The sequence below is a fragment of the Cellulosimicrobium sp. GQ32 genome (assembly GCF_059758455.1).
The window spans coordinates 1-46,104 of the sequence record NZ_JCAXEP010000019.1; the positions used below are offsets into that span (position 1 = coordinate 1).

Genomic DNA, 46,104 nt, shown 5'->3' on the forward strand with positions numbered 1-46,104 from the left:
CGCCCCCGCGATCGACTCCTCGTACGCCGCGCACGCCGCGACCAGGTCCTCGGCGTTGCCGTCCGGACCCTGGACCGCGCCCGGGGCGAAGTCCACCCGCGAGGCGATCTCGGTCTCGATCACGTTCCGGTACCGCTCCGGATGCTCCACGGGCAGACCCACGTACTCGTCGAGCATGAACGCCCGCACCCCCGCGAACGACAACCCGTCCTCACGGTGGCGCCGCACCAGCTCGTCGTACACCCGCAACGGCGACGAGCCCGTCGCCAGCCCCAGCACCGCCTGAGGCCGCGACCGCACCACCTTCTCGACCGCGTCCGCAGCCAGCACCGCCAACCGCTCCGCAGGAGCGATCACGACCTCCATCACTTCACCTTTCGACGGCCGACGAGGGCAGCACCCACCGCGGCGACGGGCACGTCCGCCGGAGCGAGCGAGACCCGCTCGGCGAGACGCAACGAGGACAGGAACGGGGAAGTGCTCGACTGCGCGTCGAGCGCGGCGCGCACGGCGTCGAGGAGCGGCTGCCCCAGGGCGGACACACCGCCACCGAGGACGACGTGCCGGACGTCGACCGTCAGCTCGAGGATCCGCACCGCGGAGGCCACGGCGGACGCGAACTCGTCCTTGATCCGGATCGCCTCCGGGTCGCCCGCCGCGGCCGCGTCGAAGAGCTCCGCGGGCGCGGGCCGGCCGTGGCGCGACGGCCACCGGGCGGACACGGCGGAGCCCGAGGCGTAGACCTCGACGCACCCGCGCTGGCCGCACGCGCACTCGGGGCCGCGCGGGTCGATCGGGATGTGCCCGATCTCGCCCGCCGCGCCGCTCACGCCTCGACGCAGCTCGCCACCGAGCACGATCCCGGCGGCCAGACCGGTGCCCAGCGCGAGGAAGGCGAGGTCCGACCCGTCGTCCCCACGCAGGTGCGAGGCACCGAGCGCGGCGACGTTGAGGTCGTTGTCGACCTGGACCGAAAGGCCGCCGAGCTCCGCCGAGAGCGCCTCCGCCAGCGCGAAGCGCCCGCCCTCGATGCCGAGGTTGACGGCGTGCATGACGGAGCCGTCCTCGGGGTCCACCAGGCCCGGCACGCCGACGCCGACGCCGTCGACCTCGGCGAGCTCGACGCCGGCGCGACGCACCACCTCCCGGACCGCGCGGGCCGCGCTGGACACCACGCCCTGCGGGCCGCGCACGGTCGGCAGGCGCAGGGTCTCCCGCGCCACGCCGTCGGGTCCGAGGAAGGCGGCGAGCACCTTGGTCCCGCCGATGTCGAGACCGACCGCGTTCCCGGTCGCCGCGGAGTCGCACCGCGGCGTGCCACCGGGACCGGGGGCGCCGGCCAGGGCTGCGGCCGCCTCGCCGTTCAGCGAGGCGGCCGTGCTCAGGTCGCTCACGTCAGCCCTTCACCGCACCCGAGACGAGGCCACCGGTCATCCGACCCTGGACGATGAGGAAGAAGACCACGACCGGGATCGCGATGAGCACCGACCCCGCCATGACCGCGCCCCAGTTGGTCGCCTGGGTCGCCTGGAGGAACGTCCGCAGCCACACCGGCAGAGTCATCGACTCGGGACGCGACATGATGATCAGCGCCATGACGAACTCGTTCCAGGCCTGGATGAAGGCGAAGACGCCCGTCGCGACGAGGCCCGGAGCGAGGAGCGGGAAGGTGATCTTCCAGAACGCCTTGCCGCGCGAGCAGCCGTCGATCATCGCCGCTTCCTCGAGCTCGGCGGGGACACCGTTGACGAATCCTCGCAGGGTCCAGATCGTGAAGGGCAGGACTCCGGAGACGTAGACGATCCCGAGGCCGACGATCGTGTTGAGCATGTGCCAGCTGTCGATGATCCGGAAGATCGAGATCATCATGGCCTCGCCCGGGATCATCTGGACGACGAGGACCGCGAGGATGAAGGCGCGCCGACCCTTGAAGCGGAAGCGCGTCACCGCGAGCGAGGCCAGGAAGCCCAGGATCATCGCGATGATGAGCGTGAACAGCGTGACGGTCAGCGAGTTGCCGAGCGCCGGCAGGAACGCGGCGCGGTCCTTGCTGAAGATCGCGCTGTTGTAGTTCGCCAGGGTGAAGGTGTCCGGCGTCGGGACGAAGTGCAGCTCGCTGCCACGGATGAGGCTCGAGGGCAGGAACGACGTGTTGACCATCCAGTACACCGGGAAGACCGACGCGACGAACACGATGATGGCGAGCACGGCGTAGACCACGTTCGCCAGCTTCTTGTTCCGGGTCTCACGGCTCGACCGAGGAGCGGTGCGCGAGGCGCCGGAAGCGTGCCGCACGGACGGTGCGGTCGCAGTCGAGATGGTGCTCACAGTTCTTCCTCCCGGACCGTCTGGCGCACGTAGTAGAACGAGATGGCGAGCATGATGAACACGAAGATCACGGAGATCGCACCGGCAACGCCGTAGTGCCCCTGGGCCATGCCCGTCTGGTAGATGTACACGCCGATCGTGTTCGTCTGCTCGCGGACCCCGCCGACGGTCTGGAGGGCGTAGATCTGCGTGAAGACCCGCAGGTCCCAGATGATCGAGAGCACGATCAGCACGGTGATGATGCTGCGGACGTAGGGGACCATGATGAGCCGGAAGCGCTTGACCGGCCCCGCCCCGTCGAGCTGGGCGGCCTCCAGGACCTCGCCCGGGATCTGCGTCAGGCCCGCGTACATCGTGAAGGCGACGAACGGCACGCCTCCCCAGACGATGATGATCGTCGCGACGGTGAAGAACAGCAGCGGGTTGATGAGCCACGAGTGACCCATCCAGTTGTTCCCCGTGATCGTCGTGAGGAGGTTGTTCACGACGCCGTACTCCGAGTCGAAGATCCACCCCCAGACGATCGTCACGGCGAGCGCCGGCATGGCCCACGCGAGGAGCAGGCCCACCGAGACGAGCATGCGGAAGCCCTTGCCGAGGCGCATCATGAGCAGCGCGACGAGCGTGCCGAGGACCATGGTGAGGACGACGCAGACCACCATGAAGAGGAAGCTGCGGAGCAGCACGGTCCAGAACCCGTCCACGTCGGTGAGGACCTGGACGTAGTTGTCGAAGCCGACCCACTCGGCGGGCTGCCCCATCAGCTGGGCGCGCTCGTACTCCTGGAACGACATGATGACGAGCCGGATGATGGGGTATCCGACAAGCACTCCCAGCACGACGAGGCTGGGGACGAGGAGCGTCCAGGGAAGGATCGGCGGACGCCGCTTCTTGGGGGGCCGCACCGCTGCGCCAGAGCGCTCGGTACGGGGTTCGAGGGTGGTTGAGCTCATTTCCTCACTCCGTCAGGGTTGCGCGGTGGTGCGCAGGGGACGTGCCGACGGCCCGTCATGGGAAGGGGCGGGGACTCCTCAGGAAGGAGGCCCCACCCCTGACGGCTCGAGCCTCCGGCGGTGCCCGACGTCCTGCGCCGGGCACCACCGGACGGGCTCAGCTGTTGAGGATCTCCTCGATCTTCGCGTCGAGCTCCTCGGCGACGGTCTTCACGTCGTCACCGTTCGCGATCTTGACGAACGCGCTCTGGAGGATGTTCTGCGCCTCGACGTCGGCCCACTTGGGCGACGGCGGGGTGAGGCGCGCGTTCTGCGCGGCCGCGACACCGGCCTGAGCGATCGGGTCCTCCTGCGGAACCTCGCCCGCGAGGGACTTCTTCGCCGGGATCATGTTCGCCTGAGCGAGGATCGTCTGGTACTCGTCGCTCATCATGATCTCGAACGCCTTGTACGCGAGCTCGGGGTTGTTCGACTTCTGCGCGACGGCGATGTTCGAGCCACCGGCGAAGACGGCCGCCGGCTCGCCCGCGGTCTTGCCGGGCAGCGGGAACGCCGCCAGGTCGGAGCCGTACGTCTCGACGCAGCCAGGCGTCGCGTCCGGGTCCTCCGGCGCCTGCGGGGACTTGATCGTGCCGGCGATCCAGGTCGGGGCCGAGACGTACCCGACCTTGCCCTCGCAGAACGGCACCTGGAGGTCGGTCTCCTGACCGTCCTTCGGCGCGTGCGACGCGTTGGTCATGAGGTCCTGGACCTGCGCGAGGCCGGCGAGGCCACCCTCGCTCGAGAAGCCGGCCTCCCACTCACCCGAGTCGTTCTGCTCGGCGATGAAGCCGCCGTTCTCCCACACGAACGGGAGCGCGTTGTACCAGTCCTGGCCCGGCCAGTACACGCCCGAGACCGTGTCCGTGGTCATCGCCTTGGCGCTCGCGACGTAGTCGTCGAGCGTCGCGGGGACCTCCGCGCCGCCGGTCACCTGCGGCGTGTAGAACACCGCACGCGAACCCGCGTAGTAGGGCAGGGCGTAGTGCTTGCCGTCCCAGTCACCGGCCTCCACGAAGCCGGGGAGCAGGTCGTCGCCGCCCAGGGACTCGAACTCCTCCGCCGTGATCTCGCGGAAGTAGCCCGCGGACGTGAACGCCGGGGACTGCGTGTTGCCGACCTCGACGATGTCCGGGCTGTCGGACCCGGCGAGCGAGGTGGTGAGCTTGTCGACGAGGCCGGTCCAGGACTGCTCCTCGATCGTGAGGGTGCTGCCCGGGTTCTCCTCCTCGAACGTGGTCTTGAGGTAGTCACGTGCGGTGTCCGGCGTGTCCGAGCCGTTGAGCCAGACGCGGATGTCGCCGGTCGCGGCCTCGCCCGAGCCGTTGTCGTCGCTCCCGCCGTCGGAGCTGCAGGCGGTCAGCGCGAGCGCCAGGGTGATCGTCGACGCCACGGAGGCGACGACGAGACGGTTCCTCTTCACTGGGTGCTTCCTCTCGGTGTTTCTTGGTGGCGGCGTCGATGACGCCACCGGAGGTGTGGCAGGAGTCCTGCGTAATAGAGCGCGTGCAGGGGTACTGCGTTCCTGGGGTTGCTGCTCTGGGGTTCCCAGGAGGTCTGAGGGGCTGGGTCGGGGCCCGGCCCCGGTCGGGCGGTGGAGGTCAGTCCGAGCGTCGTCGGCTCATGAGACCCCCAGCTGTCCGGACAGGACGAGGACGGCTGCCCCGGCAAGGACGACGTCTTCGTCGAGCGTGGCCATCCGCACCTGGAGCCCGCTGCCGATGACCGGCATCGTGCGCGAGCGGATGGTCTCGAACGCCGCCTCGCGCAGAGGCCCGTCGAGCAGGTCCGCAGGACCGCTGACGAGCACCTCCGCGAGGTTGAGCGCACTGACGACAGGTGCCAGAGCGATGCCCAGCGTCCTGCCCACCGACGCCAGGACGGCGTCGGAAGCCTCGGTGTCGAGCCCGTCCACCGCGCGGCGCAGCGCCGGCACGGACAGGACGGTCTCCAGGCAGCCGCGGCGCCCGCAGGCGCACGGCTCGCCGTCGTCGACGACGGTCACGTGACCCAGCTCGCCGGCCGCGTCCGCGTGCCCGCGCACTCGTGCGCCGTCGACCATGATCCCGGCGCCCACGCCCTCGCCCACGGTAAGGACGAGCAGGCCGTCGCCGGCCGCGCCGCCGAACGTGAACTCGCCGAGCGCAGCGATGTTCGCGTCGTTGGCCACGTGGACCGCGAGGCCGAGCCGCTCGGTGAGCTGCGCGGCGAGCGGGACGTCGTACCAGCGCCGGTTGGGCGCCTCGATGACGCGACCCTCGGCGTCGACGACGCCGGGCGACCCGATCCCCACGCCGATGACCGGCTGGGTGGCGGACGCGATGAGGCCACGGCAGAAGCGCGTGAGGAGGTCGACGAGCTCGGTCCCGGTGCGGCCGTCGACCGCCAGGCTCTGCCGGACGACGAAGTCGCCGGTGAGCGTGAGGACCGCGCCGCGCAGCACCTCGTCGTCGGTGAGGTCCACCGACACGATCTGGTAGGCGCTCGTGCGCATCCCGACGAGGATCGCGGGCTTGCCGACGCGCTGGCCCGGGCGGACGCCGAGCTCCTCGACCAGCCCCTCGGCGATGAGCACCGAGACGAGGTCGGAGATGGTCACGCGGGTGAGGGACGTGGCGCGGGCCAGGTCGGCGCGCGAGGTGGGCCCCTCGTGGAACAGGTGCTGCAGCACGAGGGACCGGTTGTGGGCCCGAGCGTGCTCGGGCAGCACCTTCGAGGTCGGCCTGAGCCCTGTGCTCAGACGCCTCCTCGGTGCTCCGGTCCCCGTGACTGCCGTTGTCATGTTTGTTAGTAGACTGCCTTTACTAAGTGGCTGTCAACTTCCTCGCGGCTTCGTGACCGAAATGTTGCCGATCGGCCCTCGCGACGGGACCTGGGTCCCGTCCCGGGGCGGCCCGTCGACCCGGCCGTCGGCGTCAGCGCGAGCCCGCCGCGCCGACCCAGCCCCGCGCGCCCGGGTGCTCCACCGATCGCGACGCGACGACGACGGCCTGCTCGAGCGCGACGCGCCACGACGCGCCGCGCGCCGCCTCCGCCGCGAAGGCCCCGTGGACCACGTCTCCCGCCCCGAGCGTGTCGACGACGCGCTCCGGCTCGGGCACCGCGACGTCGTACCGCTCCCCCGCGTCGAGCACCTCGATCGGGCGCGGACCGCGGGTGCGGGCGACGAACCGCGGACCGAGCGCCGCGACCGCGGCGAGCACGGCGCCCGACCCGATCCCCGGCGGCCGGAAGTCCGCCGACACCACGACCGCGTCGCACGAGCCGATCATCTCCGCGGCGCCCGGCTTCCACGACCCCCCGTCGAGCACGACGGCCGCGCCCCGCTCGCGCGCCTCGCGCGCCACCGCGAGCGCCAGGCCCGGCAGGTGCCCGTCCAGCAGCAGGACGTCGCCCGGTCCGACGCCGTCGAGGAGCCCGGGGCCGCCCGCCGCCGCGCGGTCCGCGAGGTCGTCGAACCCGGACGCGTTGGTGCTCACGACGGCCCGTTCACCGGTGCCCCGCGTGACGAGCACGGTCGAGACGGCGAGGCGTCCACCGGCCGTCCCGGCCGCGGCGTCCACGAGCTCGATCCCGCAGCCCGTGAGCTCGCGACGCACGACCTCCGCGAGCGGCCCGCCCCCGACGGCGGTGACGAGCCGCGTCGGGACGCCCAGCGCGACGGCGGTCGCCGCGGCGTTGGCCGCCGGCCCCCCGAAGGTGGCGTCGACGGACCGCGCGACGACCTTCTCGTCAGGTCGCGGCAGGGCGTCGACGACCTGGACGACGTCGAGGGTCACGAGACCGCAGCACACGAGCACGCGCCCATCCTGCCGTGCCGGGGCCCGGGACCGCACGGCCGTCCACGGTCCCGGGCGCCGCGCTGCGGTTGGATCACGACCAGTTCACAAGACGGTCACGATGTCGCGCGCGGTGTCCGGTTCGCACGCTTGGCCCCCTACTCTCGCAGCATGCGGACCACTCGCCCCCTCGCCGTCGTCGCGACTCTCCTGCTCGGCGGCGCACTGCTGGCAGGCTGCTCCGCGTCCTCGGGCGACATGGCGTCCCTGTCCGGGGACGCCGGTGGCGCCGTCTCGGGGGTCGCGGAAAGCGGCGTCGCGGACGCCGCCGAGGACGCGTCCTCGGGGATCGCCCCGGGCGACGAGGACGCCGTCGCCGCGGCGGAGCGGGAGATCATCACCACGGGGTCGGTCACGGTCGTGGCCGACGATCCGGCGGTCGCGGCCGACGCGGTCGCCGACCTCGCGGAGAGCGCGGGCGGCCGCGTCGAGAGCCGACGGCAGTCGGAGCCCGAGGGCGACGGGCGCGCGTCCGCGGAACTGACGATCCGGGTGCCGTCGACGCAGACGACCGCCACCGTCGACGCGCTCGACCAGGTGGGCGAGGTCCGCGACCTGTCGATCGAGGCGGTCGACGTGACGGGGACCGCGCGCGACCTCGACGCCCGCGTCGACGCCCTGACGACGTCCGTCGAACGGCTGCGCACGCTCATGGGCGACGCCGCCACGACCGCGGACCTGCTCGCCGCGGAGCAGGAGCTGACGACGCGTCAGGCCGAGCTGGAGTCGCTCCAGTCGCAACGCGCGGCGCTCACGGACCAGGTCTCGATGTCGACCCTGCACGTCACGCTCGTCCAGGTCGCGCCGGCCGAGCAGCTAGCCCCCGGCGGCTTCCTCGGGGGCCTGCAGAACGGCTGGAACGCGCTGCTCGCCACGCTCAACGGGCTGGTCGTCGTCCTCGGTGCCCTGCTCCCGTGGCTCGTGGTCGCCGGAGCGCTGCTGCTCGTCGTGCGCTGGGTCCTGCGCCGGTTCCGGCGGCGAGCCCAGGACGGCGGCACGCCGCCGGAGGACGCCGACCGCCCGGGGCCCGACGACGGCCCCGACGCTCCCGCCGCGAGCCGCGGGCCGCTCGTCGGGGCGTCCACCCATGACTGACCCCACGCTCGCCGAGACCCCGTCGACCGGGCGCGTCGCGCGCCTCTGGCACGATGCGGACGACGGCGAGCCCCGGCCGGTCGGGCACCTCGTGACGCGCGTGTGCACGCACTGGGACACCGTCGGTCCGTACGCCTTCCCGCGGCACGTGAACCCCGAGCCGCGCGTCCAGTGGCGCGCCCACCTGGACGGCGCCGACCCGGCGTTGGCGGAAGACCTGTACAGCGACGACCCCGAGGCGCCACCGCTCCCCCGCGAGGACGACGACGGCCTCGTCGTGCGGGGACGACGGCTGCGGGTCGAGTGGCTCGACGGCGAGGAGGCGGCCGCCGCCTGGGCTCAGCACGGGTGGTGACGGAAGAGCAGGGGGCACACGCCGCCGCAGACCGCAACGGCCCGCACCCTCGAGGGGTGCGGGCCGTTGCCGCAGGGGTGGAGGTGCGGGGAATCGAACCCCGGTCCGGTGACGCCGATCGAGGACTTCTCCGGGCGCAGTCTGCTGTCGTTTTTCTCGGCCCCCGCACTCACGCAGACAAGATGCGGACGGGCTCAGTCACCTGAAAGTCCCCGCAGCCCCGGTGACGAGGACTGCGAGCAGTGGCTCTCTAGATGACGCCAGGATCCGAGTCGAGAGCTAGCTCGGGCTGACGGACTTCGGGGCTCGCTCAGGCGGCGAGGGCGAAGTCGGTGCGCTTGTTATCGGCACCTGTGTTTTGCAGACATCGTTTACGAGATAAGCCTGCATCCTCGGCCCGCTTCTCCTCGAAGCACGACCACCGTCGAAACCGATCACCCCCTGTGGAGTTGTCAATCACTGCGCGGCTCCCGGGCGGACCCGGTCCTCGCTCAGCAGGACAAGCCTACGGGATGAACGTCGGTCGCCGCACCGTTATTTCCGCACCTCCCGGACGCGGCCCGGCTCGCGACGCCGGCTACTACTTCTTGCGGCTCAGGGCGTCCACGAGCAGACCGCCCGCGATCCCGAGGAGGAACACGTCCTTCGCGAGCCCCGTGCCCTGCTCGGTCGGGCGCACGCCGTCCTCGCGCGTCATGCCCGGGGTCTTCAGGTACATGCCCACGAGCCCGGCCGAGAACACGCCCAGGCCCACGGCCACGACCCCGGTGGGGACGAACGGGGCGACGAGCGCCGCGCCGAGCGCGATCTCCGTGGTCGAGAGCGCCTTGGTGAACTGCCTCGGCTCGACGTCTCCCAGGAACGAGTACGTCCCCGCCGCCATGCCGTGGATCCCCTGCGCGGTCGCCTCGTCGGCGCCGCGCTTGTTCAGGCCGGAGTTGAGGATGTACGCGCCCGCAGCGAGGCGCGGGATGTACTGACGGAGCTTGACCATGGGGCCTCCTGGTTCGCGGTCGTCGTCTCGCCCTCGACCGTACGTCGAGGGAGGCGACGTCACCAGCGGGTGGACCGTCGTCGGCCCGGAGGCGCCCGGGGTCAGCGCAGCTCGCGCTGCCGCATCGCTCGCTGCGCCTCGCGGTTGTCCTGCTTCTCGCGCAGGGCCTGCCGCTTGTCGTACTCCTTCTTGCCGCGGGCGAGCGCGATCTCGACCTTGGCCCGGCCGTCGAGGAAGTAGAGCGCGAGGGGCACGATCGTGTGGCCCTTCTCGCGCGTCTTGGACTCGAGGCGCAGGATCTCCTCCTTGTGCAGGAGCAGCTTGCGCTTGCGACGCGGGGCGTGGTTGTTCCACGTCCCCTCGGTGTACTCGGGGATGTGGACGTTCTCGAGCCAGGCCTCGCCCCGGTCGACGGCGACGTAGCCGTCGACGAGCGAGGCCCGCCCCATCCGTAGCGCCTTGACCTCGGTGCCCGACAGGACGATCCCCGCCTCGTACACGTCCTCGATCACGTAGTCGTGGCGCGCCTTGCGGTTGCTGGCGACGACCTTGCGGCCGGTGTCCTTCGCCATCCGTGTCCTACCGTCCTTCGCTGTCGTGTCGTCACCCGCGGCGCCGGAGCTCCGGTCCCGCCGCTCGGTGCCAGGAGCCGTCGTCGTGCCGGCGCACCAGAGTACGGGTGCCCGACCACGCCCGGTACCGATTATCCCCCGCCTCCTGAGGGCGCGGGTCAGGTCGGAGCGTGCGACGCGGCGGGCTCGAGCGGACGCCGGTCAGCCCAGGACCGACATCGGATCGATGGTGGACCCGTTGACGTACACCTCGAAGTGGAGGTGGCACGCCCCCGACAACCCGGTGTTGCCGGAGTAGCCGATGACCTTGCCCTTCTCGACCTTCTGCCCGGAGGACACCGCGAAGCGCGTGAGGTGGTTGTAGCTCGTCATGAGGTTCTTGCCGCCGACGGTGCCGTGGTTGATCAGCACCTGGTTGCCGAAGCCGTTGCGCCACTGGGCGTGGACGACCGTCCCGGGCCCGGCGGCCATGATCGGGGTCCCGCAGTAGGCACGCAGGTCGGTCCCCGCGTGGAGACGGTAGTACCCGAGGATCGGGTGCAGCCGCATCCCGTAGCTCGACGTCACGTGCGGCACCGCGGTCGGGAAGGACAGGAAGCTCGAGATGCTGCCCCGGTCGCCACCCGCCGAGGAGCCACCGCCCCCTCCACCACCACCGCCGCCACCGCCGCCCGACGACCCGCCGCCGCCGGAGGACTGCTGCTGCTGCTGGCGACGCGCCTCCTCCTCGGCGGCCTTGCGGTCGCGCTCCGCCTGCTCGGCGATGATCCCCTTGATCTCCTGCTGGAGAGACTGCTGGGCCGCCTCGTTCTCGGCGACCTTCGCCTCGGCCGCGGCCTTGCGCTCCTCGATCGTCGCCTTCTTCGCCTGCTGGTCGACGATGAGCTGCTCCACCTCGGCCTTGCGGTCCGCCGCGGCCTTGCGTGCCGCCTCCGCGGCGACGAGGTTCTCGTCCGCCTGCTTCTTCAGGTCGGCCACCGTCTCGCGCACCGCCTGGAGGCGCGCCTCCCGGTTGCGCGCGACCGACTCGGCCTCGAGGAGGTCCTGGAGAGACCGGGACTGGCTGCGCGCCGCCGTCGACGAGACCGCGTACTCCTCGATGAACTCCTCGGTGCTCTGCGCGCCCGTGACGATGCCGAGGCTCGAGACGTCGCCCTGACCGCGGTACGCCTGACGCGCCATCTCCGCGATGCTGGACTTCGCGTCGGCGACCTCGGTCGCGCCACGCTCGATCTCGGCGCTGATCGCGGCCTCCTGCCCCAGCGCGTCCTCGAGCCGCTGCGCGAGCAGCTCCGCCTCGCGCTGGGTCCGCTCGACCTCGGCCTCGGCGGCGTCCAGCTCGGCCTGGGCGACGGGCAGTCGCGCCTCGATCGCCTGGAGGTCCACGACCGCCTGCGCGAGCTCGGCGTCCGTGTCCTCGAGCTCGGACTGGAGCTGCTCGCGGTTGCCGAGGATCTCGGACTGGCGCCGTTCTGCCGCTGCGCGACGGTCGTCGATGTCGTCGGCGGAGGCCGACGCGACACCCCCCACGAGGAGCATCGTCGTGGCGATCAGGGCCGCGGTCGCGCGGCGGAGGTCCCGCTTCATCTCACACCCTCGTGTGCCGGTTGAGCGTGACGACCGAGGACACGGCCGCCAGCAGGAACGCGATGCCGACGAGGACGGGCGCGATGCGGAGCACGTCCGACTCGTCGACGTAGGCCACCCACGTCACGGACTGCGACAACCAGTCGGTGACGAGGTACTTCACCCCCACCCACAGCCCGCCGACCGCGAGGAGAGCCCCCAGCACGGCCGCGATCGCCCCCTCGAGGAGGAACGGGAGCTGGATGAACAGGTTCGACGCCCCGACGAGCCGCATGATGCCGGTCTCGCGCCGTCGGCTCAGCGCCGACAGCCGGATCGTCGTCGTGATGAGCAGCACCGCGGCGAGGAGCATGACCGCGGCGAGGCCGGCGGCGAGGAGCGACGCGCGGTTGAGCGCGAGGAAGAGCGAGTCGAAGATGCGGCGCTGGTCCTCGACGACCTCGACCCCCGGGCGCCCGGTCACGACGTCGTTGACGACCTCGTAGTTCTCCGGGTTGGTGAGCTTGAGGCGGAAGGACGCCTGCATGTCGTCGACGGTGAGCTGGGTGCCGAGGTAGCCGTCCGGGTACCGCTCCTGGAACGCCGCGAACGCGTCGTCCTTGGACTCGAAGTACACGGTCTGGATCTCGTCGGCGAGCTCGGACTCGAACACGTCCTCGAGCGCGGCGATCTGGTCCGGGGTCGCCTCCCCCGCGGCGCACGTCGGCGACGGCGAGCCGGTCGGGCAGAGGAAGACGGACACCTCGACCTTGTCGTACCAGTCGTCCTTGAGCTTGCCGATCTGCGCCTGGAGCAGCATGGACGCGCCGACGAACGTCAGCGACACGAACGTCACGAGCACCACCGAGACGGTCATCGAGACGTTGCGCCGCAAGCCCTGGCCGAGCTCCGCGAGGATGAACTGGAGTCGCACGCCGATCACTCCCCCGCCGTCGCCTCGACGTGGCGACGCACCGAGCGTCGCGACGGCGGCTCTGCCGGCTCCTCCTCGGCGGCGGGCCGGGCCGCAGGCGGCTGCGCGCGCGGCACGGTCGTCGTCGGCGCCGACTCCGGTGCGGTACCGCTCGTGACGCCCGTCGTGGTACCGGCCGCAGCATCCGGGGCGGCGCGGTCCGGGTCGGGGATGACCTGCCCCCGGGCCCCGTAGGCACCGTGCGGCTGGTCGCGCACGAGCGTGCCGGTGTCGAGCTCGATGACCCGGCGCCGCATCTGGTTGACGATCTCCTCGTCGTGCGTCGCCATGACGACGGTGGTCCCGGTGCGGTTGATGCGGTCGAGCAGGCGCATGATCCCGAGCGACGTGGTGGGGTCGAGGTTCCCGGTGGGCTCGTCGGCGAGCAGGATCGGCGGCCGGTTCACCATCGCACGCGCGATGGCGACGCGCTGCTGCTCGCCGCCGGAGAGCTCGTGGGGGCGCCGCTTCTCCTTGCCGGCGAGGCCCACCATCTCCAGCGTCTCGGGCACCGTGATCGCGATCGTGTGCCGCGGCTTGCCGATCACCTGGAGCGCGAACGCGACGTTCTCGAACACCGTCTTGTTCGGCAGGAGGCGGAAGTCCTGGAAGACGACCCCGATCTGGCGCCGCAGCTTGGGCACGTTCCAGCTCGACAGCGAGCCGAGGTCGCGGCCCGCGACGAAGACCTTTCCCTTGGTCGGGCGCTCCTCGCGCAGGACGAGGTGCAGGCACGTCGACTTGCCGGAGCCCGACGCGCCGACGAGGAAGACGAACTCGCCGCGGCGAACCTCCATCGACACGTCGTCGACGGCCGGCCTCGCGCCGCGCGCGTAGACCTTGGTGACGTTCTCGAAGCGGATCACAGCGGCACGTTCCTCGGGTCGGGGGTCGATCCGTGGACGAACGGGGTTCGTCGCACGATCCCGAGGGTAGGCACGCGTGTCCGGCCCGGCGGGGCGGACACGCCGCGCCCGGGCGCATCGACCCGTTGCTCGGATCAACCGCCCGGGTGGGCTCGCGCGGGGTCAGGCCTCCTGCTGCGCCCCACGGCGCCAGCGGATCCCGGCCTCGATGAAGTCATCGATGTCGCCGTCGAACACCGCCGACGGGTTGCCGACCTCGTGCTCGGTGCGCAGGTCCTTGACCATCTGGTACGGCTGGAGCACGTAGGAGCGCATCTGGTCGCCCCAGCTCGCCTTGATGTCGCCCGCGAGCTCCTTCTTCTTCGCGTTCTCCTCCTCCTGGCGCACGAGCAGCAGGCGGGACTGGAGGACGCGCAGCGCGGCGGCGCGGTTCTGGATCTGCGACTTCTCGTTCTGCATCGACACGACGATCCCGGTGGGGATGTGCGTCATGCGCACCGCGGAGTCCGTCGTGTTGACGGACTGCCCGCCCGGTCCCGAGGAGCGGAAGACGTCGACCTTGATCTCCGACTCCGGGATCTCGATCGAGTCCGTCTGCTCGATGAGCGGGATGACCTCGACGGCCGCGAACGACGTCTGGCGCCGGCCCTGGTTGTCGAACGGCGAGATGCGCACGAGGCGGTGCGTGCCCGCCTCGACCGAGAGGTGGCCGAACGCGTAGGGCGCCTTCACCTCGAACGTGGCCGACTTGAGCCCCGCCTCCTCGGCGTAGGACGTGTCGAGCACGGTGGTCGAGTAGCCGTGCCGCTCCGCCCAGCGCAGGTACATGCGCAGGAGCATCTCCGCGAAGTCGGCCGCGTCCACCCCACCCGCGCCCGCGCGGATCGTCACGACGGCCTCGCGGGCGTCGTACTCGCCGGCGAGGAGGGTGCGGACCTCGAGCTGGTCGAGGTCCTTGCGGATCGCCCCGACCTCGGTCTCCGCCTCGACGAGGGTGTCCTCGTCCTCCATCTCCTGGCCCATCTCGACCAGGGTCTCGACGTCGTCGATGCGCTGGCCGAGCTTCTTCACCCGGTCCAGCTCGGACTGCGCCGCGGACAGGGCCGACGTCACCTTCTGCGCAGCGTCCGGGTCGTCCCACAGGTCGGGGGCCGACGCCTTCTCCGAGAGGTCCACGATCTTCGCACGCAGCACCTCCGGGTCGCTCACGCTCTCGATGGACTCGAGCGTGCTGCGCAGCGCCTTGATCTCGGTCGGAAAGTCGATGGTGGCCACGAGGTTCAAGGTTACGCGACACCGCGCGCGCTCCGCGCCGTCGGGCGGGGAGGCCCGTGCCCGACGGCGCGGCGGCGGTCAGCCCTTCGGCTCGCGCTTCGCGGCGGGCGACCCCGTGCCCGACGGCGCGGGCTCGCCCCCGGCCGCCTGCTGGCGCCCCTCGTCGCGCGCCCTGGCGAGCATGGCCTCCAGGCGCTGGCGCCGGCGACGGCGGTCGTCGCGGACCCCGACGATCAGGACCACGACGATCGCGATCAGCAGGAGCTGCGGCCACGGGACGGCCCAGGTCGTCACGGTGACGGTGACCGGCTCGAGCGGGGCGTCGACCTGGTCGTCGTCCACCGTCGTCGGCGTCACCGTGATCGTCGAGCGGACCGGGCCGAGCGGCCACACGCTCGACGTCTCGACGCGAGAGCGCTGCGAGCCCCCGGGCAGGACCTCGGGGACGGCCGCGGCCGAGCGGTCGGTGGAGAACGCACCGAAGAAGCCGGTCGTCGCGACGTCACCCTCGGCGCCGAGACGCACGTTGCCGTCGTTCGCGACGTCATAGGAGACCGTCAGGTCGCCCGCCGCGAACGGGTTCCACGACGGCGCGTAGGACGCCTTCACGTTCTCGACGGCGAGGAGCGGCTGCACCTCTCCCGTGACCCGCGTCGAGACGCGGAAGCCGACGCGGCTCTCCACGCCGACGCTCGTCCCGCCCTCGCCCGCGTCGGTGCTCGTCATCGTTGCAGCGATGCCGGCGACGTGGTCCCCGGGTGTGGCGTTGTCCGGCACGGACACGGTGAACGGCACGACGACCGTCGCGTCGGGCGCCACCTCGACCGAGTCCTGGACCTCGATCCAGGTCCCGGCTCCCGTCGACTCCCGGTCGGACGGCAGCATGTTGAACCGGCCCTTGGGGTTGATGTACCCGTCAGCAGCCTGGATCGAGAAGGTCACGGGAACGTCGCTGAAGTTCGACACGGCGAGATGCTCGGACGCCGACGCCCCGGGGTCGAGCACCAGCTCGACGCGGGAGCGCCCGTCCGGGCCGTTCTCGTCGGCGGGCTTGACGCCCCAGGTGATGACGTCCTCGGTGTCGAGCGGCAGGACGCCGCCGGACGCCGCGCCCGCCGGCAGCGCGGGCGCGAGCGCCGCGACGAGCGCCGCTCCGGCCGCGGCGACCCAGCGGACCAGGCGACGCGGTCCATGGCTCAGGTGTGATGCAGGGTTCACGCAGGTGCTCTCTCCGTACGACGGCGGGCCGCCCACCCGATCCGACTCATGTCGGACGAGTGGAGCGGCCCGCCGTGGACTGCTCGGTCGACGGCCGACCGCGGCCGGCCGTCAGTTCTCGAGGACCGGGTGCTCAGTCCTCGAAGAGGGAGAGCGTGATCGTCGAGGAGTAGGCGCCCGCGGCGACGTCCTCGGCGGTGCGGAGCGTGAGGCCTGCGGACGCGGTCCACGAGCCCTCCGGGTTGACCTCTGCCGAGTCGTAGGCCGAGACGAGCAGGTCCTGCTCGACGAGGCCGACGCCACCCTCGAGCTCGGGGTCGACGCCCTCGCCCGCCTCGACGAGGCCGCTCTCGCTCTCGCTGACCAGCGACGGCGCCCAGCCGAGGTTCTCCGCCCCGATGGTGCCCGCGTCGCCCGTGAAGTCCTCAGCGACACCGACCACGTACCAGAACGCCCCGTCAGGGACCTCGGTGCGCGTGTCGGTGACCGTGACGTTGGGGAGGGCGCCCGTGAACTCACGGGTGCCAGCGACGGTCGAGTCCTGCTCGGTGAGCGTGGTCGCGTTCGAGGCGACCGAGAGGGCGAGGTTGCCCGGCTCGACGTTCGACTCGATCTCGACCGAGACGTCGACACCCTGGTCGTCGCCCACCTGGTCTGCGGAGGCAGCGGACGCGAGGGCGACCGTGCCGATGAGCATCGCACCGAGGGCACCCCCGGCGACGAGCTTCTTCGTTGCTCGTGCGTTCATGTTGTAGCTCTCCATCGTTGGAGTTGTTGTCGGACCGGATCACCATAGCGGCGAACCTGGGGTTTTGACAGGTCCCAACCAGAAGTGGCCATCCAAAGTTAAGAAAGTAAACAAAGGCGCGGGAGCATGCTCACGCGTCGTTGCGAACCGTCCCTTCCTGGATGCTCGTCGTCGAACAGCAACAGGTGCTCACCACGCTCTGGCACGTGACTCTGCACGCACGATGATGCCATCACTCCACGCCTGGGTCACCCAGCTGATCATCGCGGGTCGCGCCCGCGCGGACAGACTCACCGTCGCGGTGCGCCCGTCCGCGGTCGACGCCTCGGTCACGACGACGTCGTGCAAGCCGTCGAGCGCCCCAGGATTCCGCGCGAGGTAGTCCTGGACGTCCGATCGGATCGAGGAATCCGTGAGGGTCAGGACGCCGTTGTTGACCGGTGCGGTCGCTCCGCCCGTGTAGAACGACTCGGGCGCCATCGAGTCGGCTGCGGTGAGGGCGAGCGCGTCCGCGAGCGCGTACAGCCGCTTTCGCTCGAGGTGCACCTGCGTCGCGCTCACCACGACCGTGACCAGCAGCAGCGCGAACACGACGAAAGCCGTGGTGAGGAGCATGATCCGGCCTTCCTCCGACCCGCCCGACGGAACCCTTCGCCGCGACGCGGCGCGACTCGCGCGCGTCACGGCCGCCTCGCTGCGTACTCGTCGACGGACGCCACGTGCCGCGCCTCGACCGGGACCGCGAGAGGCACCGCCGCACGGACGAACGACGGGACGAGGGGCAGGGGCACCTCGAACTTCACCCGCGCGACCACCTCGGCACCGGGCTCGAGACAGGGCGTGGCGGAGCACGAGATCGTCAGCGCGTCGGCACCGGGCCGAAAGCCCTGGTCGTCGAGCGCGAGCCTGACGGCCGCCTCGGCGAGCCGCGCGCCGTCGTCCGCAGACGGCGCGGTGACGAACGCCCGAGCAGCCTCCCGCGAGGCGCCCTCGACCGCGAACGTGGCCGCCTGGAGCCGCCCGGCCGTCAGTACGAGGTACATCACCGGCAACAGCAGCACGAGCGCCACGCCCAGGAACTCCACGACCGCACTCCCCCGCTCCGGCCGCTCCCCGGCCCCGGTGAGCCGCGCGAGCAGCACCCGAGGCCGACGGATCACGGCGCCTCCTCGAGCGCGTGCCCGTCGACGGTCAGCACACCCGCGGGACCGAGAAGGCCCACCACGGGGAGCGGCGCCGCGACCGTGACCTCGACGACCGGGAGGCCGTCGACGACCGTCTGCCGCGCCACGACGTCCTGCGCGTACCGCTGCGAGAGCGCAGCCGTGATCAGCTCGCGCGTCCGGGCGGCCCCGTCCTGCGGGTCGCGGTCGGCGCGGCCGGCGACCCGAGCGCCCTCGGCGGCACAGTCCACCAGCGTCGCCCGCACGTGGACCGCGAGCGCCACCTGGACGACGCCGAGGAACAGCGCGAGCACCAGGACGGAGACGAGGGCGAAGTCGACGACCGCTGATCCGCGCTCGGGAGCGTCGGACGTCGTGCCGGGAGCATCACCGTGCGCCACCTCAGGGCGCGCCCACGCTCGAGATCGCGTTGCTGAAGGCCTGAGTCAGCGCCGGCCCGGCGACCGCCCACAACGCGATGACGAGGCCGGCCGTCATCAAGGTGATGAGCACCCAGCCCGGGACGTCGCCCCGTTCCGTGTCTCCGCTCAACAGGCGTCCGAGCGTCTCGCGCCCTGTTCGCCGTGCACCGTGCGTCCTGCGACCCCACCCCTGCATGGTTCCCCCTGTTCGTCCGTCATCGGTTTCGTCTGTCATCGGTCGTATCGTTCTCGAGCTGTGCGGGTGCCGAGCGCACCCCGGGGAGCCCCCCGCTCAGAATCCGAGCCGCAGTGTGGCAAGGGACGGATACACGGCGAAGACCACTGTCACGGGGAGGATGAGGAAGACGACCGGGATCATCATCGCCACCTCCTTCTTGCCACCCGCCTCCATCAGCGCGCGTCGCCCGGACTCGCGCACGTCCTGCGCCTGGGCGCGCAGCACATCGGCGAGCGGCGTGCCGCGCTCCACGGCGACCGCGACCCCCTCCGCGAAACGGGTGAGGCTCGGCAGACTCGTACGGTCCGCGAGCTGCTCGAGCGCCCGCGCGAGCGACGTTCCGGCGCGCACCGACGCCAGGGTCGCGCGCAGCTCGCCTGAGAGCTCCCCGCGGGCCGCCGTCGCGACCCGCTCGAGCGCCGCGACCGGGCCTTCGCCGGCGTTCACCGCGAGGGCGAGCAGCTCGGCGACGGTCGGGAACTCCGCGAGCATGCGTTGCTCCCGGCGGCGCACCGCGCGGGTCAGGGCGTGGTCGCAGGCGAGAATTCCTCCCGCGCCGCACAGCAGCGCGAGGAGCACGAGCAGCACGACGGACGAGCCCCGCGTCGCGGCGAGGACGATCGCGAACGACGTGCCCAGAGCGAGCCCGACGACGCCCCACACGAGCTGGCGCGCACGGAACTGCTCGACGCTCTGGCGACGACCCGCGCGATCGATCCGCCGTCGGACGTCGGCGGACGTGGAGCCGAGCCGCTCGAGCGCCCGGCCGGCATCGACGAGCACCGGCGCCACCAGGCGCTCGACTGTGGGGAACGGCGTCCAGGTCGGCTGGTCGCGGAGGAGCACCGACGTCCTGTCGTGGGTCCGCAGGTAGGGCGCGAGGCGCTCGTCGAGCCGGATCGCACGACCGCGGACCCCGGCCGCGACGAGCAGCACCCCCACCCCGCCGAGCGCACCGATCGCGGCCCCGGTCAACGAGACGTCGAGCGCGTTCATCGGAGCACCCTCTCGTCCTCGGGCAGGCGCCCGATCCGCAGCATGAGCTGGTACGCCGCCGCGGAGCAGGCGGCGCCGACCGCGAGGACGAGCGCCCCCGGGAGCGAGTTGTAGGCCGCTGCCGTCTCGGGCCGCGTCGCCAGGAATCCGAGCACCACCCAGGGGCCCGCGACGGCGAGCCGCGCGCCGTTCACCGTCCAGGACTGGCGCGCCTCGAGCTCGCCGCGAGTCCGTGCGTCCTCCCGCAGGAACGCCGAGAGGGTGCGCAGGAGCCGCCCCAGGTCCGTCCCGCCCACCTCGCGCGTCAGACGCAGCGACTCCACGATGCGGTCGGCCACCGGGTCCGCGAGCCGTTCCTTGAGCCGGTCCAGGCAGTCCCCGAAGCGCCCCGACGCGCGGTAGTCCACGGCGAACCGGGCGAACGGCTCGCGCAGCTCCGTCGGGCCACGCTCGCCCAGCTGGCCGACCGCCTCCGGCAGAGACAGGCCCGCACGGACACCGGACGCGAGGTGGTCCAGCACCTCGGGCCACACGTCGCGCAGCCGCGCCCTCCGGCGTCGGGCACGGGAGCGCACCAGGAGCACCGGCAGCGACGCGGCGATCGCGCCGAAGCACGCGGCGATCGTGACCGACCCCGCGAGGACCGTCGCGACGAGGAGGACCACGAGCCCCACGCCCGCGCTCGTCGCCACCAGGGCGCCGGGCGTCACGGAGGGCGCACCTGCCTGCACGAGGAGGTCCTGGGTGCGGGCAGCCCAGCCGTCCGTGCGGCGCTCCCGGGGCGGTCCCGGCGTCCAGAACGACCACCAGACGCAGAACATGCCTGCACCGAGCAGGAACCCTACGACGACGCCCACGTCAGCTCGTCCCCGACCATGCCGAGGCGTCCGCGACGATCGCCCGCTCGGGGTGCAGCACGGCCGCCAGGTCGATCCCGGCGCGCGCGAACCGGTCCGCCCCGGGCGGGAACCCGTCGGCCCGCACCAGGCGATCCCCGGCCCGGACGAAGATCTCGGCCGCCTCCACCACGCCCTGCTCGACCCGGCCCGTGACCCCCAGGACCTCGCGCACCACCCTCCGCCCGTCGACGTCGACGCCGAGGTGGACGACGAGGTCGATCGCGGACGCGACGGTCGGTACCACGAAGCGGTCGGAGACGTTCTCGCCCGCGAGCAGCGGCAGCGTGCACATCTTGGTGATCGCCTCGCGTGCCGAGTTCGCGTGCAACGTGCACATCCCGGGCACTCCGGCGTTCAACGCGACGAGGAGGTCGAAGCTCTCCGCCTCGCGGACCTCCCCGATGACGATCCGGTCCGGGCGCATGCGCAGCGCCTCCTTGACGAGGCGTCGCAGCGGGATCTCGCCGGTCCCCTCGAGGCTCGGCTGGCGGCACTGCATGGACACGACGTCCCGCACGGCGAACCGGAGCTCGAACACCTCCTCGCAGGTGATGACGCGCTGCGCGGGCGGGACCGACCCCGCGAGGGCGTTGAGCATCGTCGTCTTGCCCGCCTGCGTGGCACCCGCGACGAGGATGTTCAGCCCGGCACGGACCGAGGCGTCGAGGAGCGCCGCCGCCTGCGAGGTGAGCGACCCGAGCCGGACGAGGTCGTCGAGGTGCGACGCACGGACGACGTGCTTGCGGATGTTGACCGCCCACGCGGTGCGCGTGACGTCCGGGATCACGACGTGGAGCCGCTCGCCCCCGGGCAACGAGGCGTCGACGAACGGGCTGGACAGGTCCAACCGACGGCCGGACGAACGCAGCATCTGCTCGACGAGGTCGCGCACCTGCTCTGCGGTGAGGATCGTCGTCGTGAGCTCCGACCGGCCACCTCGCGCGACGAACACCTGTGAGGGCGCGTTGATCCAGATCTCCTCGATCTCCGGGTCGTCGAGGTACGGCTGGAGCGGTCCCAGGCCGGCCACGGAGTCGACCACCGCACGACCGGCGGCCGTCGGGTCGGCGAGCGGCGTGACGGCGCCGAGCGCGCTCCGTGTCTCGTAGTCGGCGACGGCCTCGCGGACGAGCTCGTCGACCGCCGCCCGGTCCCGCACGGGATCCACCCCGCGCCGGCGCACGAGCTCGCGCACCTCGCCCTCGAGCACGCCGACGGCGTGCGTGTCCGTAGACATGTCGAGCATTCCCCCTGCTCTGCTGGCCGGCTGCCCCGCCGGACCGAAAGTACTGACCGAGAGAGTAGGGCATCCGCGCGTCTCGCGGCGGCGCCCTGTGGACACCGCCGGCGGGAGCCTCGGGATCACGGCGCGCACGCGCCGGGAACCCGCCCGCGGCGTCCCACATCGTGGGCGCGGGCGCGGCTAGGGTCGGGTCATGACCGACCTCCCGCCCGGCCGCTGGCAGGCCGCCGCCCGCGCCACCGGCCTCCTCGGAGCGGACGGCGCGGTGGCGGCGACGGTCTTCGCCGAGATGACCGCCCTCGCGCACCGCACGGGCGCGATCAACCTGGGGCAGGGCTTCCCGGACGTCGACGGCCCGGCGACGGTCAAGCACGCGGCGGTCCGCGCGATCGAGGAGGGCCACAACCAGTACCCGCCGGGTCCGGGCATCCTCGAGCTGCGCAACGCCGTCGCGAGCCACCAGTTCCGGCACTACGGGCTGGACCCCGACCCGGAGACCGAGGTCCTCGTGACGACGGGCGCGACGGAGGCGCTCGCCGCGACGATCCTCGCGCTCGCCGGTCCGGGGGACGACGTCGTCACGCTCGAGCCGTTCTACGACTCCCACGCCGCGTGCATCGCGCTCGCGGGGGCGAACCACGTCACCGTCCCCCTCGTGCCCGGCCCGGACCGCTTCCGCCTCGACCTCGACGCCCTGCGCGCGGCCGTCACCGACCGCACGCGCCTCATCGTCGTGAACTCGCCCCACAACCCGACGGGCACGGTGCTCGACCTCGACGAGCTCGACGCGATCGCGGCCGTCGCGCGCCGCCACGACGTGGTCGTCGTCACGGACGAGGTCTACGAGCACCTGACGTTCGACGACGCCCGGCACGTGCCGATCGCGACCCTCCCCGGGATGCGGCAGCGTACGATCACGATCTCCTCGGCCGGCAAGACGTTCTCGTTCACCGGCTGGAAGATCGGCTGGCTGCACGGGCCGGAACCGCTCGTCACCGCCGTCCGGACGGTCAAGCAGTTCCTCACCTACACGTCGGGCGCGCCGTTCCAGCCCGCGATCGCAGACGCGCTGTCCGACGACGAGACCCCGCGCGCGCTGGCGGACTCGCTCGCCGCGCGCCGGGACCTGCTGTGCGAGGGTCTGGTCCGGGCCGGGTTCGACGTCGTCGTGCCGCAGGGCACGTACTTCGTCATCGCCGACGGCGCCTCGCTCGGCTTCGAGGACGGCACCGCCCTGTGCCGCGAGCTGCCCGCCCTCGTGGGCGTCGTCGCCGTCCCCGTGAGCGCGTTCTGCACCCCGGGGTCGACGACGGCCCGCGCTCTCGCCTCGCGCGTGCGCTTCACGTTCGTCAAGCGTGAGGACGTGCTGCACGAGGCGGTGGACCGCCTGGCCCGTCTCGGCGCGACACCACGCCCCTGAAGGCGAACCTCTGCGGCCTCGTCGCCGTGGTCGACACGGCGTCCGGGCCGGCGAGGCGCGTCGACTAGGGGCACACCCCGGGCTGCAGCTCCTCCTCGACCGGTGCCTCGGGCGTCGTTCCCGGGTCGGTCGTCCCGGGATCCGTCGTCCCGGGGTCGGTCGTCCCCGGATCGGTCGTCCCCGGGTCGGCCCCGGTCGCCGGGTCGGTCGTGCCGGCCGGGGGCGCCGTCGCGTCCTCGCGCGGGTCGACGGGCTCGTGCCCGGGCGCGGGCGCGTCGTCGATGAGCCGCTGCCAGATAGCGTCGGCCTCCGACGTCCACTCGACGCGGTTGCGGTCGCTCGCCGCCTCGACGACGGGCACCTGGGTGAAGACGACCTCGGAGGGCTTGATGGCCCGGAGGCTGAACGCGAGTCCCGCGAGCGCCGTCGGATCCGCGATGGTGGGGTCCGCGCTGATCGAGCTGAGGACGGCCTCGATGACCCCGTAGAGCTGGGGCGAGTTGGTGATGACGTTCTGAGAGAGCAGCTCGCGCACGGCCGAGTCGATGAACGCCTGCTGGCGGGCGATGCGAGTGAGGTCGGACCCCATCTCGAGGCCCATGCCCGTGCCGTGGCGCGCCCGCAGAAAGCTGATCGCCTCGTGCCCGTTGAGCGTGTACTCCCCCGCGGGCAGGTCGAGGGTGCCGTACCGCGGGCTCTCCTTGACCGGCTCGGGGAAGCACATGGTCACGCCGTGGATCGCGTCGACGACGCCGATGACCCCGGTCATCTTGACGACGACGTGGTTGGTGATCGGCACGCCCGTGAGGTCCTGCACCGCCGTGATGGTGCAGGCGGCGGCATACGTCATGTCGTCGACCCCGCCCGACCCGATCTGGAACGCCTCGTTGAACATCGTGTTGCGCCGCGGGGAGGACATCGACCCGTCGGGGAGGTTGCACGCCGGGAGGTCGACGAGCGAGTCGCGCGGGATGGAGACGACCTCCATGCGCGTGCGGTCGCCGGACACGTGCACGATGAACGTGGTGTCCGACCGCATGCCCTCCTCCTCGCCGGCGATCGCGGCGTTCTCCGCGTCTCGGTAGTCGGTGCCCATGACGAGGATGTTGAGCGACTTGCCGGCGAACGGGTCGGACGGGTCCTTCGGCGGCTCGACCGTCGGGCCGCCGACGACGAGGTCCGACACGTCGCTCACGGTGATCTTCGACTTGAGGTCGAGGTACACGGCTCCGGCGCCCACCGCGACGAAGACGAGGGCCCCTGTGAGGACGAGTCCGACGGCCCGCGCGACGCGGTGCGAGCGCAGCGCACGCGCGTGGTGCGGGCCGCCGGAGGGCTTGTCCTCCCCGCCCTTCCGGGAGTGCGTCGTCTGCGGCGCTCGGGGCCGCGAGCGCGGGGACGACGAGGCGGGGGCGGTCGTTGGCACGGTCTGAGGGTAAAGGGTGCGGCGTGGATGCGTGCGCCGAACCAGCAGGAGGACGTGTGAAAGGGCGGCGAAGGACGGACCTGCGGGGGGTCAGCGGCCGCGCACGGCGGCGACGCCGAGGTCGGGCTGGTCGGTGAAGAACCCGTCCATGCCCGCGTCGAGGAACACGCGGATCTCACCGGCGAGGTCGCCGTACGCGGCCGGGTCGGCACTCGAGCGGTGCTCCGCGGGCAGGAACTGGTTCTCCGCGCGGAAGGTCCACCCGTGGACCTCGAGCCCGGCGCGGTGCGCGTCGCGGATGACGGGGGTCGGCGTGGCGAGCGTCCCGTCGGCGCGGCGCGGGATCATGACGTTCTTCTCGAGCCCGACGCCGTCGGCGTACCGCGCGACCTCCCGCAGGCCGGTGCGCGTGACCAGGTCGGCGTACGTGCGCGGGTCACCCGCGGCGACGAGGTCGTAGGGGGCGCCGGAGCTGCTGACGAGCTGCGCCAGGTCGACCTTCGTGAGGCGGTCGAGCTCGCGCAGGTTCCCCGTCTCGAACGACTGGACGACGACGGGCGCCGTGCGCGAGTCGAGCCCGGACTCGCGCAGCGCGCCGACGAGCGGCTCCTCGAGCGACAGCCCGACGGAGTCGAAGTAGGTCGGGTGCTTGGTCTCGGGGTACACCCCGACCTGCTTGCCGTCGCACGTCTCGGAGTGCCGGGCGAGGTCGAGGACCTCGGCGAGGGTCGGGACCGGGTAGAGGCCGTCGAACGCCGCGTTCTGCGGGCGGACGGCAGGGATCCGCTCCTTCGCGCGCAGGGTGCGCAGCTCGGCGAGCGTGAAGTCCTCCGTGAACCACCCGGTGACGGCGGTGCCGTCGATCGTCTTCGTCGTGCGGCGGTCGGCGAACTCGGGGTGCTGCGCGACGTTCGTCGTGCCCCCGATCTCGTTCTCGTGCCGGGCGACGAGCACGCCGTCCTTCGTGGCGACGACGTCGGGCTCGATGAAGTCGGCGCACTGGAGGATCGCCTGCTCGTACGCGGCGAGGGTGTGCTCGGGGCGGTAGCCGCTCGCGCCGCGGTGCCCGGCGACGGTCACGTCGTCGGTCGCGACGCGCTCGCGACGCAGGTCGACGAGGACCATCTCGGTGTCGTCGGGGGTGCCGGGCACGCGCGCGTCGTTCCCGGGGTAGTTGTTGTCGTTCGCGAGCAGCAGGCGGCCGTCGCGGAGCTGGACGACGGTCTCGAACGACTGCACGGGCAGCGAGAACGGGTCGCCGGTGCCGTAGCCGTCGCCCGCGCCGAGGCCGTGCGGGTTGGCGATCTTCAGCGCGTCGAGCACGAGCTCCTTGGCGAGCCGGCCGGACCGGTCGGCCTCGCCGAGGTCGACGCGGTAGACCCGCTTGATCACGGACTGCTCACCGTCGAAGTCGTCGCGCTCGACGAGCAGGAGCTCGTCGCCGCGGACCAGGAACGCGTCGCCCACGACGTTGGCGTCGGTGTCCACGCGGTAGGTCCAGGTGCGGTCGGTGTACCGGCCCGTGCGCGTGTCGAGCTGGCGCACGACGCGGTCGCGCGGGTCGTCGCCGACGAGAGCGCCCTCGAGCACCGGGTACAGGTAGCGGCCGTCGCGCGACCCCGCGAGCGCCTCGAACCCGCGGCTCGACCCGACGCGCGGCGTCTCGCCCGGCGCGAGGTAGGGGTTGGCGGGCGACTTCCCGTCGGGGAACGGCACGGGCGGGGCCAGGAGCGCGCCCGTCGCGTCGACGTGCAGCAGGAAGGGCCCGAACTCCTCCCCGATCCAGAAGGTGCCGTCCTTCGCGCGCACGACGGACTCGATGTCGAAGTCGGCCCCGGTGAGAAGCCGCTCGTCGGTGTCCTCGTGGACGATCGGGAAGTCGACGTGGTGGTCCGGGTCGCGCAGCGAGAGGTGCTCGCCGACCTCGATCTCGCCGGCGCCGCCGCGCGCCGTCTCCCAGTGGGGCGTGACGCGGTAGAGGCGCAGGAGGAAGTCGGCCGAGTTGCCCTTCGCGCCGAACCCGTTGTCCGGCTGGGCCCAGAACGTCCCGTCGCCGTTGTCGATCATGGCCGAGAAACCCGGGATCACCTGGCCGTCGAACGGCCCCTGACGGCCGTTGGCGGGGGTCGCGAGCGCACCGGACGGCGGCCCGTCCTCCAGGTGGTCGGCGGACAGCGTCGCGCGGGCGACGAGCGTGGGGACGACGGCGGTCGTGCGGCCGGGTCCGGCCCCCTCGCCCGGGCGGGCGGCGAGGGCGCCCGGTGCGGCGGCGAGCGCCGTCGCGGAGGGCGTGAGCGCGACGGCGACGGCGGCGGTGAGCGCGGCGGCGACCTTGAGCACGGCTGTGGGTCTCATGGGAGCCAGCCAAGCGCCGCCCGGCGACGCGGGGGTTGCGGACGGGCGACGGGTGGTCGACGAGCGCGTGGCGCGCCGGTGACCGTCAGACCGGCGTGTGCCAGCCGCCGCGGCGGAACGCGGGCGTCGCGAGGGCGAGCACGAGGAGCGACGCGACGACGGCGCCGAGCATGACGGTGGCCATCGCCACGGCGTCGCCCCCGAGCACGCCGACGAGCGGGCTCACGAGCCCGGCGACGCCGGACTGGAACGCCCCGATGACGGCTGCGGCGGTGCCCGCGATCTCGCCGTGGCGGGTGAGCGCGAGCGCCGAGGCGTTCGCGGGGATCATGCCCTGCATCGACAGGACGAGGAACAGTGCCGCGACGATGCCCACGATGCCGCCCGCGCCGGTCAGGGCGACCACGAGCAACCCCACGGTGAACACTCCCTGCACGACGAGCGCGACGCGCAGCAGGCGCATGGGCGCCACGCGACGCACGAGCGCGGCGTTCGCCTGCGCGGAGAGCACGAGGCCGACGCCGTTGACCGCGAACAGCAGCGCGAACTGGCCGTGGCTGAGCCCGTACCCCTCCTGGAGCACGAACGGCGAGCCGACGACGTAGCTCATGAGCACGGCCTGGCCGAGCCCGGGCAGGACGGCGAGCGCGACGAAGTGGCGGTCGCGCAGGAGGCTCGCGTAACCACGCAGGACGGTGCGCGCCCCGGCAGGGCGCCGCCGCTCGACCGGGAGCGACTCCGGCATCCAGAGCAGGACGACGGCGGCGAGCGCCAGCCCGGCGGCCGCGAGGACCCAGAACACCGCGTGCCACGACGCGTGCGCGCCGATGAACGACCCGAGCGAGGGCGCGAGGAGGGGCGCGAGCCCGATGACGAGCATGAGCCGCGAGAGGATGCGCGCGGCGTCGGAGCCGGTGAAGCGGTCGCGGATGGCGGCGATCGCGACGACGGACGCGGACGCGTTGAAGAAGCCCTGGAGCACGCGCAGCCCGATGAGGATCCCGATGTTGGGGGCCATCGCGCACAGGATCGAGGTCACGACGTGCAGCGACAGGCCGACGAGGACGGGCAGGCGGCGGCCGTACCGGTCGGAGAGGGGGCCGATGACGAGCTGCCCGACGGCCCCGCCGACGAGCATGGCCGACAGCGTGAGCTGCGCGAGGGAGTCCGGGGCTCCGAGGTCGGCGCCGACCTCGGGCAGCAGCGGGAGGTACATGTCGACCGTGAGCGCGGGGAGCGTGGCGAGCGCGCCGAGGAGCAGCACCCAGCGTGCGGACGATCTCGGTCGGGGCACGGCGGGGTCGACCGAGGAAGAGGGCATGGCGTCCATCGTATCGATTCGACCGTGCGGGACACGGCGCTCCGGGCGTGAGCCTGCTCTCCCTCACGGCCCGCGCGTGGGTGGCGTGCGGCAGGCTGGAGGCATGTGCGGACGCTATGCCTCCTTCCGGGACGCGCAGGACCTCGCGGACGAGTTCGCGATCGCGGACGTGGCCGACGACGCGCGGCTCCTGCCGCCGTCGTGGAACCTCGCGCCGACCGACCCGGTACGGATCGTCGTGGAGCGCGCGGCCAAGGACACGGGCGAGGTCCGGCGCTCGTTGCGCCTCGCGCGCTGGGGCCTCGTGCCGTCGTGGTCCAAGGACCCCAAGGGCGGCGCGCGCATGATCAACGCGCGCGCGGAGTCGATCCTCGACAAGCCGGCGTTCGCCAAGCCGTTCGGGGTCCGCCGGTGCCTCGTGCCGGCGGACGGGTACTACGAGTGGCGCGTCCTGCCCGACGGCGCGTCCCCGGCCGGGTCCGCTGGCGCGCCCGCGCGCCGGGGCAAGGTGCCCAAGCAGCCGTACTGGATCGCGCCGGGCGACGGCAAGAGCGCCGCGTTCGCGGGGCTCTACGAGTTCTGGCGCGACCGGACCAAGGCGGACGACGACCCCGACCGCTGGCTCGTCTCGACGACGATCATCACGACGGACGCGGCACCGTACCTCGCCGAGATCCACGACCGCATGCCGCTCGCCCTGCCCGCCGACGCGTGGGACGCGTGGCTCGACCCGGCGGTCGACGCCCGCGGCGCGGCCGACCTGCTCGGGCTCGGGGGCCCGCACGACGACGTCCCGATGGTCGCGCGCGAGATCTCGACCCTGGTGAACTCGGTGACGAACGACGGTCCGGGCCTGCTCGAGGCCGTCTGACCCGTCGATGCGTCGGCAGGCCGTCAGCCGCGGTAGGCCCACTGGAGGCGCACGGGCTCGATCGTGCCGAGCCCCTGCACCTCGGTCTCGGGCTGCGCCGTGAGCGCGAAGCGCTGGTCGCCCGCGAGCAGGCCCGCGGTGTCGCGGTCGACGAGGACCGTCGTCGGCTCGGCGATGTCCACGAGGCGGGCGGCGAGGTTGACGCTCGGCCCGAACACGTCGCCGAACCGCGAGAGCACCCGGCCCCACACGAGGCTGACCCGGACGGGCGGGACGTCGACGTCCTCCTCCCGCCCGCCGGCCTCGGCGAGGCCGAGCGCGACGCGCGCCCCGGTCGCGACGTCGTCCGCGACGTAGAGCACCGCGTCGCCGATCGTCTTGACGACGCGCCCGCCCGCGGCGGTGATGACGTCGCGCGCGCTCGTCTCGAAGAGCTGGACGAACTCCGCGAGCTCGCTCGACCCCAGCCCGCGCGTGCGCTGCGTGAACGAGACGATGTCCGCGAACCCGACCGCGCGCGGGAGCGGGAGCTCGTGCTCGTCGACCGCGGTGGCGCGCGCGTCCGAGAACTCGACCGCGAACCTGCCCGCGACCGCGGCGAGCTGGCGGTGCCAGGCGTGCAGGAGCTGCTCCTCGAGGACGGGCGCGAGCTCGGGCAGCCGGTCGAGGACGAGCAGGCGCGCGCTCGTGTCGTCGAGGTCGAACCGGCGCGTCAGGTGCTCGACGAGCGCCTCGACCTGCCAGAGCACGAGCCGCTCGGTCGTGTGCCCGGTGGACCGGATGAGGGTCGTCAGCGCGCGCTCGTCGAGCCGCTCCGCCTCGGCGAAGGCGAACACGTCCGCGAGCGCCTGCGCGTCCTTCTCGGTGAACGCGTGCTCCTCGCCCTCGGTGAGGGGAAGGCCCAGCGCCTGCCAGTAGGCGCGGACCCGGTCCTCGCCGACGCCGGCGCGCTCGGCGAGCCGCTCGACGGTGAGGGTGCGGGGGCCGCCCAGCAGCGCCTCGTCGAGCACCGCCTCCGTCGCCTCGGTGTCCGGGGCCGGCTCGCCGCCCTCCCCGCCGCTCGGGGACGGGGCGGTGGCGACGGGCTCGTTCTGCTCAGGGTCCACGGGCACCCGGCGATCCTATTCCTCGGCCCGGGCGAGATCGGCGTTCGCGCGCGAGATCGGCGATCGTGACCGAGATCGGCGGTGGCGCGCGAGATCGGCGTTCGTGACCGCCGATGTCGTCCCGGACTGCCGATCTCGAACGCAGGCCGTCACTCGTGCGGGCGCAGGTGGTGGACGTCGCCGCTGTGGTGGACGCTCGTCGTCCCGTCGTCCTCGCGCACCATCAGGCCGCCGTCGGGCGCGAGCCCGGTCGCGAGCCCGACGACGTCGCCGCCCCCGACGCGCTCGACGCGCACGCGCGTGCCGAGCGTGGCACTGACCTCGGCGCAGTCGGCGTCGAGCCCGGCCGCGTGGGCGTCGCCCCCGGCGTCCTGCCAGCGCACGAGGACCTCGCCGAACGCCTCGTGGAGAGCCACGAGCACGATCTCGCGGTCGGTCGTCGCGGCGCCCGCCAGAGCGAGCGACGTGGCCGTTGGGACGGGCAGCTCGTCGCGCTGCTGCGAGACGTTGAGCCCGACGCCGACGACGACGCCGCCGTCCGGCAGCACCTCCGCGAGGATCCCGGCGACCTTGCGCAACGGCGCGCGGTCACCGGCCCCCGGCGTCGCGACGTCCTGCGACCCCGGCGCGCCGCCCGGGTCGGGCACGAGGACGTCGTTCGGCCACTTGACGACGGCGTCGACCCCGGCGGTCGCGCGCAGCGCCCGGGCGGTCGCGAGCCCGGCGAGGAGCGGGAGCCAGCTCAGCGCGTCGCGCGGCACCTCGGGGCGCAGGAGGAGCGAGCCGAGCAGCGCGGCGCGCGGCGGCGTCGTCCACGAGCGCCCCAGCCGACCGCGCCCTCCGGGCTGGTGCTCGGCGACGAGGAGCGCCGGTGCCGGCCAGGCGTCCGGGTCGGCGGCGACCGCGCGCGCGAGCTCGGCGTTCGTCGACCCCGACTCGGCGACGACCTCGAGCCGGGCGAGGGGCCCCGCGGGCGCCACGAGCAGCTCCCGCAGGAACTCTGCCCGGAGCGGGGGCCGTCCGTCGCCGTCGGGCCTGGTCTCGTCCTCGCGCGCGCTCGCCATGCCCGTCATCCTCCCGCACGCGGGCGGTCCGGCACGAGGTCGGCGCGGGCGGCCCGGGCGCCTGCGCCGGGTTTGTCGACACCCACCAAGACCCGCCCCGGCCGTGCTGGCGTCGCCCGCATCGAGTTGGCGCCACCCGCCAACTAGGCTCGGGTCCGTGACGGACTCTGCGACCACCTCGCCCGCGACGCCCGAGGCACCCCCGACATCGCCCGACGCGCCCCACCTCGTGGGCACCGCGGCCAAGCTCGCCGACCTCGACCGTCGCCGCGCCGAGGCGACCGAGCTGCCCGAGGAGGCAGCGCGGACCAAGCAGCACGCGCGCGGCAAGAAGACGGCGCGCGAGCGCATCGAGGCGCTGCTCGACGAGGGCAGCTTCGTCGAGCTCGACGCGTTCGCCAAGCACCGCTCGCACAACTTCGGGCTGGAGAAGAAGCGCCTGGCGGGCGACGGCGTCGTCGTCGGGCACGGCACGATCGACGGCCGCCAGGTGTGCGTGTACTCCCAGGACTTCACCGTGTTCGGGGGGAGCCTCGGCGAGGTGCACGGTCAGAAGATCACCAAGGTGCAAGACCTCGCGCTGCGCACGGGCGTGCCGCTCATCGGCATCTCCGACGGCGGCGGCGCGCGCATCCAGGAGGGTGTCGCGGCGCTCACGCAGTTCGCGGAGATCTTCCGCCGCAACGTCGCGTCGTCGGGCGTGATCCCGCAGATCTCGCTCATCCTCGGCCCCAGCGCGGGCGGCGCGGTGTACTCCCCCGCACTGACCGACTTCATCGTCATGGCGGACAAGACGTCGAACATGTTCATCACCGGACCGGACGTGATCCGCGCGGTGACGGGCGAGGACGTGGGCTTCGAGGAGCTCGGCGGCGGGCTGACGCACAACGAGAAGTCCGGCGTCGCGCACTACCTCGGCGCGGACGAGGACGACGCGATCGACTACGTGCGCCACCTCGTGTCCTACCTGCCGCAGAACAACCTCTCGGACGCGCCGTCGTTCCCGACCGAGGACGTCGAGCTCGACGTCACGGAGGAGGACCTCGAGCTCGACGCGGTCGTGCCCGACTCGGACTCGCAGCCGTACGACATGCGCACGGTGATCGAGCACGTGCTCGACGAGGGCGCGTTCCTCGAGGTGCAGCCGCTGTTCGCGAAGAACGTGCTCGTCGGGTTCGGGCACGTGGAGGGCCAGTCGGTCGGCGTCGTCGCGAACCAGCCGCTCGCGATGGCGGGCACGCTCGACATCGACGCCGCGGAGAAGGCGGCCCGGTTCGTGCGCACGTGCGACGCGTTCAACATCCCCGTGCTCACGCTCGTCGACGTCCCGGGCTTCCTGCCGGGCGTCGACCAGGAGCACCAGGGCATCATCCGCCGCGGCGCGAAGCTCATCTACGCCTACGCCGAGGCCACCGTCCCGCTCGTCACCGTCATCACGCGCAAGGCGTACGGCGGGGCGTACATCGTCATGGGCTCCAAGCAGCTCGGCGCGGACGTCAACCTCGCGTGGCCGACGGCGCAGGTCGCCGTCATGGGCGCGGGTGGCGCGGTGAACATCCTGCAGCGCGCGGCGCTCAAGCGGGCCGCCGACGCGGGCGAGGACGTCGAGGCGGAGCGCGCCCGGCTCGTCGGCGAGTACGAGGACGCGATCGTCAACCCGTGGGACGCCGCCGAGCGCGGCTACGTCGACGCGGTCATCCGTCCGTCCGAGACGCGCGTGCAGGTCGTGCGGGCGCTGCGGGCGCTGCGCACCAAGCGCGCGACCCTGCCGCCCAAGAAGCACGGGAACATCCCGCTGTGACCGCGAGCGAGCACCAGCACCCGACCAACCTCGCGAGGAAGGACCACGCATGAGCCACGACGACGCCACGCACGGACCCGTGCCGCTCGGCTCGGTGGACCCCGCGCCGCTGCACGCCGCGGTCGACGCGCTCACGGCGGCGCTGCACGAGTACGTCGAGACGGCCGTCGGGGTGCGGGCCGAGTTCGGGGCGTCCGAGGCGGACGAGGACCCGCGCGTCCTCGCGCTCGAGGGCCGCATCGGGGCGCTCAACGCCCGGCTGTTCGACGAGCTGCACGGCGCGCTCGGCATCCACGCCGACCTCACGACGTCGGTGTGGGACCCGGGTGCCGACGAGGAGGTCGACGACGACGCCTCGCCGGCCGACGTGCAGGACGACACCTTCACCCTCGACTACGTCGTCATGACGCACCCCGGCGGGCCGGACCTCGACGACGTCGTCGGGCTCCTGGACCGGTGGGGCCACGAGGCGCGCGAGCGGCTCGTCGAGGCGGGCTACGCCGTCCCCGAGTGGGGCGTGGGGCGCGGGGCGGACGACGACCACGACCACGACGAGGACGACGAGTGAGCGCGCCGCGTCCCGACGCCCCGAGCGTCCGCGTCGTGCGCGGGGCGCCCGACGAGCTGGAGGTCGCCGCGCTCGTCGCCGGCCTCGCCGCGGCCGCCGCCGCGAGCGGGCTGCCCGACGACGTCGCGCCCGTCGACGAGTGGACCAACCGCGCGCGCGGGCTGCGCGGGACCGGGGACGGCGCGACCGCGAAGAGCTTCGGCGGGCGTTCCGGCCGGCACAACGCCGACTCGTGGCGCTGGAGCCTGCGGTCGTGACCGCGCCGAGCGCGTCGCCCCGCGTGCGCCGTCTGCCCGAGCGAGGCGTGCTCGTCGAGCTCCCCGCCACCGCCGACGAGGTCGAGGCGGACCCCACCGGCCTGCCCGTGGTGGCGCCCGTGCCGGGGTGGCGTCGCTGGGCCTGGGCAGTGGCGTTCGTGCCGACCGTCGCGCTGCTCGTCAACCAGCGCCTCGCGTCGGGTCGCGGCTGGCCCGTGCCGGACGCCGTCGTGGTGGTCGCGACGCTCGGGCTCCTCGTGACGGCCCTGCTCGCGCTCGTGCGCTACCAGGACGACCGGGTGGTGGCGGGGCTCGCCCGCGGCCGCGACGCGCTGCTCGCCGCACCGGTCCGGGCGACCGGGACGCTCGTGCTTCCCGGTGCCGGTGCCGTGGACTCGGCCACGGGCACCGCCGAGGGCACGGCTGCCGGCGGTGCGCCGGCCTCGGCGACGAGCACCGGGACGGCGGGTCCCTCGGTCGTGCGGGCGACGCTGGTGGTGACCACCGCGTCCGGCGCGAGGACCGCACGCCCGGCGCGCGTCGTCGTGCCCGACGGCACCGCGGGCCCGCGCCCGGGCGACCCGGTCGCCGTCTGGCACGCCGCGGACGACACGGACGCGACGGGCGTGCTCCTGGTGCGTTACCACCGCGCCTGGGCGGACGACCTCGCGGCGGCGCTGCGGGCCCTGTCCGACGACGCTCCCCCCGAGGGCCCGGCCACGGACCCCGCCGACGACGACCGCGGCGAGGCCCCGGAGAATCCGGCAGACCCGCGACCGGCCGCCGAGTAGTCTCGTCCGGGTGAGCGACACCACCACCACACCCGCCGGCGGATCCGCCGGGACCCCCGACCGCACACCCACGCCGATCGACGCCGTCGCCGAGGCCTACGTCACGCGGATCGCCGAGCTCGACCCGATCGCCGCGACCGCGATGGGCCTGTCCGGCTACGACCACCTCGTCTCCGACCTCTCGCCCGCCGGGCACGACGCGCGGGCCGACGCCGACCGCGCGGTGCTGCGCGAGCTCGAGGGCCTGGAGCCGGTCGACGACGTCGACCGGGTCACCCTCGCGGCGATGCGCGAGCGCATCGGCCTCCAGCTCGAGCTGCACGAGGCGGGCGAGCCGCTCGCGAGCCTCAACAACATCGCGTCGCCCGTGCAGGAGCTGCGCGACGTCTTCGACATCATGCCGACCGGCACGGTCGAGGCGTGGGAGAACATCGCCTCGCGCCTCAACGCCCTCCCCACCGCGATCGACGGGTACATGGCGTCGCTCACGGAGGCGGCCTCCCGCGGCAACGTCGCCGCGATCCGCCAGGTGCGGATCGGCGTGCAGCAGTCGCGCGAGCTCGCGGACGCGAAGAGCTCGTTCTTCACGACGTTCGTCGCCGGCCCCGAGGCCGAGGCCGTGCTCGACGACTCCTCGGCGTGCTCCCTCGTGCGCAAGGAGCTCGAGCACGGTGCCGCCGCGGCGCGCGAGGCCTACGGGCGCCTCGCGGCCTTCCTCGAGACGACGCTCGCCCCGCAGGCCCCCGAGCAGGACGCCGTGGGCCGCGAGCGCTACGCGCTCTTCTCCCGCACGTTCCTCGGCGCCGAGGTCGACCTGGACGAGACGTACGCGTGGGGGCTCGAGGAGCTCGCGCGCGTCGTCGCCGAGCAGGAGGAGATCGCGGCCCGCATCGCCGGGCCTGGCGCGACCGTCGAGGATGCCGTCGCCGCGCTGGACGCCGACCCGACCCGCACGCTGCACGGGACCGACGCCCTGAAGTCGTGGATGCAGGAGACGTCGGACGCCGCGATCACCGCGCTCAACGGGGTCCACTTCGACATCCCGACGCCGGTGCTCGACCTCGAGTGCATGATCGCGCCGACCCAGACGGGCGGGATCTACTACACGCCCCCGAGCGACGACTTCTCCCGACCGGGCCGCATGTGGTGGTCCGTGCCGTCGGACGTCACGGAGTTCAACACGTGGCGCGAGAAGACGACGGTCTATCACGAGGGCGTCCCCGGCCACCACCTGCAGTGCGGCCAGGCCGTGTACGCGCGCGCGACGCTCAACACGTGGCGCCGGCTCGCGTGCTGGGTCTCGGGCCACGGCGAGGGCTGGGCCCTGTACGCGGAGCGCCTCATGGCGGACCTCGGGTTCCTCGACGACGATGGCGACCGCCTCGGGATGCTCGACGCGCAGCGCATGCGCGCGGCGCGCGTCGTGCTCGACATCGGGGTGCACCTCGGCCTGCCCGCGCCCGAGCAGTGGGGCGGCGGGACCTGGGACGCGGACAAGGCGCTCACGTTCCTGCGCGCGAACGTCAACATGCCCGACTCGTTCGTGCGGTTCGAGCTCGACCGCTACCTCGGCTGGCCGGGCCAGGCGCCGTCGTACAAGGTCGGGCAGCGCCTGTGGGAGGCCACGCGCGACGACGCGCGCGCGGCGGCCACCGCCCGCGGCGAGGCGTTCGACGCCAAGGCCTTCCACGCACGAGCGCTGAACCTCGGCTCGGTGGGCCTGGACGTGCTGCGCGACGCGCTCTCCTCGTGACCCGGTCGTCGGCACGGCCCGGGACGGCCTCGCGCCGGCCCGGGCCGACCGGCGTCGGTCCCGCCCCGGGGACCTGACACGTGGGCGCCGTCCTCACCGGTTTCGCCATCATCGCCGTGGTCGTCGCGGCCGGGTACGTCACCGCGCGCCTGGGCATCGGCGGTCCCGACGCCAGGACGGCGCTCAACCGCATCGGGTTCTTCGTCGCGAGCCCCGCGCTGCTCTTCACCGTCCTCGCACGGGCCGACGTCGGCGCGCTCCTCCAGGCGCCGCTCGCGGTCGCGGCGACGGCGGCCGTCGTCACCGCGGGCGTGTTCGTGCTCGTCGACCGGCTGTGGCTCCGGCTCCCCGCCCCCGAGGTGACCATCGGGGCCGTCGGCTCCGGCTACGTGAACGCGAACAACATCGGCCTGCCCGTCGCGGTGTACGTGCTCGGCGACGCGACCGCCGTCGTGCCGGTGATCCTGCTCCAGCTCCTCGTGCTCGCGCCCGTCGCGCTGCTCGTCCTCGACGCGACGACGAGCGGGCGGCTGTCCTGGCGGTTCGTCCTCGCCCAGCCCGTGCGCAACCCGATCATCCTCGGGTCGCTCGCGGGCGCCGTCGTCTCCGTGACGGGCTGGACGCCGCCGGTGGCGGTCATGGCACCCCTCGACATCCTCGGCGGCGCCGCGATCCCCATGATCCTGCTCGCGTTCGGCATGTCGCTGCACGGCACCCGGCCGCTGCGACGCGGCGAGCCTCGCGCGGCCGTCGGCGTCGCGAGCGTCGCGAAGCTCCTCGTCATGCCCGTCGTCGCGTTCGCCGTCGCCCGGCTCCTCGGGCTCGACGACGCCGCGGTCGCCTCCGCCGTCACGCTCGCCGCGCTGCCGACCGCCCAGAACGTCTACAACTACGCGGCGCGCTTCGGGCGGGGCGAGATCCTCGCGCGCGACACGATCCTCGTGACGACGATCGGCTCGCCCGTGGTGCTGCTCGTCGCGGCGCTCCTGGTCGCGTAGCGGGGTCGTCGCGCGTCCGGTCCCGCCGGGTAGTCTGCGCGGGTGCTCCGACTCGTGCTCGCCTCCCGCTCCCCCGCCCGCCTCGCGACGCTGCGCGCGGCCGGCGTCGAACCCCTCGTGCGCGTCTCGGGTGTCGACGAGGACGCGGTCCTGCGCGCGGCTGCCGCCGAGCGCGGCGGGCTCGACCCCGTGGACGCCGTGCTCGTCCTGGCCCGCGCGAAGGCGGAGGAGATCGTCCGCACGCTCGCCGAGGACGCGTCCGGCACGCCGATCGACGACCCCGCGCTGCTCGTCGGCTGCGACTCGATGCTCGAGCTCGACGGCGAGGTGCTCGGCAAGCCCGCCGACGCCGACGACGCCCGCGCCCGCTGGCGCGCGATGCGCGGCCGGGCCGGCGTCCTGCACACCGGCCACTGGCTCGTCGACCTGCGCGCGCTGCCCGACGGCGGGACGGGCACCGCGACGGGGGCCACGAGCTCGACGACCGTGCACTTCGCCGACCTCGCCGACGACGAGATCGACGCGTACGTCGCCACGGGCGAGCCGCTGCACGTCGCGGGCGCGTTCACGGTGGACGGCCTCGGCGGGCCCTACGTCGAGCGCATCGAGGGCGACCACCACGGCGTCGTCGGGATCAGCCTCCCGCTGCTGCGGGCGCTGCTCGGCGAGGCCGGGGTCGCCTGGCACGAGCTGCGCGCCTGAGATCCGGCGGCCGAGGCCCCTCCTCCGCACTCCTTGTGGGCGCCGGACAACCCCACGGGCGGAGCGAGGCCCAGGAGCGCGCCGCTATGGAGGTTTCCTCCAACCGCCCCGCATGCGCCTTGGCATGTTCTCCAATCTTGTCCGGCACCCGGCCCGGGAGCGTGATCGGCGCGGCGCGCACGCGTTACCGTGAGCCGTGCCCGCGAACCCCACCCGCCCCCTGAGCAAGGTCCTCGTCGCCAACCGTGGCGAGATCGCCGTCCGGATCGTCCGTGCCTGCGCCGACGCCGGCATCGCGTCCGTCGCGGTCTACGCCGACCCCGACCGGCAGGCGCCGCACGTGCACCTCGCCGACGAGGCGTTCGCGCTCGGCGGCGCCCGGGCTGCCGAGACGTACCTCGACATCGCGAAGCTGCTCGACGTCGCGCGCCGCTCCGGCGCGGACTCGGTGCACCCCGGGTACGGCTTCCTCGCCGAGAACGCGGAGTTCGCCCAGGCCGTGCTGGACGCGGGCCTCGTCTGGATCGGCCCGCCGCCGGCCGCGATCGACGCGCTCGGCGACAAGGTGAGCGCGCGCCACATCGCGCAGCGCGCCGGCGCCCCGCTGGTCCCCGGCACGCCCGACCCGGTCGCCGACGCGAGCGAGGTCCACGCGTTCGCCGCCGAGCACGGCCTGCCCATCGCGATCAAGGCGGCGTTCGGCGGCGGCGGTCGCGGGCTCAAGGTCGCGCGCACGGCAGACGAGATCGACGAGCTCTACGAGTCCGCCGTCCGCGAGGCCACCGCGGCGTTCGGTCGCGGCGAGTGCTTCGTCGAGCGCTACCTCGACACGCCTCGGCACGTGGAGACCCAGTGCCTCGCCGACGAGCACGGCACCGTCGTCGTCGTCTCGACGCGCGACTGCTCCCTGCAGCGCCGCCACCAGAAGCTCGTCGAGGAGGCCCCCGCGCCCTACCTCAGCGCTGCCCAGGAGGCCGAGCTGTACAAGGCGTCCGAGGCGATCCTGCGCGAGGCCGGCTACGTCGGCGCGGGCACGTGCGAGTTCCTCGTCGGCGCCGACGGCACCATCTCCTTCCTCGAGGTCAACACGCGCCTCCAGGTCGAGCACCCCGTGTCCGAGGAGGTCACCGGCATCGACCTCGTCCGTGAGCAGCTGCGCATCGCCGCCGGCGAGCCGCTCGGGTACACGTCCACGCAGGTGCGCGGCCACTCGATCGAGTTCCGCATCAACGGCGAGGACCCGGCCGCGAACTTCCTCCCCGCCCCCGGCCGCATCACGCGCCTGCGCTTCCCGTCGGGACCGGGCGTGCGCGTCGACTCCGGCGTCGCCGAGGGCGACACGATCTCCGGCGCGTTCGACTCGATGATCGCCAAGGTCATCGTCACGGGCGCCACCCGCGAGCAGGCCGTCCAGCGGGCCCGCCGCGCGCTGCGCGAGCTCGAGGTCGAGGGCATCCCGACCGTCGTGCCGTTCCACCGCGCCGTGCTCGACGCCGAGGCGTTCGTCCCCACGGACGACGAGCCGTTCCGGGTGCACACCCGCTGGATCGAGACCGAGTTCGCCGACGAGCTCGCCGCGCTCGCGCCCGCCCCGGCGGCCTCCGCCGACGAGGACGACGAGCCCCTCGCGACCGAGCGCGTCGTCGTCGAGGTGGGCGGCAAGCGCCTGGAGGTCGTCCTCCCGGCGGGCCTCGGCATGGCTGCGGGCCGCGCCCGCACCGCCAACGCCGCCCGCCGACCCGCTCGCCGCAGCGCCGCGAAGGCGAACGGCGGCGCCTCGGGCACCACGCTCGCCTCCCCCATGCAGGGCACGATCGTCAAGGTCGCCGTCGCCGACGGCACCCAGGTCGCCGAGGGCGACCTCGTCGTCGTGCTCGAGGCCATGAAGATGGAGCAGCCGCTCCTCGCCCACCGCGCCGGCACCGTCCGTTCGCTCTCCGCCACCGCCGGCGCGAGCGTCAGCTCCGGCACGGCCATCTGCGAGATCGTCGACTGACCCGCCCCGCCACCGTCGGGCACCGCTCGCCGGGGGGCGACAGGCAGGACGAGCGGTGGGGTCGGACCGTGTGCGAAGGACGTCAGAGGCGCACTCCCAGCACTCCCGCCAGACAGACCAGGGTGAGGGTGCGCCAGTCCGAGCACACGGTCCGACCCCGCCGCGGACCCGACCTGCGGGTCGTAGACCCGACCCCGACCGCGACGAGGCGAGTGCTAGTCGTGCTGGGCCGCGGCGCGGATGGCGCGGCGGCCCGACGGCAGGGCGACGGCGACGGTGATGACGAGGAACATGAGGATCCCGGAGACGACGAGGAGCGACTCGACGGTGAAGCGGTCCGCGAGCGGGCCGAAGACGACCATGCCGAGCGGCATCGAGACGGCCATGACGATGCCGACGAAGCCGAAGACGCGGCCCTGACGCTCGGGCTCGACGGTCTCCTGGAGGACGGTCATGGAGGTCGTCGAGAACGGCGGGACGGACAGGCCGAGCAGGAACATGAAGGCGAAGAAGACCCACATGTTCGTGGAGAGGCCCATCGCGACGGACAGCACGCCGAACACGAACGTCGAGCCGACGATCATGGCGATGCGGTTCTTGAGCCCGCCCCAGGTCGCGAGGAGCACGCCGCCGAGCAGCATGCCGACGGAGAAGGCGACCTCGTTCACGGTGAGCTTCCAGACCTCCTCGCCGAAGGTCCGCGCGACCATGAGCGGTGTGAGGTACGACGGCGCGACGATGAGCAGGAACACGACCGCGTAGAGGCCGAGGACCCAGCGCACGAACGGGTGGGAGCCGAGGTAGCGGAACCCCTCGACGAGGTCGTCGAAGTACCCGGCGCGCTCCCCCGCGGCGGCGTGCGCGAGCGTCGGGACGGGGACGAGCAGGAGCAGCCCGATCCCGACCACGGCGGTGACGACGTCGATGAAGAACACGGAGACGATGGACGTGCTGGCGTAGACGGCGGCCGCGACCGCCGGTGCGAGGAGCATCATCGCGGACTGGATCGACTGGTTGATGCCGTTGACGCGCAGCAGCCTGCTGGTCGGGACGATCTGCGGGAGCAGGGCCGCGACGGCGGGGGTCTGGATACCGGCGCCCGTCGAGCGGATCGCGAGCGCGGCGTAGATGAGCCAGAGGTCGTCCGCGCCGCCGAGCATGAGCAGCGCGAGCGCGAGGGTCGTCACGGCGATCGTGCCGTCCGCGGCGATGACGAGCGCCTTGCGGTTCACGCGGTCCGCCCACACGCCGCCGAAGATCGAGACGACCGCCTGCGGCAGGAACCCGAAGAGGGTGCTCAGCGCGAGCACGGCACCGGACTTCGTCTCGATCGTCAGGTGCCACATGACGGCGTACTGCACGAGCATCGAGCCGAAGAGCGAGACCGTCTGCCCGGAGAGGAAGATCGCGGTGTCCCGCCGCCACCGCGGCTTCGCGAGCGTGTCGTCGACGGGAGCGTCGATCTCCGTGCCGTCGGAGAGGTCGGCGGGGGTGTCGGTGTTCTCGTACGGCGTATGGCTCACCCGCACATCCTGACGGGCGCCACCCACACGGTCCACGGAATTCGCCGACGGCGACCCGTCAGTCGGCCGCGGGGACCTCGCCGACGTGGGCGATGTGCCCGAGCTGGCGCCAGACGAGCGCGAGCGTGACGCCTGCGCCGACGAACGCGAACCAGAACGGCGCGGTGATCCCCCACGCCTCGGCGAGGAGGCCGCCCAGCGCCTGACCGACGGCGATGCCGCCGAACACGCAGACCATGTAGACCGACCCGACGCGGCCCTGGAACTCCGTCGGCACGGCGCGCTGACGGATCGTGTTGGACACCGTGCCCCAGACGAACGCGTACGCCCCGAACACGACCATGATCGCGAGCGCGACCCAGCCGGTCGTGGTGAGCGCGAGCGCGAGGTGCATGAGCACCTCGAGCGAGAGGCACACGCGCATGAGCGTGGACAGGCGCACGTGCCGCTCGAGCCACCCGAACGACGCGACGCCCACGACGCCGCCGACGGCCGACGCCGTCGTGAGCAGCCCGAACCCGACCTCCCCCATGTCGAGGTGGTCGAGCGCGTACTTGACGAGGACGCCCCACGGCGCGGCCCAGGTCACGTTGAAGACGAGGATGACGAGCGCGAGGGTCCGCACCGGGGCGTTCCCGAGGATCCACCGCACGCCCTCGGCGATGTCCTGGCGGACGTGCGTCTGCACCTCGCGCACACCGCCCGGCGTGGTCGCGATCCGTCCCACGAGCACGACGGCGAGCGCCACGCACACGACCTGGACCACGAAGGGCCAGACCATCCCGAGCGCGAAGAGGAACGCCCCCACGGGTGGCCCGAGGAGCTGGTTCGCGGCGAGGAACCCCGCCTGGAGGCGCGCGTTGCCCGTGCCGAGGTCGCGCGGCTCGACGAGCATCGGCAGCAGGGTCTGGGACGCCGAGTCCGCGAACACCTCGGCGACGCCGTAGAGGAACATCACGGCGAGCACGACGCCGATGCTCACGTGCCCGGTACCGATGAGGACGCACAGGGCGACCACGACCACCGCGCGGAGGGCGTTGGCGACCATCACGACGACGCGCCGGTCGAGGCGGTCGGCGAGCGCGCCGGCCCAGAGCCCGAACAGGAGCCAGGGCAGCCGCTGGAGCAGCGCGGCGAGCGCGACGAGGAACGCGGAGTCGGTCTGGGACGCGACCAGCAGGGGACCCGCCGCCAGGGCGATGCCGTCGCCGACGTTGCTGGTCCACGACGACGACAGCAACCAGCGGAAGCCGGTGCCCATGCGCCGTGGCGCGACGATCTCTCCGAGCCTGCTCACAAGCGGACCAGCGTACGCGGCGACGACGCGACCGCGGTCACCCTTTTCCGGGCGCGTGCGCCGAGCACCGCACGGGCCTGGCAGCATGGCTTCCGTGACGATCCCCACCGCCCCTCGTGACCCCGGCGAGCCGCCCCCGCGGCTCCCCCGCCACCTGCAGCCGGGCGACGGCTGGGTGGAGTGCGAGTGCGGCAGGCGGCACTGGGGGTTGTTCGGCGCGGCCGGGCTGCTGCTCGCGCGGCGCGACGGCTCGGGCCGGCTGACCGACGTCGTGCTCCAGCACCGCGCCCCGTGGTCCGACCAGGGTGGGACGTGGGGAGTGCCGGGCGGCGCCGTCGGACCGGACGAGACGCCCGCCCAGGGAGCCCTGCGCGAGGCCCAGGAGGAGGCGGGCATCGACCCGGCGCACGTGCGCGTCGTGGGCGAGCGCGTGCTCGACCACGGCCCGTGGCGCTACACGACCGTCCTCGCCGAGGTCGCGGACGGCGCGAGGGTCGAGGCGCACGCGACCGACGCCGAGAGCGTCGAGGTCCGGTGGGTCCCCGTCGACGACGTCGCGGGCCTCGAGCTGCTGCCCGCGTTCGCGGACGCGTGGCCGACCCTGCGCGCGACGCTCGACCAGGGCAACCCCGGGGCCTGACGGCCCGCGCGCGCGGGACCTTCGTCACCGATCCGCGTCGGACCCGTCCCGGGACCGGTCCGACGACGCCGGGCCGGGGCACGATGGCGACGTGCCCGAGGACACGTCGACAACGTACCGCGCGCTCGCGTCGTCGAGCCGGCTGACCCTGCTGCACGCCCTCCAGGAGCGCGGCCCGATGACGGTCGCCGACCTCTCGCGCGAGGCGGAGCTGTGTCCGAGCGCGACGCGCGAGCATCTCCATCGGCTCGCGGACGCGGGGTTCGTGCGCAGCGCCCCGGAGGTCCGCACCACGCGCGGGCGCCCGCGCATCCTCTACGAGGCCATCGCGGGCGAGGACCCGCCCCGGGACGACGGCGCGGCGCGCCGCCTCGGCGAGTCGCTCGTGCGGGCCGCCCTGACCCGCGCCGTGCTCGGGCACCACGAGCCCGGCCACGACGGCCGAGGGTACGACGCCGCGCAGGGCACGGGCGACGACCTCACCGGGACCGCGCGCGCGGCAGGGCGACGGCTCGTGGACGTGCTCCGCGCCTCCGGCCACGACGCGCCCGAGCCCACGCCCGAGAACCAGCTCGCCGCGCTCGACGACCACCTGCACCAGCTCGGGCTCGACCCCGAGCTCGAGGAGGACCGGCTGCGGTTCCACCTCTACCGGTGCCCGTTCCTCGCGCTCGCCGCCGACCGCGAGGACGTGGTCTGCGCCGTCCACCTCGGCCTCGTCCAGGGCGTGCTCGCGGGCGTCGGGGGCCCCGTCCGGGCGGAGGCGCTGCTCCCGTTCGTCGAGCCGCACCACTGCGTGCTGCAGCTCTCGCGCGCGAGCTGATTTTTCACGGTCCGCGGCCCGCCGCGGCTCCCGGCCGGCGGGTCATGCTGACGGCGCACCGGGTACGGACCCGGCGTCACGACGACGGTGGTCGTGACCTGCGACGACGGGAGGACGACATGACCGCCCCAGCCACCACCAGGCCCCCCTCGCTGCTGCGGGCGGTGCGCACGCCGTCGACCGTGGACCTGGCGACGTGGGACCCCGAGGACGAGTCCCGCTGGGACCGCCGGTTCGCGTGGCGCACGCTGTGGATCACGACGTACAACCTCACGCTCGCGTTCTGCGCGTGGTACCTCGTGAGCGCGGTCGCGCCCCGGCTCAACGACGTCGGCTTCGACCTCACGACGGCGCAGCTCTACTGGCTCACGGCCGTCCCCGGCCTGGCGGGCGGGCTGTTCCGCATGGTCTACATGTTCCTGCCGCCCGTCGTCGGCACCCGCACGCTCGTGGGCGGCACGGCGACGCTCATCCTGCTGCCGATGCTCGGCTGGACGTTCGCGGTCCGGGACGCGAGCACGCCCTACTCGGTGCTCCTGCTCCTCGCGGTCGCCGCGGGCATCGGCGGCGGCGCGTTCTCGGGTTTCATGCCCTCGACGAGCTACTTCTTCCCCAAGCGCATGGCGGGGACGGCGCTCGGTCTCCAGGCAGGGATCGGCAACTTCGGCGTGAGTCTCATCCAGTTCCTCACGCCGTGGGTCGTCGGCTTCGGCCTCCTGGGCACGGCGGTGCTCACGCCCCAGCAGACGGCGACCGGCAGCCACCTGTGGCTGCACAACGCCGGGCTCGTGCTCGTGCCATGGGCCGTGCTCGGGGCGGTGCTCGCCGGCCTCTACCTGCGCCGCGTCCCGGTGAGCGCGAACTTCCGCGAGCAGCTCGACATCTTCGGCAACAAGCACACGTGGATCATGACGGCGATCTACCTCATGACCTTCGGGGCGTTCAGCGGCTTCGCGGCGCAGCTCGGCCTGCTCGTCGTCGCGCAGTACGGCGGGTTCGAGAACGCGCCCGACCCGCTGCGCTACGCGTTCCTCGGCCCGCTGCTCGGGTCGGCCGCGCGCGCCGGGTTCGGACCGCTGTGCGACCGGTTCGGCGGCGCCGTCTGGACCCTGGTCGCCGGGATCGGCATGACCGTCTCGACCGTGTTCTCGCTGTTCTTCCTCGACCCGCACGACGTCGGGCAGTTCGGCTGGTTCCTCGCCGGGATGCTCGCGGTGTTCACCTTCGCGGGCATCGGCAACGCCGGGACGTTCAAGCAGATGCCGATGATCTTCCCGCGCCGCCAGGCGGGCGGGGTGATCGGCTGGACCGCCTCGATCGCCGCGTTCGGCCCGTTCCTCGTCGGCATCGGCCTGTCGCTCGTCCCGGCGCGGTCGTTCTTCGTCGGGTGCGCCGTGTTCTTCGCCCTGTGCACGTGGCTCACGTGGCACTACTACGCCCGGCCGGGCGCCCCGAACCCCTCCTGACCCCGACCGGGAACGTCCGGCGACGCGTCCGCCGTCCCCGCCCCAGAGAGAACCCGAGGAGCTGTCGTGCCCCCACTCGACGAGCGCGCCCCCCGCGACCCCGCGGACACCCTGCTGCGCCTGGGCAGCCGCCTGCGACGCGGA

Annotated in this window: 43 protein-coding genes, 1 other RNA gene and 1 pseudogene; 15 read left to right on the top strand and 30 right to left on the bottom strand. The window is 73.1% G+C overall.

The features are described 5' to 3' along the window. The 7 genes from AC6CH9_RS20330 to AC6CH9_RS20360 form a co-directional block, all read right to left on the bottom strand. A partial coding sequence (locus tag AC6CH9_RS20330) for a 6-phosphogluconolactonase (RefSeq protein WP_498156522.1) occupies window positions 1-366 on the bottom strand: 366 nt, incomplete at its 3' end. Continuing rightward, window positions 366-1,394 (bottom strand): ROK family protein, encoded by a 1,029-nt coding sequence (locus tag AC6CH9_RS20335; protein ID WP_498156523.1) that lies wholly within the window; start codon window positions 1,392-1,394, stop codon window positions 366-368. The genes AC6CH9_RS20335 and AC6CH9_RS20330, both read right to left, overlap by 1 nt. Window position 1,395: 1 nt before the next feature. Beyond that, entirely contained in the window at window positions 1,396-2,319 is a 924-nt protein-coding gene (locus AC6CH9_RS20340; RefSeq protein ID WP_498156555.1) for a carbohydrate ABC transporter permease, read from the bottom strand. A gap of 5 nt (window positions 2,320-2,324) precedes the next feature. Continuing rightward, entirely contained in the window at window positions 2,325-3,281 is a 957-nt protein-coding gene (locus tag AC6CH9_RS20345; protein ID WP_498156524.1) for a carbohydrate ABC transporter permease, read from the bottom strand. A 157-nt stretch (window positions 3,282-3,438) separates the two neighbouring features. Further along, window positions 3,439-4,743: an extracellular solute-binding protein gene (locus tag AC6CH9_RS20350; RefSeq protein WP_498156525.1), complete on the bottom strand. Its 1,305-nt coding sequence runs from the start codon at window positions 4,741-4,743 to the stop codon at window positions 3,439-3,441. A gap of 198 nt (window positions 4,744-4,941) precedes the next feature. Beyond that, window positions 4,942-6,102, bottom strand: a complete 1,161-nt coding sequence (locus tag AC6CH9_RS20355) for an ROK family transcriptional regulator (RefSeq protein ID WP_082141568.1) — start codon at window positions 6,100-6,102, stop codon at window positions 4,942-4,944. Between the two features lie 133 nt (window positions 6,103-6,235). Further along, window positions 6,236-7,156, bottom strand: a complete 921-nt coding sequence (locus AC6CH9_RS20360; protein ID WP_498156526.1) for a PfkB family carbohydrate kinase — start codon at window positions 7,154-7,156, stop codon at window positions 6,236-6,238. A gap of 114 nt (window positions 7,157-7,270) precedes the next feature. On the opposite strand from AC6CH9_RS20360, the gene AC6CH9_RS20365 reads away from it, so the two are divergent. Together AC6CH9_RS20365 and AC6CH9_RS20370 are read left to right on the top strand one after the other, a co-directional pair. Beyond that, on the top strand, window positions 7,271-8,254 hold the full coding sequence (locus tag AC6CH9_RS20365) for a DUF4349 domain-containing protein (protein WP_498156527.1): 984 nt from the start codon (window positions 7,271-7,273) through the stop codon (window positions 8,252-8,254). Next, entirely contained in the window at window positions 8,247-8,609 is a 363-nt protein-coding gene (locus AC6CH9_RS20370; protein WP_498156528.1) for a hypothetical protein, read from the top strand. The genes AC6CH9_RS20365 and AC6CH9_RS20370 overlap by 8 nt, the downstream gene beginning before the upstream one ends. Window positions 8,610-8,684: 75 nt before the next feature. On the opposite strand, the gene ssrA is transcribed toward AC6CH9_RS20370, so the two are convergent. From ssrA to AC6CH9_RS20450, 16 genes and pseudogenes are all read right to left on the bottom strand, one after another. After that, window positions 8,685-9,051, bottom strand: a transfer-messenger RNA (tmRNA) gene (gene ssrA, locus AC6CH9_RS20375). 138 nt (window positions 9,052-9,189) lie between these two features. Continuing rightward, the gene (locus AC6CH9_RS20380) at window positions 9,190-9,603 is read right to left on the bottom strand and encodes a hypothetical protein (protein WP_498156529.1); all 414 of its coding nucleotides are present in this window, start codon (window positions 9,601-9,603) and stop codon (window positions 9,190-9,192) included. Between the two features lie 101 nt (window positions 9,604-9,704). After that, window positions 9,705-10,175, bottom strand: coding sequence for an SsrA-binding protein SmpB (gene smpB / locus AC6CH9_RS20385; RefSeq protein WP_047234045.1), 471 nt, complete (start codon window positions 10,173-10,175; stop codon window positions 9,705-9,707). 201 nt (window positions 10,176-10,376) lie between these two features. Further along, a complete protein-coding gene (locus tag AC6CH9_RS20390) occupies window positions 10,377-11,762 on the bottom strand; it encodes a peptidoglycan DD-metalloendopeptidase family protein (protein WP_498156530.1) in 1,386 nt (461 codons plus the stop codon). Between the two features lies 1 nt (window position 11,763). After that, window positions 11,764-12,675 (bottom strand): permease-like cell division protein FtsX, encoded by a 912-nt coding sequence (gene ftsX, locus AC6CH9_RS20395; protein WP_047234060.1) that lies wholly within the window; start codon window positions 12,673-12,675, stop codon window positions 11,764-11,766. Window positions 12,676-12,899: 224 nt separating this feature from the next. Beyond that, window positions 12,900-13,580: pseudogene (gene ftsE, locus AC6CH9_RS20400) on the bottom strand (cell division ATP-binding protein FtsE); the annotation flags it as partial. 162 nt (window positions 13,581-13,742) lie between these two features. Beyond that, the gene (gene prfB, locus AC6CH9_RS20405; protein WP_498156531.1) at window positions 13,743-14,855 is read right to left on the bottom strand and encodes a peptide chain release factor 2; all 1,113 of its coding nucleotides are present in this window, start codon (window positions 14,853-14,855) and stop codon (window positions 13,743-13,745) included. 78 nt (window positions 14,856-14,933) lie between these two features. Beyond that, complete coding sequence (locus tag AC6CH9_RS20410) at window positions 14,934-16,073, bottom strand: hypothetical protein (protein WP_498156532.1); 1,140 nt, start codon at window positions 16,071-16,073, stop codon at window positions 14,934-14,936. Between the two features lie 133 nt (window positions 16,074-16,206). Then, entirely contained in the window at window positions 16,207-16,821 is a 615-nt protein-coding gene (locus AC6CH9_RS20415; RefSeq protein WP_498156533.1) for a hypothetical protein, read from the bottom strand. Between the two features lie 189 nt (window positions 16,822-17,010). Then, the gene (locus tag AC6CH9_RS20420; protein WP_498156534.1) at window positions 17,011-17,436 is read right to left on the bottom strand and encodes a pilus assembly protein TadG-related protein; all 426 of its coding nucleotides are present in this window, start codon (window positions 17,434-17,436) and stop codon (window positions 17,011-17,013) included. A gap of 65 nt (window positions 17,437-17,501) precedes the next feature. After that, complete coding sequence (locus tag AC6CH9_RS20425) at window positions 17,502-17,981, bottom strand: pilus assembly protein (RefSeq protein WP_498156535.1); 480 nt, start codon at window positions 17,979-17,981, stop codon at window positions 17,502-17,504. Beyond that, complete coding sequence (locus AC6CH9_RS20430) at window positions 17,978-18,385, bottom strand: TadE/TadG family type IV pilus assembly protein (RefSeq protein ID WP_498156536.1); 408 nt, start codon at window positions 18,383-18,385, stop codon at window positions 17,978-17,980. The genes AC6CH9_RS20425 and AC6CH9_RS20430 overlap by 4 nt, the downstream gene beginning before the upstream one ends. A 1-nt stretch (window position 18,386) precedes the next feature. Continuing rightward, on the bottom strand, window positions 18,387-18,602 hold the full coding sequence (locus tag AC6CH9_RS20435) for a hypothetical protein (RefSeq protein WP_498156556.1): 216 nt from the start codon (window positions 18,600-18,602) through the stop codon (window positions 18,387-18,389). 96 nt (window positions 18,603-18,698) lie between these two features. Then, window positions 18,699-19,640, bottom strand: a complete 942-nt coding sequence (locus tag AC6CH9_RS20440; RefSeq protein WP_498156537.1) for a type II secretion system F family protein — start codon at window positions 19,638-19,640, stop codon at window positions 18,699-18,701. Further along, window positions 19,637-20,497, bottom strand: coding sequence for a type II secretion system F family protein (locus AC6CH9_RS20445; RefSeq protein ID WP_498156538.1), 861 nt, complete (start codon window positions 20,495-20,497; stop codon window positions 19,637-19,639). Before AC6CH9_RS20445 ends, AC6CH9_RS20440 begins: the two co-directional genes overlap by 4 nt. A 1-nt stretch (window position 20,498) precedes the next feature. After that, on the bottom strand, window positions 20,499-21,776 hold the full coding sequence (locus tag AC6CH9_RS20450; protein WP_498156557.1) for a TadA family conjugal transfer-associated ATPase: 1,278 nt from the start codon (window positions 21,774-21,776) through the stop codon (window positions 20,499-20,501). Between the two features lie 199 nt (window positions 21,777-21,975). Here AC6CH9_RS20450 and AC6CH9_RS20455 point away from each other — a divergent pair, with 199 nt between their 5' ends. Beyond that, the gene (locus tag AC6CH9_RS20455) at window positions 21,976-23,202 is read left to right on the top strand and encodes a pyridoxal phosphate-dependent aminotransferase (protein WP_498156539.1); all 1,227 of its coding nucleotides are present in this window, start codon (window positions 21,976-21,978) and stop codon (window positions 23,200-23,202) included. 64 nt (window positions 23,203-23,266) lie between these two features. Here the strand turns inward: AC6CH9_RS20455 and AC6CH9_RS20460 are convergent, their stop codons facing one another. From AC6CH9_RS20460 to AC6CH9_RS20470, 3 genes are all read right to left on the bottom strand, one after another. After that, complete coding sequence (locus AC6CH9_RS20460; RefSeq protein WP_498156540.1) at window positions 23,267-24,628, bottom strand: LCP family protein; 1,362 nt, start codon at window positions 24,626-24,628, stop codon at window positions 23,267-23,269. Between the two features lie 90 nt (window positions 24,629-24,718). Continuing rightward, window positions 24,719-26,983, bottom strand: a complete 2,265-nt coding sequence (locus AC6CH9_RS20465; protein ID WP_498156541.1) for an esterase-like activity of phytase family protein — start codon at window positions 26,981-26,983, stop codon at window positions 24,719-24,721. Window positions 26,984-27,068: 85 nt separating this feature from the next. Continuing rightward, window positions 27,069-28,304, bottom strand: a complete 1,236-nt coding sequence (locus AC6CH9_RS20470) for a multidrug effflux MFS transporter (protein ID WP_047234053.1) — start codon at window positions 28,302-28,304, stop codon at window positions 27,069-27,071. A 103-nt stretch (window positions 28,305-28,407) separates the two neighbouring features. Between AC6CH9_RS20470 and AC6CH9_RS20475 the strand changes: the two genes are divergently transcribed. Beyond that, window positions 28,408-29,175, top strand: a complete 768-nt coding sequence (locus AC6CH9_RS20475) for an SOS response-associated peptidase (RefSeq protein WP_498156542.1) — start codon at window positions 28,408-28,410, stop codon at window positions 29,173-29,175. Window positions 29,176-29,198: 23 nt separating this feature from the next. Here the strand turns inward: AC6CH9_RS20475 and AC6CH9_RS20480 are convergent, their stop codons facing one another. Together AC6CH9_RS20480 and AC6CH9_RS20485 are read right to left on the bottom strand one after the other, a co-directional pair. Next, entirely contained in the window at window positions 29,199-30,287 is a 1,089-nt protein-coding gene (locus AC6CH9_RS20480) for an adenylate/guanylate cyclase domain-containing protein (RefSeq protein WP_498156543.1), read from the bottom strand. A gap of 143 nt (window positions 30,288-30,430) precedes the next feature. Further along, window positions 30,431-31,345, bottom strand: a complete 915-nt coding sequence (locus AC6CH9_RS20485) for a biotin--[acetyl-CoA-carboxylase] ligase (protein ID WP_498156544.1) — start codon at window positions 31,343-31,345, stop codon at window positions 30,431-30,433. Between the two features lie 229 nt (window positions 31,346-31,574). Here AC6CH9_RS20485 and AC6CH9_RS20490 point away from each other — a divergent pair, with 229 nt between their 5' ends. The 8 genes from AC6CH9_RS20490 to AC6CH9_RS20525 all read left to right on the top strand — a co-directional run bounded on the left by AC6CH9_RS20490 (window position 31,575) and on the right by AC6CH9_RS20525 (window position 40,211). Further along, the gene (locus AC6CH9_RS20490; RefSeq protein WP_498156558.1) at window positions 31,575-33,146 is read left to right on the top strand and encodes an acyl-CoA carboxylase subunit beta; all 1,572 of its coding nucleotides are present in this window, start codon (window positions 31,575-31,577) and stop codon (window positions 33,144-33,146) included. Between the two features lie 49 nt (window positions 33,147-33,195). After that, entirely contained in the window at window positions 33,196-33,714 is a 519-nt protein-coding gene (locus AC6CH9_RS20495) for a hypothetical protein (protein ID WP_141388698.1), read from the top strand. Further along, a complete protein-coding gene (locus AC6CH9_RS20500) occupies window positions 33,711-33,971 on the top strand; it encodes an acyl-CoA carboxylase epsilon subunit (protein WP_498156545.1) in 261 nt (86 codons plus the stop codon). Before AC6CH9_RS20495 ends, AC6CH9_RS20500 begins: the two co-directional genes overlap by 4 nt. Continuing rightward, on the top strand, window positions 33,968-34,762 hold the full coding sequence (locus tag AC6CH9_RS20505; RefSeq protein ID WP_498156546.1) for a hypothetical protein: 795 nt from the start codon (window positions 33,968-33,970) through the stop codon (window positions 34,760-34,762). Before AC6CH9_RS20500 ends, AC6CH9_RS20505 begins: the two co-directional genes overlap by 4 nt. A 10-nt stretch (window positions 34,763-34,772) precedes the next feature. Then, window positions 34,773-36,515, top strand: coding sequence for a DUF885 domain-containing protein (locus AC6CH9_RS20510; protein ID WP_498156547.1), 1,743 nt, complete (start codon window positions 34,773-34,775; stop codon window positions 36,513-36,515). Between the two features lie 80 nt (window positions 36,516-36,595). Next, on the top strand, window positions 36,596-37,513 hold the full coding sequence (locus AC6CH9_RS20515) for an AEC family transporter (RefSeq protein ID WP_498156548.1): 918 nt from the start codon (window positions 36,596-36,598) through the stop codon (window positions 37,511-37,513). Window positions 37,514-37,555: 42 nt separating this feature from the next. Then, window positions 37,556-38,215, top strand: coding sequence for a Maf family protein (locus AC6CH9_RS20520; RefSeq protein WP_498156549.1), 660 nt, complete (start codon window positions 37,556-37,558; stop codon window positions 38,213-38,215). Window positions 38,216-38,411: 196 nt separating this feature from the next. Further along, window positions 38,412-40,211: an acetyl/propionyl/methylcrotonyl-CoA carboxylase subunit alpha gene (locus AC6CH9_RS20525; protein ID WP_498156550.1), complete on the top strand. Its 1,800-nt coding sequence runs from the start codon at window positions 38,412-38,414 to the stop codon at window positions 40,209-40,211. Window positions 40,212-40,426: 215 nt separating this feature from the next. Here the strand turns inward: AC6CH9_RS20525 and AC6CH9_RS20530 are convergent, their stop codons facing one another. Further along, entirely contained in the window at window positions 40,427-41,734 is a 1,308-nt protein-coding gene (locus AC6CH9_RS20530) for an MFS transporter (RefSeq protein ID WP_498156551.1), read from the bottom strand. A gap of 58 nt (window positions 41,735-41,792) precedes the next feature. Beyond that, window positions 41,793-42,995 carry an MFS transporter gene (locus AC6CH9_RS20535; RefSeq protein ID WP_498156559.1) on the bottom strand — a complete coding sequence of 401 codons (1,203 nt, stop codon included), beginning with the start codon at window positions 42,993-42,995 and terminating at the stop codon, window positions 41,793-41,795. A gap of 121 nt (window positions 42,996-43,116) precedes the next feature. Between AC6CH9_RS20535 and AC6CH9_RS20540 the strand changes: the two genes are divergently transcribed. The 3 genes from AC6CH9_RS20540 (at window position 43,117) to AC6CH9_RS20550 (ending at window position 45,960) form a co-directional block, all read left to right on the top strand. Then, the gene (locus tag AC6CH9_RS20540; protein ID WP_498156552.1) at window positions 43,117-43,671 is read left to right on the top strand and encodes an NUDIX hydrolase; all 555 of its coding nucleotides are present in this window, start codon (window positions 43,117-43,119) and stop codon (window positions 43,669-43,671) included. A gap of 91 nt (window positions 43,672-43,762) precedes the next feature. Further along, window positions 43,763-44,494: a helix-turn-helix transcriptional regulator gene (locus AC6CH9_RS20545; RefSeq protein ID WP_498156553.1), complete on the top strand. Its 732-nt coding sequence runs from the start codon at window positions 43,763-43,765 to the stop codon at window positions 44,492-44,494. 119 nt (window positions 44,495-44,613) lie between these two features. Beyond that, window positions 44,614-45,960, top strand: a complete 1,347-nt coding sequence (locus AC6CH9_RS20550) for an MFS transporter (RefSeq protein ID WP_498156554.1) — start codon at window positions 44,614-44,616, stop codon at window positions 45,958-45,960. Window positions 45,961-46,104: the final 144 nt, after the last annotated feature.

Excerpts from the sequence above, each read along its gene's own strand:
- AC6CH9_RS20345 (WP_498156524.1), bottom strand. The coding sequence starts at position 3,281 with ATGAGCTCAACCACCCTCGAACCCCGTACCGAGCGCTCTGGCGCAGCG.
- AC6CH9_RS20355 (WP_082141568.1), bottom strand. The coding sequence starts at position 6,102 with ATGACAACGGCAGTCACGGGGACCGGAGCACCGAGGAGGCGTCTGAGC.
- AC6CH9_RS20365 (WP_498156527.1), top strand. The coding sequence starts at position 7,271 with ATGCGGACCACTCGCCCCCTCGCCGTCGTCGCGACTCTCCTGCTCGGC.
- AC6CH9_RS20370 (WP_498156528.1), top strand. The coding sequence starts at position 8,247 with ATGACTGACCCCACGCTCGCCGAGACCCCGTCGACCGGGCGCGTCGCG.
- AC6CH9_RS20380 (WP_498156529.1), bottom strand. The coding sequence starts at position 9,603 with ATGGTCAAGCTCCGTCAGTACATCCCGCGCCTCGCTGCGGGCGCGTAC.
- smpB (WP_047234045.1), bottom strand. The coding sequence starts at position 10,175 with ATGGCGAAGGACACCGGCCGCAAGGTCGTCGCCAGCAACCGCAAGGCG.
- AC6CH9_RS20390 (WP_498156530.1), bottom strand. The coding sequence starts at position 11,762 with ATGAAGCGGGACCTCCGCCGCGCGACCGCGGCCCTGATCGCCACGACG.
- AC6CH9_RS20415 (WP_498156533.1), bottom strand. The coding sequence starts at position 16,821 with ATGAACGCACGAGCAACGAAGAAGCTCGTCGCCGGGGGTGCCCTCGGT.
- AC6CH9_RS20420 (WP_498156534.1), bottom strand. The coding sequence starts at position 17,436 with ATGCTCCTCACCACGGCTTTCGTCGTGTTCGCGCTGCTGCTGGTCACG.
- AC6CH9_RS20435 (WP_498156556.1), bottom strand. The coding sequence starts at position 18,602 with ATGCAGGGGTGGGGTCGCAGGACGCACGGTGCACGGCGAACAGGGCGC.
- AC6CH9_RS20440 (WP_498156537.1), bottom strand. The coding sequence starts at position 19,640 with ATGAACGCGCTCGACGTCTCGTTGACCGGGGCCGCGATCGGTGCGCTC.
- AC6CH9_RS20450 (WP_498156557.1), bottom strand. The coding sequence starts at position 21,776 with ATGTCTACGGACACGCACGCCGTCGGCGTGCTCGAGGGCGAGGTGCGC.
- AC6CH9_RS20455 (WP_498156539.1), top strand. The coding sequence starts at position 21,976 with ATGACCGACCTCCCGCCCGGCCGCTGGCAGGCCGCCGCCCGCGCCACC.
- AC6CH9_RS20465 (WP_498156541.1), bottom strand. The coding sequence starts at position 26,983 with ATGAGACCCACAGCCGTGCTCAAGGTCGCCGCCGCGCTCACCGCCGCC.
- AC6CH9_RS20470 (WP_047234053.1), bottom strand. The coding sequence starts at position 28,304 with ATGCCCTCTTCCTCGGTCGACCCCGCCGTGCCCCGACCGAGATCGTCC.
- AC6CH9_RS20475 (WP_498156542.1), top strand. The coding sequence starts at position 28,408 with ATGTGCGGACGCTATGCCTCCTTCCGGGACGCGCAGGACCTCGCGGAC.
- AC6CH9_RS20485 (WP_498156544.1), bottom strand. The coding sequence starts at position 31,345 with ATGGCGAGCGCGCGCGAGGACGAGACCAGGCCCGACGGCGACGGACGG.
- AC6CH9_RS20495 (WP_141388698.1), top strand. The coding sequence starts at position 33,196 with ATGAGCCACGACGACGCCACGCACGGACCCGTGCCGCTCGGCTCGGTG.
- AC6CH9_RS20535 (WP_498156559.1), bottom strand. The coding sequence starts at position 42,995 with ATGGGCACCGGCTTCCGCTGGTTGCTGTCGTCGTCGTGGACCAGCAAC.
- AC6CH9_RS20540 (WP_498156552.1), top strand. The coding sequence starts at position 43,117 with ATGGCTTCCGTGACGATCCCCACCGCCCCTCGTGACCCCGGCGAGCCG.
- AC6CH9_RS20550 (WP_498156554.1), top strand. The coding sequence starts at position 44,614 with ATGACCGCCCCAGCCACCACCAGGCCCCCCTCGCTGCTGCGGGCGGTG.